The organism is Photobacterium angustum, from assembly GCF_003026365.1.
GTDB lineage: Bacteria > Pseudomonadota > Gammaproteobacteria > Enterobacterales > Vibrionaceae > Photobacterium > Photobacterium angustum.
The window spans coordinates 1-57,671 of the sequence record NZ_PYOM01000005.1; the positions used below are offsets into that span (position 1 = coordinate 1).

The following is a 57,671-nucleotide window of genomic DNA, read 5'->3' on the forward strand; positions in this document are numbered from 1 at the left end:
AACATTAATTACTTGAAGAGTTGTTAATATATTAATCAGTGATTTTTACTTAAAAAAATTGATGTCATCATTATTTTCATATAAATTTTTTACTACTTTTAATCAAGATTTATATTTATTTTTACATTAAATAAATAACTTAGCTTGTAGAATCAAGATAACAAAATAATAAGGTAAATAATTTAAATTAATTACGAATACTATTTTTAAAAGTCTTTCGAATCTAATAGTGATGATTCAGTCGGTATGCCTTCGCTTCGGCACACCATCGCTTCTTTGTAATGTGAAATGTCAGAGTTCAACATACTTATTAATAGGTGCATAAAAGAAAAGTAACATTTAGCTTCTCTTTATGACTTCACTAACAAAGTTCGTTCGCAGAATAGTCTGAATGCTCCCAATTAGTTGAAAGTCACATACAGTCTTGGTGTTATTGTTCTAGAAAAAAGCTATTATACGACAAGTTTCGGTGCTAATTAGTGACTTCTTTTCATCTTACCTTTCTTGATACTTTTATTAACTAATTCTAAACTTTCAGTAAGAGTGCAATTTAAACCATATAATTAATAAATATGCATTCATGTATTTTTTACTAGACAAATAAAGCAATCGTTTTTTATGAAGATCATTAGTTAAACATCAAAATATTCTGATACTTTTTTTTGTACTTAAATGTATATGTATGAATACATTAATGTCTAATTTATATTTTCAATATTAAAATCATTATGACTTTTTACCATATTACAATCATAACTAGATGGTTTGAAAATTTAATTATTAGATAAATCACATAATTACAGATACTTACCCGACTGTTTTTTTTAAAATGTTTATTGGCTTGATACTTGTAAAATTTTCAATGATGAAAATCTCAATTACTTCCATAAATATTTTTAACTGAGTGAGGCAAAGATATGAAGTGTCTAAAACACTCTTTACTAGCATGCTCGTTAGCCTTAGTTTCAACATCGGCCTACAGCATCATACCGCATGCATTCACTGACAATGGTGGCTGCCCTAGTAATGCTTTTTTGTTTCAAGGTAATCCAACTGTAGTGTACCAAATGGATTTATCTTCTGGATTTTATCGACCGTCAAAAACAATGGCATCGCAAGTCAATGCTGTCGGTTTTAACGTAACAGACAGTTATATTTACGGATACGACGTAACTAATGAAGAAATTGTCCGTATAAATCAGCTTTTTGATTTCGAAAGTATTCCCGTTACAGGTATTGATACCACCATGCCCTATCCAACTGGTGACGTTTATAATAATAAATATTATATATATAGACAGGGGGTAGGTATGTACGAAATAGATCTAACGACTTTTTCTGTTACTCTCGTCATGACACCCAGTAGCGCCACATTAAGCCTTCATGATATGGCTTTTCATCCCGATTCATCTGGACGTCTATTTACTGTTGATAGCGACAATAAAAAGCTTTATGAAATAACTAACTTTACTACACCCAATAGTGCATCATTTGTTGAAATTGGTAGTATAAATGTCCCTGAAAATGGTGGTTTTGGTGCACAGTATTTCGATTCAAATGGTTTCCTCTACCTAAGTCGTAACAATGATGGCGCCATTTATAGAATTGATTTAAGTGATTTATCTAGCTTTACATCAAATGCCGTTTTTTATTCTATTGGTCCTACTTCAACCTTAAACGATGGCGCTAGATGTTCAACTGCTGCCATAGTTGCTGAAAATACAGATTTTGGTGATGCTCCTGATACATACAAAACATCCCTTTCTACTAATGGAGCTCGTCACTACAATATTTCAGGCGTAAATTATTTTTTTGGTTCCAACATTGACACAGAAGGCGATGCTTTTGTCTCACCGAATTCAGATGATGCCAACAATGTTGCTGATGAAGACGGTATTTCTTTTCCTGCAAACTTTAGACAAGGTTCTGACGGTTTAGTCAATGTGACTATTGGCGGTTCAGCAAATGGTTTTATCAATGCATGGTTTGATTGGAATAATAATGGTGTATTTGATGAGGCAACAGAACATGCAATTGATGATGAGTTATTAACCGCTGGAGATGGAACGACACCAGCAAGTCATGTTCTGAAAATAAGAGTACCTGACGATGCAACCACTGGACAAATATGGGCACGTTTTCGTATTTCTAAAAATGCCGGTTTATTATCTTATGGTGGTACCTCTTACGGTGAAGTAGAAGATCACCAAGTAACTATTGATTCCCAACCCGTTACTCATAACTGGTATCCATCCTCAGGTTCTTGGGTGACATTGGCATATGAAGATGACTGGCCGCAAGAAGGCGATTTCGATTTTAATGATGTCGTTGTGTATTACCGCGTAGATAAAGTAACGAACTCTGCGGGTGAAGTTCTCCGCTATGATATATACGGAAATTTAAGAGCATACGGTGCAGACTTTGCGAATGGTTTCGCTGTAAAATTTGATGGTATTCCAGTTTCTGCCGTAGATGCGGACAGAACTAAGTTAGTGATTAATGGATCAACCTTACATCCTAAACAGATATTAGAATCTGGCACAACTGATGCGGTTGCGATTATTTCAAATAATCTACTTACAGAAATACCGACACCAACCTGTTCTGGACTCTTGGGTACTTTTTACAGAGTATGGACTGGTTGTAATTCCGATGCAGCTGATTTATTCCAATTTGAAGCAAGCATTCCTTTCATAACGCCATTATCATCATCTAGTGTTCCAAGCATGCCTTTGAACCCATTTATATTTGGTACGCCAGGTATTGATCATGGCGAAGGTACGCGTGCTACTGATGGCCGTGCAATTGAGATTCATCTGAAAAATAAAGACGTTTCAAGCAAGGCAAATACTGCTTATTTTGCAACTGAACATGATGATTCTGCCTATGTTGATAGCGACTGTCCTGGTAATAACTGTGATACGTATCATACTTCAAATGGTATTCCGTGGGCTATCGTAGTTGATGGAGCTTGGGATCATCCTAGCGAAGGGATAAACATACTTGAAGCCTACCCTGATCTTCAAAGTTTCTCTGTATCTGGTGGTAGTACTAATACGGACTGGTATCTTCGTGCGAACTCAGATATTACTAAGCTCTTCGAGTAAGTCTATTCGTAAACGATAAATATAAAAAAGCCGATAATGCTTTAACATTATCGGCTTTCATCTCTTTTCAATGAGCGTTAATTAACACTCATTAATCGCATTACGAACACGTTTATCAGATACAGGATATGGCGTACCTAACTGCTGAGCAAAGTAACTTACACGAAGCTCTTCAATCATCCAGCGGATCTCTTTTACCTTATCTGGTACTGGCTGTCCTTTCGGGATCTTGTTCAGTAGCTCTTTGTACTCATTAACTACAGACTCAATCTTCAGAATATGCACACGATCTTTATTTGGATCGATTGGCAGTTTTTCCATTCGACGCTCAATAGCACGCATGTAACGCAGAATATCAGGTAGGCGTTTCCAACCACATTCTGTTGCAAAACCTTTGAAGATCAGGCTTTCAATTTGTGCTTTGATATCAGACATAGCAAAGGCCATGTTTAAATCAATACGGCCTTTCAAACGCTTACTGATGTTAAATGCTGTGGTTAAGATGGCTTCAACTTGTTTAGCAATATCAACCACAGTGTCGCCAAGCTCAGCACGAACATATTCTTTCAATGCTTCAAATGATTCTGGCTGCCATGCTAATCCGCCTTTCTGTTCAATCAGCTTATCAACACCACAAGCAATACAATCATCAATCAGATCAAGTACACGACCATATGGATTAAAGTACAAACCTAACTTCGATTTGTTCGGCAGGTTTGAATGAAGATACTTAATTGGCGATGGTACGTTAAGCAAAATCAAGCGACGTTGACCTGCCTGCATCGCATTGTTTTGCTGCTCTTCAGTTTCAAACAATTTGATACCAACAGAATCTTTATTATCCACCAGCGCAGGGTAAGCTTTAACTTCAAAACCCCCACGTTTCTGTTGGTAACGCTCAGGTAGCTCTCCAAAGCTCCATGTTTTCAAACCATCTTGCTCGATATCATCATCAGCAACTTGCGATAACGTTTCTTGAACCTTCTCTTTCAAGTTATCTTTCAGGCCATAGATATCTTTGCTTTCTCGTAACTTACGATTACGGTGATCAACAGCACGGTATGTGATCTTTAAGTGATCAGGGATCTGATCTAAGTTCCAATCTTCACGCACAATTGTCACACCACTCATACGCTTCAATTCTTTTTCTAGTGAATCTAGCAATGGTGCTTCCATTGGCTTAACACGCGCTAAAAACGCATCGGCATAGTTTGGTGCAGGCACAAAGTTACGACGTAACGGTTTTGGTAATGATTTGATCAACGCAACAACCAACTCATGACGTAAACCCGGGATCTGCCAATCAAAGCCATCTGGCTGAATTTGGTTCAAAATAGCCAATGGTACATGTACGGTCACACCATCATTATCTTCACCCGGTTCAAACTGGTAGCTTAGTTTTAGCTTCAAGTTGCCTTGATGCCAGAAGTTTGGATAATCTAAATCAGTAACATGACTTGCATCACCACGGAATAGCATCTCACGTTCAAAGTTTAATAACTCTGGATCTTCTTTCGATGCTTTCTTCCACCATGTATCAAAGTGGCGACCTGACGTTGCTTTTAATCCAATACGTTGATCGTAGAAATTAAACAGTTCATCATCATCGATCAGAATGTCACGACGACGCGATTTATGCTCAAGCTCTTCGACTTCGCGTAATAACTTACGGTTTTGTTGATAGAACTTATGACGCGTATCCCAATCCCCTTCAACCAAAGCTGAGCGGATAAAGATTTCACGCGATAACGTTGGGTCAATATTGCCGTAGTTAACTTTACGTTTGGCGACCACAGGAATGCCATACAGCGTAACTTTTTCAAACGCATGAACGGCAGCAGACTTCTTCTCCCAATGCGGTTCGCTATAGCTACGTTTAATCAAATGACCCGCTAATGGCTCAACCCACTCTGGCTGAATTTTTGCACCAATTCGTCCCCATAGACGTGACGTTTCCACTAACTCTGCCACCATCACCCACTTTGGCTGTTTCTTGAAAATGCCAGAGCCAGGGAAAATATTAAAGCGGGCGTTACGCGCACCTTGGTATTCATTTTTCTCTTGGTCTTTCATACCAATATGAGAAAGCAATCCGCTTAATAGCGAAATATGAATACTGTCATAGCTTGCTTCGTTGCCATTCATTTTCAACTCAAGCTCTTTAATCACTTGGTTGACTTGGAAATAGATATCTTGCCACTCACGAATGCGTAAGTAGTTTAAGTATTCTTTCTTACATAAACGGCGGAATTGATTACTAGAAAGCTCTTTTTGTTGCTCTTGGACGTAATTCCATAAATTAACGAACGCAACAAAATCAGAATCTTTGTCGTTAAATCGGCGATGTTTCTCATCAGACTGTTGCTGTTTATCTGATGGGCGTTCACGTGGATCTTGAATAGATAGTGCTGATGCAATGATCATCACTTCACGTAATGCACCAAGCTTTGGCGCTTCAAGTACCATACGAGCTAAACGCGGATCAATAGGAAGACGCGCTAATTGGCGACCCATTGGTGATAAACGTTTACGAGGATCTGTCGCTTTAGAGTTAATCGCACCTAACTCTTCCAATAATCGAATACCGTCTTGAATATTGCGATTATCTGGTGCTTCTACAAATGGGAAAGCTTGGATATCACCCAAACCAATCGCGGTCATTTGAAGAATAACTGACGCTAAGTTAGTACGTAGAATTTCAGGATCGGTAAATTCTGGGCGCGATAAAAAATCTTCCTCAGAATATAGACGAATACAGATACCTTCTTGAACACGACCACAACGACCCATACGCTGATTGGCGCTAGCTTGTGATATAGCTTCAATCGGTAGACGCTGTACTTTCGTTCGGTAACTATAGCGACTAATTCGTGCTGTACCCGGATCAATAACGTATTTAATACCTGGAACAGTCAGTGAGGTTTCCGCTACGTTTGTTGAAAGTACAATACGGCGACCAGAATGTGATTGGAATACTCTGTTTTGCTCACCCGCCGATAGACGTGCGTACAAAGGTAGAATTTCAGTATGGCGTAATTTACGCTTTTCTAATGCATCTGCAGTATCACGAATCTCACGCTCACCGTTTAAGAAGATCAGGATATCACCCTCACCCTCATCACACAGTTCATCGACCGCATCAAAAATTGCATCTAACTGATCACGATCGGTGTCATCACCGTCTTCAACCACAGGGCGGTAGCGAACTTCTACTGGGTACGTACGACCTGAAACTTCAATAATAGGTGCATTATTAAAGTGCTTAGAAAAGCGCTCAGGATCGATGGTTGCTGAAGTAATTATGACTTTTAAATCTGGGCGCTTTGGTAATAACTCACGCAAATAACCCATGATGAAATCAATATTTAAGCTACGTTCGTGCGCTTCATCGATAATGATAGTGTCATATTGACTTAAGAAACGATCGTGTTGAATTTCAGCCAGTAAAATACCGTCTGTCATTAACTTTACGTGGCTATGCTCTGAGACCTGATCGTTAAATCGGACTTTATAACCTACGTGAGAGCCCATTTCACATTCCATTTCTTCTGCAATACGAGAAGCAACAGAGCGTGCAGCCAGACGACGAGGCTGAGTGTGGCCGATCATACCGTGGGTACCACGACCGATTTCTAAACAGATTTTAGGTAGCTGAGTAGTTTTACCTGAACCCGTCTCACCCGCCACAATAACCACTTGGTTATTTAAGATCGCTTCAGCGATATCATCTTTCTTCTGGCTTACGGGTAACTGTGCTGGGTATATGATTTTTGGACGCTGAGTACGGCGACGTTCCACCGTTTGCATTGATTTCGCAATCTCTAATGCAATTTCGTCAAATACAGCGTGCTTGGATTTTTCGTTTTTAATTCTTGATGCGCCTTGTACACGTTTGTGTAGACGAAAACGATCGCGCATCATGCAATCTTTAATAGCAGACTTTAATGTTTTTTCGTTATTCAACACGTCTGCTTGAGTTTGATTCGACTGACTCAATGTAATTCCTGTCTTTCAATGACTAATGGATACCGAGAACATCATGATGACAACTCGCTCAGTATCACTTGGCGATTCGAAATTTTTGTTAATTCTATCACAATTAAAGCGGCGTGAGAGCAGGTTAAAAGACAATTACTGGGATGTAATGATGCGATAAAGAACATGATGTGTAATGAATAAAAAAATAAAGCCGACTCTAAAGGTCGGCTATTGATTACGCTTTAATTCTAAGTGGATTCTCGTTTGATAAATCCAACACTTCCCCTCGCGATGGGAAAACCCTGAAGTGTGTTGTTGGCTCTGTAATTCTGAACATGTGGAAAATTCTAGCCAGTGCCGCCAAACGTAATTTTAAGTTTGATAAATTATCTTTATTCTCATCAAACTCTTCATGAGAACCTGCTTCAGGATCAGCCTCAATATAGTCTTGAGAATAATCATGATTTTCGAGGTTATTGTCGATATCACAACGACCAAAAAGCTCTGCAACAACGCTGTAGCCAACAACCTTATCTAAACCAATGTCTTGTAATGCAAGCTCATCACCGTTTCGAATATGTAGCATTGCATTACAGTAATCTGTAAAAATAGCCTGATTTAATTGCTGACGGCTGTAGTTCATATTGATTAAGTGCTGATTGACGTCTTCAATTGCGTTATTAACACTCACTTGTTCTAGACCCGCTCCCACCAATAAATCAATAACTTTAGTATCATTGGTATCTGGGTTGATGTTGTCTATAAGCGTTGAAAGTACCGTTCCTGATAAATCATCATCTATCAAGCTTAAAACCATTAGCCAATATAGTGGAAACGTTGACTGATAAAGATGGCGCATATCCCAGCCCCAATCATCAGACTTATCATTAACAGTTAAGCAAATCAGGTGTTGATACATCAACTCTCGGTAAGAAGACACCTCAAGCATCGATTTCCAATGTGTATCTAAACCTTTAGCTGTACGCCAGCTTATTTCATTTTCATAATGATTAAATAAAGAATCAAATTCAGGCACATCTTCAATGACTTTGGTTTCTATTTCGAAGTCGTCAGGACCATAACAGGTGATTTTTTTATACGCTGGAATATAAGCAGCTAATGACGGTGCCTGAACATTAACTAAAGTTTGTCCATTACGACCAACATATTTAGCGGTATCGTTAATATGAATATGCCCAGCAAAATGCAGCTTTAAACCACAATCAATGAGCTCTTCAGTAGTTTCTGATGTTGGGACTCGCTTATGGTTATACGATGAGTCAGCGAACAAATAATAAAAATCGTCAGCGCTATAGTTTAAATATTCAATAGCAGGGTAATGTGAAAAAACGAGTAATGTTTTTCCTTGCTCATCTGCTCGCTTAATAACATCTTTTAACCAAGTTAATACCTGCGTTTTTTGAACTTTACCATCTTCATACCCTTTTGCATCATGATCCCACTGACTTCCCAGCGGATCCAAAGGTACATGAGTGTTCATGTCTACAGAGCAAATCCAAAAACCTTCTATTGGTTCGACGAGATAACTAGAGTCAGGACATTCTACTGTATAGGCTCCATCAGCAGATATTGCTTGATATACACGATCTTCAAGTTTGTGTGATTTCCATGGCGTTTCATAATAGTGATAATGCGGCTGAGATTGAAAACCAAATCGACCTAATTTTTCCATTAATGGTGTGAAGCCTAGAGATTGCATTTTCGGGCTATAGAGTACATCGTCAACTTCATCAGTAGGAATAAAGCTTTCAACATCATCTTGATTACTGGTTACTTTTACACCAGCACCATCTGAGCGTAAGAAGGTCTTATCACAATCTTCACCATAGGGTGTAGTAGGATCGTGATTGCCATGAGTTAAGAAGAACTCCAATCCATAGTCGTCACTGTATTGATCAAGTACTCTTTTCAAGCCATCAACATGTGCTTCTTGTCCATCATCAGAAAAATCGCCAACAAGAATAACGAACTTAATGCCCTCTGCGACAATGTCGTCTAATGTCGCTTTGAAGACAAAGTAGTTTTCATTAAACATACGGGTAGAACCAACTGAGTCTTGCATCGTTCTAATACAAACTTCGTTATCATTGAAGCCAAAATCACCATGAATATCATGAAAATGGACATCACCAAGTAAAGCAATTCTATGTGTTTGATCAGTCTGGTTATTATTACTTTGCAATTTACAACCAGGTAATACCGTTGCTGATGTTGCTGCGACACTTGCTGAACTTAATAAAAACTGACGTCTTGATAATTGGTAACTCATATACAACCTTGGTTAATACCCTAAAAAGTGGGTGGATATTAAGAAGCTGTTATTTCATTTCTATTATTTAAAAATGACAGATTTATTAATCACTTACACAAAGCAATATTCTACCTGCAAATTTTACTTGTGTAATAAGCAACAAAATATGTTGAATATTGGTATTATTGGTATTATTGGTATTATTGGTATTATTGGACGAGTTAATTACAAATAAAAAAGCTAGACAATAACTGTCTAACTCTTTTTATGCAGACTTAAATCCACCGGTATGTATTGTTATATTTTTATGCTGTCATAGCAGAGGATTCTACGTCATCATTAACAAGATTTTTTAACCACTTACGACCATAAATTCGATAAGTTGTCAGTCCAACTTTCACGACTTCTTCTGCCAATATTGCAACAAGCACCCAATGTAATGGCCAGCCTAAAACAATACCCGTGAGTATGGCTAAAGGAATACCTATTGCCCATTGGCCAAATAAATCAATAAAAATACTGTATTTGATGTCGCCACCGCTACGTAATACCCCTCCAATACCCACCATATTGAACACTTTTAGGAACATACCTAACGCCATCACTAAGGTAACATTCAGCGACATTTCAAGGTTTGGTGCTTGAGCCTTTGCCAACCACTCTCCAACAAGCCCACTCGATAACCAAATCGACACACCTAGCACAAAAGCGATAGACACACTTAAAGCTAGAAAGAACCACGACTGATGAAACGCTCGTTGATAATTTTCAGCGCCTAATTCATGGCCCAAAATCGTTGATGCAGCGACAGCAAAACCAATAAAGGCAGAAATTAATACCGCTTCTATCGGCGATAATAAACTAATGATGGCAAGCTCTGTTACACCTAATTTGGCAAAAATAACGCTATAAACAAGTATTCCCATCGCCCATGCTCCGTCATGAACAATCATAGGCCAAGCGACATTAAAATAACGTTTCCTTGCTTTGGCGTTACTTGCTGGCTCTATATCTTCCTGTGTTGGTAGTACTTTTTTATAGGTTTTATAAGTAATAAACAGCAAAATAACTGTTTGTGCGCCACGCGAAATCGTTGTCCCCAGCGCGGCACCAGCAACACCCATTTCAGGAAAACCATATAATCCAAAAATTAATAGCGCATTAAGTACGCCATTAATAATGACAGCCACCAGCCCAACATACGTTGGCATTTTAGCTTCGCCTACTGCACGTAAAGCAGATTCAAGCGGTACAACAATAGCTGTAAAAATAATGCTCCAGCCGCAGACATACAAATAATCTCGCGCATAGTGAATAAAGTCAGATTGATCATTAACCAAAGAAACAATTTGCTCTGGAAAAACACGGTATGCGACAGCAAAAGGTAATGTTAGAAAGATTGCGCATACCCAAGATTGCAACAAGGTACGCCTCACCCCTTCCATTTTCCCTGCGCCAAAATATTGTGCCGCAAGTACACCAACAGCTCCACTGACACCAACAACAAGCAATAAATTAAAGAAAAATATGCGGTTACCAATACCTACAGCGGCAACTTGTGACTCACCGAGTTTAGAGACCATGATGACATCGACTAAACCAAGTAGTGAAAACAACATAGATTGCATTGATACTGGCAACGCTAGACGCCATGTTTTTTGCCAAAATGTTTTATCTGCTGAGTATCGCCAGTGTTGCATGACCGCCACCTATTTATTGTTATCTTACTGTGAAGCTGATCATACCTATGTTTATTCAAACACGTTTATTCTAAGCAATCAAAAAGCTTTGCCAGACTATCATTTTAATTTTGGAGCTCTGCAATGGGGTATATTGATACTTTTACTATTTCGCCAAAATGCCAATCTATCATTATTGATCAAGTACAATCGATTGAACTTGAGAAACAAAAAATCCTTCAATGTGGCATTAATTATGGCAAAGAGGCATTCAGTATTTATCGAAAAAGCCCAGATATGTATATGCTGCTCTATACTACGGGTGGTAAGGGATTACTGAAAACATCAAACGGTGAATGGGCATTAGAAACCGGCAGTGTTATTTATGTACCGCCCGGTTATGAGAATGGCTTTATTATCAACCCAGATGATAATCCTGATCTTATTTGGGATGTCGCATGGGTTATGCTTGAAAAACATAAGCATTGGGATAAGAGCTTACCTCATGATATTAGCTATCAAGATTCACAATCAGGCTCATTACTATTTAAGACTATCATTTGCCTAAGCGAATCTTTAAGTTTCAACTATCCATTGGGTGATGCACTATGTAAAAGTATTACCGAACAGATTTGTTTATTAGTTAATACCCAAACTGCCTCTCACTCTCCTAAAGCACTTACCCGTTTAGAACATGTTTACCAGCAAACGAAAAGTCAGTTACATCACCCATGGCAAGTCTCCGATCTGGCAGCCTTATATCCATGCTCTGAGCCGCATTTTCATCGGTTATGTCAACAGTATTACCAACAATCTCCCATTGCCTATTTAACTCAAATTCGAATGGAGCATGCTGCTGGGTTGCTGACTACCACCACTTGGCCAATTCAACATATTAGTGACTTGTGTGGTTACCCAAACCCAACCAATTTTAGTACTCGATTTAAAAATTGGAGTAGTTTTACGCCTCGACAATTTCGGACGAAGTTTCAGCCACAACTTTAAAACCTAATTACTTTGGCATGATTAAATAATTTTTCTCTCTAAGGTGTTATCAGTTAAGCTAGTAAAGAAACAAAGTGATAAATAAGCTAGTTAGATATAAACGCCTTTAACGATAAAAGGATCACCAGATGCAAAACTGCTTTACATATAGTTATCAACTTGATGCGAGTAATGGTGCTTCGCCGCTCTCACTTGATCAAATAAATAACTGGAGCAGTAATGATGGACTAATGTGGCTTCATTTAGACTACACCGATGAAAAAGCACTAGCATGGATTAACAATAGTCATTTACCTGATGTAGAAAAAGAAGCCCTTACTACTCAGCGTATTCGCCCTCGCTTAAATCAAACGAAAGAAGGTTTTTTCCTATCATTGAGAGGAATAGATTTAGATTCTGATAATCAATCAGACCAACCATCAGAAATGGTCTCTATTCGAGGTTACTATACACACAACACCATTATTACCACCTCAGACCGTCCTGTTAGAGCATTGGATCGTATTTCGGCACATATTAATGGCGGCTTTGGGCCTAAAACCATTGGTGCATTCATTCTCTGTCTTTGCGATCACCTTACAAGTCATAAAATAGAAGTAATTGATTCCCTCGATGACAAGTTAACCCAGCTTGAAGATCAGGTTATGAATAATAGTGATGACGACCTCCGAAATAATATTGCGCAATTAAGACGAGAGACCGTTTATCTTCGTCGCTATGTCACTCCGCAACGTGATGCAATCGCAAAATTACTCACTATTGATACTCCACTACTCTCACTATCAGACAAACAAAAAATACATGAAGTAAATGAAAAGCTACTCCATGTGATCGATGACTTAAACGCTATTCGTGAGCGTGCCAATGTAACGCAAGAAGAATTAATGAGCTTACAATCTGAAGCATTGAACCAGCGCCTTTATTTTCTTTCTTTAATTACCACTATCTTTTTACCATTAGGTTTTTTAACTGGTTTACTGGGTGTTAATTTAGGAGGTATTCCTGGTTCACAAAATCATTGGGCATTTTATATATTCTGCAGTCTATTATTCGGTGTATTAACACTTCAACTTATCCTTTTTTATCGTAGAAAATGGATATAAAAATTATAATAGATAACTTATTTACATATATGTAATCCAATTTTGTTATTTTTAATATTGATTTATTACAGATATTATTAATATTATTAACTTAAACTGGTAAAATAATAAGGACAATAATGTTCAAATCGCTACGTACACTATTTCGACAACTAACAAATGATCCTAATAGTAATGAAGCCGTAGATACTCCAACGCTTCATTTAGCTATGGCTTCTTTATTATGTGAAGTAGCTATTGCCGACCACGATCAGGATCCAAGAGAAGAACAAGCTAAAATTCAGCTTCTAATGAAACTACTTGAAGTTGATGAAGTTACCGCAAAACAATTACTTGAAAAAGCGCAACTACAAGTAGAAGCGTCTGTGTCTCTTTATGATTTTACCAATAAATTGCGTTCACTTGAGCAATCAGAACGCTACCAATTAGTTGAAGCCATGTGGCAAGTTGCCTACGCTGATGGTGTAATAGATCCTCAAGAAGAGGCTGTTATTCGCCAAGTTTCTGATTTAATTTATTTAGATCATTCTGCATTTATAAAAGCTAAAATCAGCGCTAAAAATACCGCAAGCTAACCTATTTAAGAGCTATAACCATAGCTCTTTTTTATTTTCCCTTTCTTGATAGTTTTAATATCAACACCTATCCTATGTATAGAGTGCAAGGTTAAACATATATTAATATTTATGCACCTTTACATATTTTACTAGACAATTAAAGCAATCATTTAATAGGCAACTTTTTAATAACACTATTTAAGTTATTAACATGGAGGCATTAATGGCTCATAGAACCATTTGTGCTTTTTTATTTAATAGAGAAAGACAGGTTTAAATATATAGACACTCCTGTCTACTTTATATTTTTATATTGATACTTATTTTAATAAGTTCGCTATATGCAACATACAATGAAAATGTATGAAAAAAATTTTCATTAATAATCATATAGATATAAACACTGAAATTACTGCCTTATTAAATATTTGTTGGCTTGAAACTTGTACATTTTATCAATGATGAACAAAACAATGCATGTCCATAAGTATTTTTAACTGAGTGAGGCAAGATATGAAGTGTTTAAAACACTCCCTGCTAGTTAGTTCGCTGGCTTTGTTCGCAAGTCCAGCTTACAGCATCATTCCCCACCCTTTTACAGATGATGGGGGATGTCCACAAGAAGCCATCTTATTCCAAGGTAGTCCAAGTGTCGTTCACAAACTTGATTTATCGACAGGTTTTTATCAAAACTCTGACCCAATGACAGCAACTATCACTGCTTCTGGTTACAACGAAACAGATAATTATGTTTACGGTCATGATAGAACTTCAGAAACCGTAGTTAGAATTAATCAACTTTATCAACATGAAAGTTTAGCTGTAACAGGATTACCTGCGGCTACTTACATTACTGGTGATGTGATTAACAACAAATTGTACTTGTACAAAAATGGGGCCGGATTATATGAGATTGATTTAGTCACTTTAGTGGCGACAAATATCATGGCCTCATCGACGGCAACACTTGGTTTGACTGATATGGCTTTTCACCCAGGTGGGCGTCTATTTGCTGTAAATAACAGTAACCAACGTTTATATGAAATTGTTGACCTCAATACAGGTAACGCTACCTTTAATGATCTCGGCGATATAGGCTTACCATCTAATACCTACGGTGCTCAATATTTTGATTCAGCCGGCTTTCTTTATTTAAGTTCTAACGGAGACGGTAAAGTCTATCAAATTGATTTGAGTGACCTATCCTCTATTAGCCCAACAGCGACTTTCTACTCTAACGGCCCTGCAACCAATATAAACGATGGTGCTCGATGTGTTAGTGCTGCTATTACGTCGGAGAATACTGACTTTGGTGATGCACCAGACACCTATAAAACCTTGCTCACCAGTAATGGTGCTCGACACTACAATGTATCAAGCGTTAATTACTTCTTTGGTCCTGCTGTTGATACTGAACCAGATGCTATTCCTTCACCTAACTCTGATGACGGTGATAACGTTGCAGATGAAGACGGTATCTCCTTCCCTTTAAACTTTAAACAAGGTTCTGATGGTTTAATCAATGTCACTATTGGTGGTTCTGCTGCAGGTTTCGTAAATGCTTGGTTTGATTGGAATAATAATGGAGTGTTTGACGAAGCAACTGAGCATGCTGTTACCGATGAATTACTTGTAGGTGGTGACGGTACAACGCCTGCTAGCCATGTTCTTAAAGTCAGGGTTCCTGATGATGCTGCGACTGGCCAGATTTGGGCTCGTTTCCGTATTTCACGAGATTCAGGGGTCCTCTCATATGGTGGTACTTCTTATGGTGAAGTAGAGGATCATCAAGTTACTGTTGATTCACAAGCTGTTACTCACAATTGGTACCCTTCTGCTGGTTCATGGGTAACACTGGCATTCGAGGATGATTGGCCGCAAGAAGGTGACTTTGACTTCAACGATATCGTTATGTACTACCGTGTAGACAAAGTGACTAATTCGTCTGGCGACATTCTTCGCTATGATATATACGGAAACCTACGTTCTTACGGTGCCGACTTTGCTAATGGCTTCGCTGTTAAGCTTGATGGTATTGCAGCCACTGCAGTCGATTCAGACAGAACGAAACTTGTAATTAATGGTGCGACTCAACATGCGACACAAGTTCTAGAATCTGGCACAACAGATGCTGTCGCTATTGCTACGAATAATCTTAAAACAGAGATTCCAGGTCCGACTTGTTCTGGTCCACTAGGGACTTATTATCGAGTATGGGCAGGTTGTACGGATGACGCTGCAGATTTATTCCAATTTGAAATGAGTATTCCGTTCTCGTCACCTATTGCAGCTTCAAGTGCCCCTAGTATGCCACTAAATCCATTCTTATTCGGTACCCCAGGTATTGATCATGGTGACGGTACTCGTGCAACCGACGGTCGTGCAATCGAAATTCATTTGAAAAATGCTGACGTAACAACTAAGGCAAGTACTGCTTACTTTGCTACAGAACAAGATGCATCGGTTTATGTTGATGCCGATTGCCCTGGACCTAGCTGTAACACTTACCAAACTTCAAACGGTATACCTTGGGCTATTTTAGTTGATGGCACCTGGGATCACCCAAGTGAAGGTATTAATGTACTAACCGCATATCCAGATCTACAAGCATTTTCAACGTCAGGTGGTGCAACTAATACAGATTGGTACCTTCGTGCTAACGCTGATGTAACTCAGCTATTTGAATAATGGTAGGGAGTATTTAACGATGAAAAATTTATATGTGACTCTTTTTACTGCTGCTCTACTATTTGGTTGTGGTGGTGGTGGCGGTGATGATGGCGGCTCAACAAGTGCAGCATCGCCAGAGGCATCTCCAGCTGCACCTGAAGTAAGCGATTCTGTTAGTGGTGCAGCTCCAGTAACTGTTTCGAAGTTCGAGGATCTTGTTATCCCAGACAATTATGATTTGGTTACTACCTATGATATGCCAATTAAGATAGACCTAGACACTTCTGAACCAATGAGTTTGAGTGTTTACTGTGATTATAATGTCGCTGACGATGGAACACTCACTCCAATTGCAAGTAGTCGCATTATTTCAGGTCAAATCGAAAATGGTGATTTTAATGGCGTTATTGCTGCAACGAGTTCAGTAAAATCTCTACTTATTGAAGCTTGGTATCAAGATACGACTAAAGCACCATTCCAAACTGTAGTTAATGCAGATGTTAACGGAGTTACCATCTCTAATTAATTCATATAAGGCCAACTTTTACAACGGAGGAAAGTTGGCCATTTCTTTCAAAATGAACGTAAGAAAAGCGGCTTTATTATTACTCCTATTTATATTTCTCGCTTGTAAAGGTGATAATGGCCAACAAGTTACCACATCGCCATCTGAAAATACTTCAACTCTAATTGAAAGTTCACCAGTTCATGATGAAGTCGTAAATGATATTTATCTTGAAGAAGTCCTATCCGATAACTCTCTACCTCAAAACACCTCACCATTAAATGATGACGAGATTTTGGAATCTATCGATAATAGTCAAGAAAATGAAATAGATTCACAAGAAATAGTAAATAATCAAAACACTGAAACATCAACAAGTAGTTCAGAGGAAATCCTTTCTGTAAATAATAACGTTACATTCAGTACCCATTTTAAACAAGGTTCTGATGGTCTAATTGAAATTCAAACTCAAAAAGATATTAACTTTTTTCTTAATGCTTGGTTTGACTGGAATAACGATGGAGTTTATGAAAATAATAATGAATATGTCTTAGTGAATGAACGATTAGTATATGAAAAAGATAAGCCTTTTCATAAATTAAAAATTAGAGTACCAGAAAACTCATCAACAGGTCAGATATGGACAAAATTTAAATTATCTAAGCTTGAAAATAATAACGCTATAGGTAAAGAGGCAAATCCAATAACTGGAATAGAAGAAGAGCATAATGTTACTATTGAAGCTCAAAACTTAATACATAATGTTTATCCCTCTGAAAATAACTGGGTTACTTTAGCCTTTGAAGATAGTTGGCCGTTTATTGGTGATTTCGACTTTAATGATGTCGCTTTACTTTACCGTGTAGATAAGATTACTAATAATCAAGGTGATATTGTACGCTATGATATTTACGGTAGCCTTACAGCTTATGGAGCTAACTTGGCAAATGGCTTTGCAGTAAAACTTGACGGTATTCCTTCAGAAAAAGTAGATGGATTGTTAACAAAACTTGTTGTTAATAATACGACCTTACATAATGTCCAAACTTTAGAGCAAGGAACCATTGATGCGGTAATTATTATCAGCAATAACCTTAAAGATGAGATAGATCAGCCTACCTGTACAGGAGAGCTTGGTGCTTTTTATAGAGTTTGGAAAGGATGTTTTGATGATGATCCTAACCAATATGTTTTCATTGCCAGCGTTCCATTTATTACACCTATTCCACCTTCTGATGCCCCAAAAATGCCACTTAATCCATTTATTTTCGGCGCTCCTGATATAAATCATGGTTCGAATATAAGAGGTATAAGCGGTAGAGAAATTGAAATTCACTTAAAAAATCATGATGTCTCGTCAAAAGCAAATACATCTTATTTTTCAACTCAAGATGACACATCTATTTTTATTGAAAATAAATGTCCAGGTATTGATTGCAATACCTTCCACAATTCAAATGGATTACCTTGGGCAATAATAGTTGAATCGATTTGGAATCATCCCAGTGAGGGTTCTAATATTTTGCTAGCATATCCAGAGCTTACAAACTTTGCAATTTCAGGAGGAGACATAAGTACTGACTGGTATATAAGAAGTAACGCTAATTTAGAAAAGCTTTATGAATAATTCAATATTTTATGGTACTTAATTTGCGTTTATAGGATAGGGACATATTTCTCTCACATTTTGTGATGATTATTTAAGTTTGATAATATGAAATTATTAATTCTATTTGTTGTAACTTTACTTTTTGGCTGTAGAAGTGATACTTCTCCTGAAGCTGAGGCCAATATTAGTGGCAATAACGCTTCAAATTCGAGTGCTCAACAAAATATCGAAGAATCTAATACTCCTCAGAATAATTCATCGATAGACACGCAAGTAATTAATAATATTGCCTCCCAAGATATTTTAAATGACTCTTTATCTACAGAGACAACTGAGCAAAGTAACAATCAACACTTAACTCCTTCTTTACCTGATGAAATAAAAGTTGAAAGTGAACAACACAGCGAAGAAACGGCTTCAGCACAAAGTGACAATAGTAATAGTTCAGAGTCAATCTTATTAGAAGATAGTACTTCAGATTTACAACTACCTATAAATGATAATGCAATCCCCCCCCAAGATGCTGATGAAGCTGAAATATTAGATGTTTCAGCAGAACCAGCAGAACCAGCAGAACCAGCAGAACCAGCAGAACCAGCAGAACCAGCAGAACCAGCAGAACCAGCAGAACCAGCAGAACCAGCATCAAATAATGAAAATGATAAAACGACTAGTAGTTTTAGTGATCTATTCTTTCCGAATGATTTCAACTTGAACAGATCTTATGATATGACAATAAAACTCGATTTAAATACGATAAAAACGTTAAGAATTAGTATTTATCACGACTTTAATGTTGTGACGAGTGGAGTAGTATTACCGATATCATCAAGTCTGCTCACTTCCGGTACGATTGTGAACGGTGATTTTAATGGCACAATCCGTGTTACTAGTTCTATGCAATTTATATTTATTCAACTTTACGACAGTAATGCCAACCAGTTCTTTTATCAGGCAGTTAAAGAAACATCACCAAACGGCATTACTATCGTTGAATAGTCATTTAAATGAACAAGGATGAATAGTTACTTTGGATTACTATCTCATTATTTAATATCAATCGTTCGACTAGCTTTTTTATATTGCACTCGCCATCCTTGCCATCGTGGTAATTCCCATCGTTTCGGATCAGGCTTACGGTTACCCGACGTATAATTTGCAACAACAAGTTTTCTATTAATGTCATAGTCTATTGCCATTACCAGATCAGTGAGTTTAACTTCACGTGGGTAACGCTCATCAAACTCTTGTCTTTCCCATTCTGGGATCCCCTCAAAAGTAAAATCTGAAGGTTCAAAGAGTTCGAGATCATCAATGTGTTCAATACCTAAGTCTTCGATTTGTTGTGATAGCCATTCAATCGCATCAACCGAATCAGGTTCACGTTTAACAAAATCTGCATTATATAAACCCAATGCGAGATATAAATTCCACTGCGAGATATCTGAAATAATTCGAGGAGCAAGATCAGGCATTACTTCACCAGCAAGTAGCATAGCGACAATGGCAGAGCGTGCTGATTGCCCTTCAGGTTCAATCCATCGAGTATTAATTACCCGCCCAGCATAGATCCTCTGGATTGCCGTTTTAAAGCTACCATCCTGTTGTTCAACGGTATCTCCCTGAACCAACTCACCTAACTCAGCATTATTCATTTGTGACAATGTAACGGGCGAACTGCAGGTTGCCAAAATGCGATTTTGTTTAACCCCCCTACCAGGTAAGGCAAATTGATCAAATACGATCGCAGCTTGAGATAATGATCCATCAGGCGTCTGATTATCAATTAATGAATCTTTCGCACTACTGACTTCAATAATGCCGTTACTCATTGCCTGCTGACGTTTTTCCCGACGAAGAAAAACTAATTCAGGTACCGCCTTAATAACCGCATCTTGCCATAAATCTCGTTTAAATCGGCTAGCAACAGACAGCTCTGGAAGTTCAAGTAACTCTCGCATTTGTACTGATAACAAACGCGCTTCTGCTAGCATATTGTCATCTACCGCTAGCCATTCAGGACACTCATCCATGCGCACCATTTTTATTAAGGCGGTCGCATCACAAAACACATTACCCAGCCAACGATATAATTGTTCAATATTTTCTTCTGAGCGCGGTGGCTGCCATAACCGTTGCGGAATAGACAATGCAGCAGCAAGATCGACCATCGCTTCTTTATTTGCTCGGTTATCCATTGCTGTTATCAAGTGAGAAAATAATGTATCGATAGGAAGTTGATATAAACAACGGCCATAATCAGTAATAACTTCATTTTCAGTCATCGCTCCCATAGACAACAAAACCTGCTGCGCTGCGACAAAGGTTTTTTCAGGCAAAGGATCAATAAACGAAAGTTGGCTAAGTCTTGCGTTACAACATAAAGCTGCCAAATAGGCTTCTACCAACTCTTCTCGCTGCAACTCTGGCGGTGTTAATAACTCTAATGCTGCGGCTATACCATACAAGCGAATACAAACACCATCTGTTACGCGCCCTGCACGCCCTTTCCGCTGCTCTGAGCTTGCTTTGGAAATAGCGTGTAATGATAGTACTGTTCGACCGTTTCGCTGGTGAGTACGGCGCTCTAAACCAGAATCAATGATCAACGTAACCCCAGGGATAGTTACCGAGGTTTCAGCCACATTTGTTGCCACAATAATGCGTTGCTTATCACTTTTTGTTAGAGCCCGCTTTCTTTCATCATCGGTAACGGAAGCGTGTAATGGAATAATATCCATTAATCCAGCTTGTATTTGCTCACTAAACTGTTGCGTTAGTGCATTTTGCGTTGACGCTATCTCTTTTCTTCCGGGTAAAAAAATCAAAATATCTTGGTGGCTATCAATATGCGTTTGAACCAAGCGAGTTATCCGCTTATCGATATTCATCACATCGGGCATATCTCGACTATCAGAGGCATGATGCAACACATTTACCGAAAAATTACGCCCTTTAGCTTGTAAGTGCTGTGCAGATAAATAGTTAACTAACCTTTGGCTATCAATCGTTGCAGAAGTAATAACTAAACGATGAGATTGTTGCTGTTTGAGTAACGCAAGTAGAAGATCTGTATCCCAACGTCTTTCATGAAACTCATCAATAATAATTGTTGAGAACTGAGCTAAATTACCTTCACTTAACCAACGTAATGCAACACCGGGGGTCGCGTAAATAATATCCGTATTTTCATTAAAGTGATGTTCAAAACGAATGGCATATCCAACAGATAACTGATCAGGATTTGCTTCTTCTGTTAATAAATATTCAGCTAGCGATGTACAAGCAACCCGTCGAGGTTCAACCACCAGTACTTTTCCATAAATAGCAGCCCATAATGGTAAACGGGTTGATTTACCCGACCCCGTTTCTGCTTCAACAACAATATGTTCATCATGTAACAAGGCTTTAAATTGTTGCTCAATGCTATCTATAGGTAAGTTATTCTGCATATCTAATATATCTTTAATGAATTCAACGCTATTTTCGCAATTATTACTTACATTGTCAGTGAGAATCATAATATTGATTAAACTTGCTATTCTTATCTCCCTAATTGTTTATTCCATCATCAATTACGTTTCATTTTTTTATGTAAGTACTACTAATTTCATCGAAAAATTGACTTTTTTTTGTAACTCCCTAGCCTTACAGCATCAACTTATGGAGGCAGCGCCACATGACAACGAAAACCATATTTAATCCTGAGCTTTGGAACGAAGTTGAAGGCTTTGATTTTGAAGATATTACTTATCATCGCGCAAAAGATCAGGGCACTGTTCGTATCGCAATTAATCGTCCAGATTGCCTTAATGCATTTCGTCCAAAAACAGTTGATGAGCTTTTCACCGCACTCGATCACGCTCGTCAATGGTCTGATGTAGGCTGTGTACTACTAACGGGTAATGGCCCATCTCATAAAGGCCAGTGGTCATTCTCATCGGGTGGCGATCAACGTATTCGTGGTAAAGATGGCTATAAGTATGAAGGTGAAGAAGCGGGTACTGCTGACGTTGCTCGTATGGGTCGACTTCATATTCTAGAAGTACAACGCATGATCCGCTTTATGCCAAAAGTAGTTATCGCGGTTGTTCCCGGTTGGGCTGTTGGCGGTGGTCATAGCTTACACGTTGTTTGTGATTTAACTCTGGCATCTAAAGAGCATGCCGTCTTTAAACAAACAGATCCTGATGTTGCATCATTCGATTCTGGCTACGGCTCTGCGTATCTGGCTAAAATGATCGGTCAAAAACGTGCTCGTGAAATCTTCTTCTGTGGCTTTAATTATAGCGCACAGGAAGCCTATGAAATGGGTATGGTTAACAAGGTTGTTGATCACTTTGAACTAGAAGAAGAAGCGCTTCGTTGGGGTAAAGAAATCACAAGTAAATCACCAACAGCAATGCGCATGCTGAAATACGGTTTCAACCTTCCAGATGATGGTTTAGTCGGTCAGCAACTGTTTGCTGGTGAAGCAACACGCCTTGCTTATGGTACTGAAGAAGCACAAGAAGGTCGTGATGCGTTCCTAGAAAAACGCGATCAAGACTTTAGCCGCTTCCCTTGGCATTACTGATCTGCTTAATTTATAGGTAAATAAAAGCCACTTACTGATTATCAATAAGTGGCTATATCTACTTTACTCATTTATTTTCGCTATGAATCCTTGACGTAGAATAATCAATCGACACCACACTATCTTGTGGACCGAGATCTTCTTGAAGCCCAGCTACCTTCATATCACGTTCCAAAAACGATTCAGCCTTAACATCTGAAGAGTACACATTACCATCGACTAACACTGAAACCTTGGCTAAATAGTATTTCATGACACACCTCCTTGCGTGAATGTATTGTGACTCTACCTCATCGTTGGTTAATTTTTTTGAATTTAGTTTGAAGTCGTGACAGAGACTATATTGTTTAACAAGATAATTTATAAAATGTGGCATTAGTTCACACATATAAACCAATTACATTATTAACTCGCTAAAAATCGTTACTAAATCAAAGAATCAATTAAAAAAACAGCGTTTTCACAAATAATATGACCCAACTTTCTAAATAAGTGATCATACCCTTTGTATTCTTATCTTTGACGTTCTAGCATTAGTGACCAACTGAAAACTTGCACTTGTTTTCAATTTTAATCTTCTAGCTACAGAGTCTATTTGCATGAACAACGATAAAAGACCTTTATATATCCCCTATGCAGGTCCTGCACTACTTGAAACACCTCTTCTTAACAAAGGTAGTGCATTCTCTGTCGAAGAACGTATGTTCTTTAACCTTGAAGGGCTTCTTCCTGAAGCGATTGAATCTATTGAAGAACAAACAGAACGTGCTTATCAACAATATCGTAAATTTGAAAACGATATGGATAAGCATATCTACCTTCGTAATATCCAAGATACTAACGAAACACTTTTCTACCGTTTAGTTGAAAACCATATTACCGAAATGATGCCAATCATTTATACACCAACAGTTGGCTCTGCATGTGAGGACTTCTCTAACATTTACCGTCGTGGTCGTGGTCTGTTTATCTCTTACCCTAACCGTGATCGTATTGAAGACATGTTGAATAATGCTTCTCGTCAAAATGTAAAAGTTATCGTAGTAACCGATGGTGAACGTATTCTTGGTTTAGGAGACCAAGGCATCGGTGGTATGGGTATTCCAATTGGTAAGCTATCGCTATACACAGCATGTGGTGGTATCAGCCCTGCTTACACTCTCCCTGTTGTTCTTGATGTAGGCACCAACAATCCACAACGCCTATCTGATCCTATGTACATGGGTTGGCGCCATACTCGTATTTCCGGTAAAGAATACGATGCATTTCTTGAAGAATTTATCCAAGCTGTTAAACAGCGTTGGCCTGAAGCATTAATTCAATTTGAAGATTTTGCGCAAAAGAATGCAATGCCACTTCTTGAGCGTTACAAAAATAAAGTATGTTGTTTTAATGATGATATTCAAGGTACAGCAGCGGTAACTGTTGGTTCTCTACTTGCAGCATGTAAAGCTGCAGGCACTAAACTTTCTGAACAGCGTGTAACCTTCCTTGGTGCTGGCTCTGCAGGATGCGGTATTGCAGAGGCAATTATTGCACAAATGGTGTCTGAAGGTATTTCTGACGCACAAGCACGTAGCCAAGTTTTCATGGTTGACCGTTGGGGTTTATTAATCGACAAGATGCCAAACCTGCTTAATTTCCAACAGGCACTTGTTCAGAAAAAAGAGCAATTATTTGATTGGGATGTCACAGAAAACAACATATCTTTACTTGATGTTATGCGTAATGCTAAACCGACAATTTTGATCGGTGTTTCAGGTGTACCTGGGCTATTTAGTGAAGAAGTGATCCGTGAAATGTACGCGCACTGTGAGCGTCCGATTATCTTCCCACTATCTAATCCAACTAGCCGAGTTGAAGCAACGCCATTTGATATTATTCGTTGGACGGATGGTAACGCATTAGTTGCAACAGGTTCACCATTTGAGCCTGTTATATATGAGGGTAAAACCTACCCTATTGCACAATGTAATAATAGCTATATCTTCCCGGGTATAGGTTTAGGTGTATTGGCTGTTAATGCACGCCGTGTAACCGATGAGATGCTTATGGAAAGTAGCAGAGCACTTGCTGAATGTTCTCCACTTGCTATTCACGGTGATGGTGCATTGCTTCCACCATTAGAAGATATTCAGAAAGTCTCGCGTAAAATTGCTTTTGCCGTTGCAAAGAAAGCAGTTGAACAACATAAAGCACCGAAAAACTCTGATGAACGTATTCGTGAAAAAATCGATGCTAACTTCTGGAAATCAGAATATCGTCGTTACAAACGAACTTCGTTCTAAAACTCAGTTAAAAAAGGTGCCAATCTGGCACCTTTTTTTGATGAAAGTAATACTACTCTTTTTACTTGTTATTATTGAATATTATTTCAGCAGTCATAAGATAAAATGACAAAACGCAGACATTTACCCCTTAATTAATAAACATTTTATTAAATGATTAAGGTAAAATATAAGATAAGAACTTTGTACTTTCGTGGATAATTATGAAACTGCTCAATCTAATCCGTATTTCTGCAGTTATCTGTATCTTATTTGTTTCAACATTATTGTTATTTGATCGTTGGGTTTCAGCTCGTACATCTGATCGCATTTATCATGATATCTCTGCAGTACCCAAACATTCTGTGGGATTAGTTCTTGGAACAAGTAAATATATAGCTAAGACACTAAACCCATATTATGAATATCGTATTACAGCGGCATTAGATTTATTTAAACAAGGTAAAATAGATTATTTTTTACTCAGTGGTGACAATGCACACCGCTCTTATAATGAACCTTGGACGATGAAGCGAGATTTATTAAAAGCAGGTGTCCCTGACGACAAAATTGTTTTAGATTATGCAGGGTTTCGAACGCTTGATTCTATCGTCCGCGCAAAAGAAGTATTTGAAACGGATAATTTTACAATTATTACCCAACAATTTCATTGCGAACGCGCCCTATTTATTGCTGATAGTTATAAAATTAAAGCTACATGTTTGGCAGTACATGAACCTAATGGTACGGCACAACTTAAAATTCGTATTCGAGAAGTACTTGCTCGTGTCAAAGCATTAAGTGATCTGTTTATACTGAATGTTCAGCCTAAGTTTCTAGGTCCTAAAGAACCGATTATTAAACCTGCACCTGCACCTATTATAAGTGATGATACAGTGCCATCTTCTGCTATTAATAATCAAAAGCAATTAGATCATTTGACACCGACAGAAAGTAACACTTCAAAATAAAACATAAAGCCAGTGGTTTTCACTGGCTTGTGCTTTTAGCCCATCCTTAGCTTTTATCTTTCATCGTCTTCATAAACCTATGCTTTACATCTTTCATATGATGAAGAACGTCGGCTTTAATCTTCTTATTTAACTCAGCACTTTTCGTTAGTTTCTGCATCCTAGCCATATCGCCGCCATTTTAACGTCTATTTGCAAGTCAATAATTTGCCTTTGAATATACTAACATAAGCCACATGGGTTTTGGCGACCATGTTTTGCGATATACACCCAAATTATTACTCGTTAAAAGCCTAACAAATCATTAAATTATAAACGTTCCATCGCATTATTGAGCTCTGTAAAAATGAAATTGCTCTATTTTCTTAATATTTCGAATTAAAAATAAAATATCATTTTATTTCAATAGGGTAGAAACAACAAAATCACTTAATTATCACCAAAAATTAACCGATTATATACATAAGTCTCAAACTCTACCGTTAACAACCCTTATATTAGCAGCGCAACTAGATGCATTAACTACCAGACTCTTGCTATTGGAGAAAAGCTATGACAGCGCTCACACTCACGATTAAACAATGGATATTGAATCGTAACAGTTTAATTATTATTGCTGATATACTTTTGTTTTTAACGCTACTAAACACGCTACCATTTGAAGCCAATATCACATTAGGACTTAGTATATTAAGCTTTATCGCTGTACTATGGTTAACTGAAGCATTACATGTCACTGTCACTGCCATTCTTGTCCCCTTACTCGCCGTATTCTTTGGTGTTTTTCAAACACAGCAAGCATTAGCAAACTTCTCCAATCCAATTATATTTCTCTTTCTAGGAGGATTCGCGTTAGCTTCGGCATTGCATAAACAGCAACTCGATCAAGTCATTGCAGATAAAGTGCTTATAGCTGCAAAAGGTAAAATGTCCGTCGCGGTATTAATGCTATTTGGTGTAACGGCAGGACTATCAATGTGGATAAGTAATACAGCCACAACCGCAATGATGCTGCCATTAGTTCTAGGGGTCTTAAATAAGGTTAATAGTAAAACTGGCCATAGTACTTACGTATTTACCCTACTTGGTATTGCTTATTGTGCAAGTATTGGAGGTATTGCCACAATTGTCGGAAGCCCTCCTAATGCTATTGCAGCAGCAGAAGCTGGATTAAGCTTTACCGAGTGGATGTACTTTGGTGTTCCTGTCACTCTTTTCTTGTTACCGCTAACCGTTGGGCTGTTATATGTTCTTCTCAAACCAAACTTAAATCATACCTTTGAGATTGACCACACTCCTGTATCTTGGACAAAAGGAAAATTTCTTACCTTAGCGATCTTCCTTCTAACGGTTAGCTGTTGGATTTTCAGCAAACCCATTAACGCATTTTTAGGTGGGTTCGCTAAATTTGATACGCTTGTTGCCTTAAGCGCCATCGTATTATTATGTGTGTCACGCGTGGTTAGCTGGAAAGATATTCAAAAATCAACAGACTGGGGTGTACTTATTCTATTTGGTGGCGGTATCTGTTTGAGCAATATATTAAAAGCCACGGGAACAAGTGTCTTCTTAGCACATGAGTTAAGTACGTTTTTAAACCAAGCTGGTTTATTCCTTACTATTTTAGTTGTTGCTATTTTTGTTGTTTTTCTCACCGAGTTTGCAAGTAATACTGCCAGCGCAGCATTGCTAATCCCTGTATTTGCAACCGTTGCAGAAGCATTAGGGGTATCACCTGTTGTGTTATCAGCACTTATTGCTATCGCTGCTTCTTGTGCCTTTATGCTGCCTGTTGCGACACCACCTAATGCGATCGTATTTAGTACAGGCTTTATAAAACAACAAGAAATGATGCGTGTAGGTATTTATCTCAATATCTTGTGTGTTGCATTTCTAACAATGTTTACTTGGTTATTCTGGTAATTTTAATAACAGACACATATAAAGAAGGTGTCAACCAACACCTTCTTTATCTATTATTTCATAATAAGGTAATGAGTAACCTTTCATTATTTCCATTTTCTTTTTCTAATTTACATTTTCCTTTTTGTTCTATTTTTTTTAATTGTTCTTCTTCTAATGCAAAAGGTAATAATAACAAAATACTTTTTATATCTTGATTTCGTGATAATAGTAATAATCGAATAATATTCTGTGTATCACTTGCACTACTTGATAATACTTTTAACGCCTGTTGATGTAACTTTTCTGCGGGGCTTATTTGTGAATATGTGCCTGTTTTAATATTTAATTCAAAAGATGGAATGATGTTTTTAACAACATCAATAAATGTCCATTTTTGATTACAAAGAAGCGAGAGAAAATGCGTATAATCAAATATGATTTGCTCTTTTTCTGATGTACTCAACATTGTTTCCATAACTATCCTTAGGTAGAAACATAACATCTTCTATCATTAACTAAATGTCCTTATAACTATACGACTAGTAGAATAACAAACTAACTCATCCAAATTGCATTTGTGAGCAATATCACATCAAATGTTTGATTTAACATTACAAAAAACACATTTAAAACAAAGATTTAACAACATGAAATCTTTTCTTATCATTCCCAAATTACGATTATGCATGTTATGTAACCATTTATTCTGTGATATCAATCCCCCCAAGATCTCCTTTAATACACAAAAAAAATGCTTAGTCATTCGAACTTGTAATTGAGAATAACAATCAATCATTATATTTAATCTCGCAATATTAGCTATAAAAACACCGTATCATTATATAACTGCTTTATATGGTAATCATTTTGAAAAACGACTGGAAAATTTGTCAATACAAGACTAAAATCGCCTTGTTTTGGGGAGTAGTCACAATTGTTCGTCTGTCGTCATCTCGAAGTTTACACTTCCGGCAGCCGTGAATGGATTTGCATTATTATTCATGCACCATTTTGACGAGACCAATGCCATTATCGCTTGCACATTAGTGCAGTCATACTCAAACACTCAGAGGTTTGAGTTTTTAATGCGCGTAAGGTTGATTGTGAAACACCCTTTTACCCTGCCTTCCGCGTTTTTAATCTTTGTGCGATAACATATTGTTGCCATACTATATTGCCTTTTTTATAGGCATATAACTTTATACTTATAAAAAACTTATATTGATTATTGAGTTTATAAAATAACAATACGTTATCGCTTTAAGGTCGATTTTTAGGAGAGACTCTATGAGCCTTTTTAGCTACGAAGGGTTCGCTGTATTAACAGTGTTAATGTTTGCGTTAGATTTATATCAAACACGTGGTGGTAAAGTTTCCATAAAGAAAGCAGCTATCTGGAGTGTATTCTGGGTTTTTCTCGCTTTCTTATTTGCAGTATTTATCTACTTCAACTGGCAGTTGATGGCACCAGAAAGTACCTACAGTAATTCAAAAGCAGCAACCGCTTTTGTCACTGGCTACTTATTAGAAAAATCATTAAGTGTTGATAACTTATTTGTTTTCGCACTAATTTTTGGTCAATTCATGGTACCTGAGCGTTTACGTCCACGCGTATTAATGCTCGGCGTTGTCGGTGCGCTTATTTTACGTGGTGGTATGATCGCTGTCGGTGCTCAACTATTGGATGACTTCCATTGGGTTATGTACATCTTTGCCGTTTTCCTTCTTTACACTGGTTTCAAACTCTGGAAAGAAGATGAAGAAGAACAAGAAGACTTCTCAGATGCGTTACCTGTACGTATTGTAAAACGCTTCTTTAAAGTCACTGATGATTATCACGACCATAAAATGTTCGTTAAAGGAGAGCATGGATGGCTAGCGACACCATTACTTGTTGTGGTTGCAGTGATCGCTCTTACCGATGTTATGTTTGCACTCGACTCTATTCCTGCGATCTTTGCGGTAACACGTGAACCGTTCTTGGTGCTTACTGCTAACGTATTTGCATTACTAGGCTTACGTTCACTGTATTTCGTACTTGAAGGTATGTTAACGCGTTTCTGCTACCTACGTGTCGCACTGGCATTTATTCTAAGCTTCATTGGCTTGAAGATGCTTTTAGTAGGCACCGCTTGGGCTATTCCAACAGCGGTATCACTGTGTGTCATTGTTCTTACTATTTCCATCGCCATTGGCGCATCGCTATGGAAAACACGTAACGACGAACATACTCCTATCAATCATTAGTAAAAAATAAAAAACGCCACAAAAAGCTGTGGCGTTTTTTATCGTTATTGTCTAAGCCAATTTAGCGACAATAGTTTGAATATCAACAGGGTTAGAAACAATATAATCAGGTTCAATCATCGCTAATTGCTGATGATCGCTGTCTTTTTGGGTATCGACCCATATACTCTTAATGCCTGCATTTTTAGCACCTGCAATATCTGCCGCCAATGAATCCCCCATATGGATGACTTCTTCAGGTTTACAGTTCACCAAGTTTAGTGCTTTTTCAAAAATACTTAATGCCGGTTTTTCTTCAGGCTCTTCCCCGCCCACAATAATATGATCAACATATTGCTGCATTTCTGTTGCTGCCAACTTTGGATGTTGTGAAAAAACAGGACCATTGGTAATAACAACCAATTGGTATGATTTTCGCAATGCCACCAGCGTTTCTTTCATCTTAGGAAAAAAGTCAAAGCTAGCTATGCGAGATTGATCAAAGCATGCTTGGACAGCGACTGCTGCATCAAAAGGTAACTCAATGCCCTGCTCTTTAAATAACACAAGAATAAGGTTTTGACGGAAGAAAAGCTCATCGGTTAATAGTGGCACTAACTCAGGTAACTCATCATTGAGTTTTTTATATACACCTGCAATATAACGCTCTAAAAACATGTCTGCATTTAATTGTGGGTACAAATCACTGACATATAATTTCAGCTCATTAGCAGCATGTTTGTCAGCTAAAGACGTTGCACACAAGGTTTCATCCATATCGAGAAAAATAGCTTTTAACACGTTAACCTTCTTTATTATTAATTACAGGCACACCTATAGTAACGATGATGAGACACTTAAACTAGTATTTATCATACTTTCATTACGCAATCTGATGTCTATCACTTATTTTAAGTATAAAAAAACCAGCACCTAGTGCTGGTTTTTAGCTTTATCACGCCTTAGTTTTTAACAAAATCTTTCATCGTAATAAATTTATTTTTGATCTTATTTGCACTTGGTGAGTCATAACCGTAGATATCTTCACGCATTTGTACTTTACCATCATTATCAACCCATGCAGTGAGATATACAAAATCAACATCAATACGCTTAGATAAGCTCACTGTTTTTTGCTTTTGCGCATCTAACATTTGCTTAAATTTTGGAATGTTGCCACGATTTTGGTACTCAATCACATAGTTAGCAAGATCATAAGCGCGTTCAACACGTACACAACCAGAGCTTAAGTCACGCTTGGTTTTGCTAAACAACCCACGTGAAGGTGTATCGTGCAAGAAAATCGCGTAATCATTTGGCATAAGGAACTTAACACGACCAAGAGAATTACGAGGGCCAGGACCTTGCTGAAATTCATGCGGAAATGTTTTTGGATTCACAGTCGCCCAGTCAATACTACTTGGTGGAATCACAGTACGATCACGCCAGCTATTTAAAATCTGCATATTATGCTGCTTTAAATAATTGATGTTGTGCTTCACTTTTGGAATAACATCATGCTGCTTGATTGTAATAGGTACGTTCCAGTATGGGTTTACAACCATAGTCGTAATCGCAGATGAGAATAAGTTTGTTGGTCGGCTATCACGACCAACAATCACTTTAGATTCAAATACAACGTTGCCTTTATCAAACACTTCTAACTTATAGTTAGGAATGTTAACCCAAATATGAGGGCGACCTTCAGCATGCTTATTTAAGGTAGCCACACGTAGCGTATTCAATGCTAAACGACGGGCAATATCTGCATAAGGCATAACAAGTTGCTGAACAGTTGCCGTACCGATAATACCGTCACTTGCCAAACCATGACGTTTTTGGAATGTTTTCAAGCTTTCAAAAACAGCACCTGTATTCGTGATATTAGGTTCAACAGATAAACGGTCATAATCAGCCTGATCCATATCACCAAGCGTATACAATACCTTTATCAGCTCATGCCCATTCGGCAGTGTTGCCCCTTTGCGGTAAGCCTGCTTAAAGTTCGATTTTGCTAATGTGTGAGCGGGCAAATTTTGGTATTTGGCAATCGCATCCATTGTTGGTTTAAATGCAATATAACTAGGACGGAGCTGCTCAAGTTTCGCAAGTGTCATCGGATAAACATCAACGCCATCGGCGTATTTGGTCATCGACTTACTCATGTTAATAGGCTTAGACAAAAACAGTACATCACGGTGAGTTGCAATGTAGTTTTGGAATGCACGATACACATAATAGGTATCAGTTGCTAATAAGTCATAAGCTTGTTCGTTTTGTTCACTCTCAAGCTTATTCAGTTCGGAAAGACGTTGGGCTAAACCCGGTAGCATTTTTGTATCTACAACGGCTTTTAACTGTAGTTCAAACTCATCACGCAGTGCTTTGTTTTGCCAAAAAGGATAGAACTTGTTCTCAGTATACGCTTGTTCTATTTGAGGCTTAAAACAAACCTTATTTACCGAATCAGCACAAAGTGTTTTGGTGCTAAACACTGTTTGGTTATTTAAAGAAGACCAATCGACAGTACCTGTAATACTTACAGGAGCTTCTCTATCACTTACAGGAGGAAATACTACATAATCTTTATCCGGGCCTGTAATGTTCACATAGCTATGTGGTGCAATGTGTGCTGATTCAATAGCAAAAGCACTACTCGGAAGAATCAAAGATAAAACAAGAAGCTTGCTGAAACGCTGAGTGACAACACGCTGAGAATTAAACATCTTCAAAGCGATCCTTATCTAATAAAAGAAGAAAGATATCCGTATTAAAATAACCAAACGTATTTTACAACCACGTAACGCTCATATATACGGTACACAAACAAAATAGCCTGTATAAAGGCCAATATCGGTATATTTAGACAAATTTTCAATCACGATACAATTCAAATAACGCAACTTTAAACGTTAAATATACCCTATCAAGATTTTTTATATTGAATACTACGCATCAAACATAAATATCATCTTGATTTTAAAGACAAAAAAAACGCCATTTGAAATGGTGTTCATAAAAACACCATTTATCTAAAATATTTATTTGTGCGAGTTAATTGGCATTTTATAGTGAGTTCGTCTCAATTATGCTCAAAAATAAATCTACTTATTATTTTCGCGATAGAAAGCCCACTCTTCTACAACTTTACCATCCGCTAAGTGACAGTATCCCACCTCACCTTTTTCTTCTTTTTTAATTTCAAGTTTTCCGCCCTGCTCTTCACAGTAAACAGAAGCTGGATTAGCCATACCAACTGCTTCCTTTTTTGGTTGCTCTGGTTGTTTTTGCTCTTCTTTATTACACCCAGTTAATGCGATACCAAAACCGATAACGGCGAATAAAACTGTCCACTTTTTCATATTGTTCCCTTATGTAATTCGCTTTTCCATTTTGGAAAATAAACATTAATTCTTTTTCACTTCTGGAAATGAGCAATCTCATCTAAAGTGCCGCCAAACTATAACAATGAACGGTACTAGCAATGTCATTACAATCCAAAATGAAACAGATTATTACTTCTTCTACATTAAGCCCGAAACAAAAAACATTGTTTCTCTCTCTCGAAGCTGAAGCAATTGTAGACTATATGTCAGTCAGTGACGAAATTTTAGAAGCAAAAAATGAAGGTATTATCTGTGATATGTTCGAAGGTAATGCGCCTTTTAAGCCTCGCTACGTATTGCCCGACTATGCTAAATACTTACAGAATGGTTCCAGCTATTTAGAGCTAGAGCCCGCAAAAAATCTGGATGACGCACTCAATGCGCTCACCATTATTTATCATCACGTACCATCTGTAACTAACTATCCCGTGTATATCGGTCAACTTGATGATTTATTGTTACCATTTATTAATAGCGAATCTGAAACTGATATTTACAACAAGTTAAAGCGCTTTTGGATTATGCTCGATCGCACCCTACCCGATGCGTTTATGCATGCCAATATTGGTCCAACTGATAACATTATTTGCCGTACTATTTTAAAAATTGATGCAGAGCTTAAGCAAGTCGCGCCGAATCTTACTTTTATGTACGACGCTGAAGTATCGCCAATATCTTTACTTGAACAAGCTTGCCAAAATATTTGTGAATGCAGCAAACCCCATATTGCCAACTACCCTATGTTTAAAGATACATTTGGTAAACAAGGCTTTGGTATTGTTAGTTGCTACAACTCACTGCCGTTAGCAGGCGGTGCAAATACTCTTGTACGCTTAAATTTAAAAGCGGCGGCAGAAAAAGCAACAGATGTAGATAACTTCATCAACCAAGTGCTGCCGCATTATTGCCAAATGACTTTCGGACTCATTGAAGCGCGTTCTACATTTCTTCATGAAGAATCAAACTTCTTTAATAGCTTTTTAGTACAAGAACAATTAATTGATGAAAACCGTTTTGCCCCAATGTTTGGTATTTATGGTATGGCTGAAGCGGTCAATTTATTATTGGAAAAGTCTGGCTCAACGGAAAAATATGGTCAAAGTGATTCAGCCAATACATTAGCATTATCTATCACTCAACTATTAAGTGACATTGTCACTAATACGCCAGTAAAATATGGTTATAACCAGCGAGCGTTATTGCACTCGCAAGGTGGTATTAGCTGCGATCAAAACGTAACGCCAGGCATTCGCATCCCTTATGGCACAGAGCCTGATCCTGTATTGCACATTAAAGCACTAGCTGCACATCATCAATATTATCTATCAGGGATCAGCGATATTTTAACCATTGATGAAACAATCAAACAAAATCCACTCGCCATGGTTACGTTATGTAAAGGCGCATTAAGTATGGGATTTCGTGAATTTACAGCAAACGTTCACTCAAACGATCTCGTTCGAGTAACGGGTTATATGATTAAGCTGTCTGATGTAGCTAAATTCAAAGAGGCAGGATCACGCACCAATACGACATGGTTAGGCTCAGAAGCCAGTGAACAAACTGATATTTTAAAACGTCTACCTCGTGTATTAAGTCACGAGCAAACACCTCATTATTCACATATCTCTATTGAGAATTAAGAGTTAACAATTTAATGATTTCAGCCACTATTAGTAAAATACTTAATTTTTCGTGTGTTGATGGACCCGGCAACCGAATGGTGATTTTTTTTCAAGGATGCAACTATAACTGCAAAAATTGCCATAACCCTCAAACCATCGGTATTTGTAACCATTGCGCAGACTGTGTAGAGCATTGTCCAACACAAGCATTACAAACTATTCATACGGAAAATGAAAAAACTAAAGTGGCATGGAATCAAGCCTTATGTACTGAATGTGATAAGTGCATTGAGGTTTGCCCACAACAAGCGAGCCCCAAAACCATGACGATGACTGTTTATGAATTAATTGAAAAAATTCATGAAAATAGATTATTTATTAATGGTATTACCGTTTCTGGTGGCGAGGCATCACTTAATTTACCTTTTATTATTTCACTATTTCGTTTAATAAAAACGACTGCATCACTGAAACATTTAACATGCATGATAGAAAGTAATGGCAGTTTAAGCGTAACGGGTTGGAAACACCTTACCCCCTATCTTGATGGTGCGATGATTGACTTAAAAGCATGGCATGATGAAACGCATAAATGGTTAACCAACAGAAGTAACCATCGCGTTTTTGAAACGATGAACTTTCTCCATGCTCAAAACAAATTACATGAAATAAGGCTGCTGCATATTCCTAATAAAACAGATTTTATGGAGCAGATTGAAAAAGTGGCGTATTACTTACGTCCATTTTCAAGTAGTGTGAAAATAAAGCTCAATGCTTTTAGGCATCATGGTGTGGTAGGTGATGCGCTCAATTGGGATGAGTGTGACAAAGAAGAAATTAATCAATTAGCTAACGGATTATCAGAGCGTGGTGTGGAAAACCTACTAACTCCTGCTATTTATTAATTCAAAATTTAAGATATTCCGTCTGCTGATAATAGTGACATAACTCATTAAGTCACTCAGCAGTCGGAGTTTCGTTTTCTTTAGATACTAATTACTGAAGTGAGCTTTAATTAATCAATCTCTGCACTTTTATCTTCAACGCCACAAAGAAGCAAAATTTGTTGATGTAACCAACGAACCGCTGGATCATTCATACTCGGTTGATGCCACACTAAACTATAAGCAACCTTGCCATAATTAAACGGTAACGGCTTTGCTACCAGTGCCTTTGACTGTAAGGCGTTACTAGCCCAACGTTTAGAACAGGTAAATAACAAGTCACTGTTATGGCACATCGTGGCTGCACCACCAAAATCCGCGACATTCACAACCACTTTTCGTTTATGATGTTGTTGCGTTAATTGCATTTCAAAAAATGGCACACTTAAATCGTTGTCAAAAATACTAATGTGACCATAATTTAAATAATTTTCTATTGTCAGCTCTTTATCAGCGAGAGGATGATCATGCGCCATTAAACAAACCATCTCATCAGTAAACAGTGTCTGCCATACTAAGTTATTTTGCACTAATGGTGGCTGACTCAGATCATGTGGCAAAATCACAAAATCCAACATGCCTTTGGTTAAACCATCAAAACCAATGCTGTCTTTCGACCAAATATCAAAACGGACATTCGGCGCTTTTTTTAGAACATGAGCATAAAGCCCACCAGCAATTAATTCAAAGGTACTCTCACGCATCGCAAGTGAGAAACTTCCTTCATACACTTCTGGCTGAAACGCTTCTTTGGTCATGATCTGATTCATGTCACTGATCATTTGGTGGACTGTAGGACCTAAACGTCGAGCTAAAGGAGTAGAAATTAGCTTATTACCATGACGATAAAAGAGTTCGTCATTGAGGTTATCACGTAATTGGCTGAGTGTTTTACTAACGGATGAAGGGCTTACACATAATCGCTCTGCACATGCCGTAACACTTAACGTATCTAGCATTACATGCAACGTAATTAAGTGTTTCATACTTATACGAGAAAGTTTAATTAAATCCATCTGCGACCTTTAATATATAAGCCAGAAAATCGATAATTCAGCAGTATGAGATAAAAAAAATGCTAGTCAATAAAGGACTAGCATTTCTATTCATTTATTAATGGCGCACGCTGTTTTTGTTTTAAATTTCAACAATGGCGTAAACTATTATTTATCGAATACCGTTTAAGAACTCTGCACGTGTCGCTGAATTTTTCTTAAAAATACCACCAAGCGCTGTGGTTGTGGTTACACTGGTTGCATCCATAACACCACGTGCTTTTACGCAATAATGCGTTGCATCAATCGTAACTGCGACATCATCACTTTCTAATAATGTTTGAAGTGCGACCAACACTTGTTGTGTTAAACGCTCTTGAACTTGTGGGCGCTGAGCAAAGAAACGAACAATACGGTTAATTTTGGATAAACCAATAATTTTCCCACGAGGAATATAAGCAACAGTTGCTTTACCATCAATCGTTACTAAATGGTGCTCACACGTACTGGTTAGCGTGATGTCTTTAACTCGCACCATTTCATCACACTTCATTTTATTTTCAATGACTGTGATTTTAGGGAAATTGGTATAGTCTAAGCCAGAAAACACTTCATCAACGTACATCTTCGCAATACGATGCGGGGTTTCAACCAAGCTATCATCAGTCAGATCTAGCGCGAGTAACGATAAGATCTCACGCATGTGGTATTCAATCTTTTCTTTTTTCTCTTCGCGGCTAACATTTTGTTCAACCATTGGGGTTTCAAGACCACGGGCTGCTAATGCATCACGAACTAGTACTGCAGATTCACTTAATGCTGTCATTCTTTTCCTCCAACTGGCACAGGCTGAAATGCAATAAAACAAGCCTGTTTTCGCTCGCCAGCGCTAAAAACATACGCAGAATACCTCCAAATGGAAATAATTACACCTCCCATTTATTAGGGATTAGTCCAATTGGCCTAATTTTGGCATAATCAATCCCTTACAGCCCTTAACAATAAAGGGTAAAATCATAATTAAGCGATTAACTACGTGGTTTAAAGGGCTATTAATATTTATCATTTTTACTGATGCTCTTGCTTCAAAGCCACTATGATTCAAATTAAACAATAACGAGATGGATACCATTATGGGATGCTGCGACGTACCAGGCCTTATGCCCGTTGAAACTGCAATTGAAAATATTCTTGAGCAAGTTTCCTCTACAACTACAACATCAACGGTAGCATTAGCCGATGCAATGGGATTAGTGCTAGCGCAAGATATTCTTTCGCCTATCAACGTACCACCATTTGCGAACTCGGCAATGGATGGTTACGCGCTTCGTGCTGAAGACTTAGCAAATACAGATACATTGATATTAGCGGGTAAATCTTTCGCTGGTGTTCCATTTGAAGGTGAATGTCAGCAAGGTCAATGTATACGTATTATGACAGGCGCTGAAATGCCTGCCGGTACTGATACCGTGATTATGCAAGAGGAAACGTCTGTTGATGGCGAGAACATCACTTTTAATATCAAGCCAAAAGCGAATGATAACGTGCGCCCAATTGGTGATGACGTAAGCCTTGGTGAAACTGTGCTAGTAACAGGTACACGTTTAACAGCGCGTGAAATGCCTTTACTTGCATCACTTGGTATTGCCGAGTTTGAAACGTACCACCGCCCTAAAGTGGCTTTCTTTTCTACTGGTGACGAATTACGCCCAGTAGGCGAAACACTAGAAGCTGGTCAAATCTACGACAGCAACCGCTACGGTATTCGCGCCCTATTAGAAAAATTTGGTTGTGAAGTATTAGATTTAGGTATTATTCCCGATTGCCCTGAAAAACTGCGTGACGCATTTTTAAAAGGCTCAACAGAAGCTGACGTATTAATTACATCGGGTGGCGTTAGTGTCGGTGAAGCGGATTACACCAAAGATATTTTAGATCAAGAAGGTCAAATCGGCTTTTGGAAAATCGCCATGAAACCGGGTAAACCTTTCGCGTTTGGTAAAATCAATAATGCTTGGTTCTGTGGCCTACCAGGCAACCCAGTATCAGCAATGCTGACTTTATACCAACTAGTACAACCTATGCTGGCGAAACTAGCAGGTAACAGCCAATACCAACCGCCTGTTCGTGTAAATGCAAAAGCGACAACAATGTTTAAAAAACGTCCTGGTCGTACCGATTTCCAACGTGGTATTTACAGCATTAACGCTGAAGGTCAATTAGAAGTAGCAACAACAGGCAATCAAGGCTCAGGTGCCTTTAGTTCAATGCACCTTGCTAACTGCTTTGTGGTTCTAGAGCAAGAGCGTGGTCGTGTTCAAGCAGGTGAAGATGTAACTATAGAAATCTTCAACCACACCTTGTACTAAGCAAACGGTATTTCTAATGACAATAGATAACACGAATAACGTTGAACTGACAGATAATGAAATGCTGCGTTATAACCGCCAAATCATTTTGCGTCAGTTTGATTTTGAAGGCCAAGAAGCATTAAAGGCTTCTTCTATGCTTATCCTTGGTGCTGGTGGTTTAGGCTGTGCTTCTACACAATACTTAGCCGCTGCTGGTGTGGGTAAATTAACCCTGATTGATGATGATAAGGTTGAAGTTTCTAACCTTCAGCGTCAAGTGTTACACCATGATGCTACGGTTGGCCAATTAAAGGTTGATTCTGCAAAAGAAGCGTTATGTCGTATTAACCCATATCTTACGGTAGATACCATAGCCAAACGCTTAGCCGATGAAGCGTTACTACCACTCATTGAAAGCCACGACATTGTTTTAGATTGTAGCGATAACGTTGATACCCGTAATCAACTTAACCGCCTATGCTTTAAAACCAAAACGCCGCTTATCTCTGGCGCAGCAATTCGTATGGAAGGTCAAATCAGTGTTTACACTTACCAAGATAACGAGCCATGTTATCAGTGTTTAAGTGCCCTATTTGGTCAACAAACATTAAGCTGTGTTGAAGCGGGCATTATGTCACCCGTTGTCGGCATCGTTGGTGCAGTTCAAGCAATGGAAGCAATCAAAGTGGTTGCCAACATGGGTACACCATTAACTGGTAAACTACTCATGCTAGATGCGCTCACAATGAGCTGGCGAGAAATGAAGTTAATGAAACAACCCACTTGCTCAATTTGCGCTAGTTGATCATATCCGCTGTATATCACATTCAATTGTATATACAGCGGTAATTCCTTTAACCCGTCACTGCTTTACTAACGACTACCACTAAGTCCCCTAGCCGATCGGTTTCACACAACTCGTGCTCGAATTTATATCTCAAGCATTTTTTTGCTAAAACACCCTGATACAAAATAAAAATTACGGGATGAACATGTTTAGTAAAAAGATCTTAGCAGTAGCCTTGCTTGCGTTGTCATTTAATGTCTCTGCAACCACAGACGGCATTCCAGCATCAAAAAAAATACTGATAGATAAGTTATTGGCACAAACGGGGCAATCCGCCGTTGCTGTCGGTAAGCAATATTCTGATTTGTTCACCCAGCAAATGACCTTGATCTTAAAGCAATCTAAACCCGATATTAATCCCAAAGCGTTTGACATTGTAGAAGAAGAGATCAATGCCATCATGGATGAAGAGTTTGTTATTAACGACAGCTTCAAAACCATGATGTACCCAATCTACAATAAGCATTTCACTGAAGATGAACTGCGTAAAATGATTGAAATTAACGATACAGAATTTGGCAAAAAGTTAATTCGTGTAATGCCACTTATCAGTCAAGAAGGCATGTTAGTTGGACAAGAATTTGGACAGAAATTAGGTCCGAAGATTCAAAAACGTATAACCAAACGTTTTAAAGAAGAAGGGATAAAGTAAACCGTTTATTCTCGGGTATTAAAAAGCCGACTGTGACTATTTTTCTAGTACTCAGTCGGCTCTCTTATCCAATACTATTTTTCACTCTGCTACTAGAGCAATAAAATAATACTCACAATAGCTGCACTCATTAAGTTTGCCAGTACACCAGCCGCAACTGCGCGGATACCGTATTTCGCAATAAATGGACGGCGCTCAGGAATTAAGCTTCCCATACCACCAATCAAAATAGCCAGCGTTGTAATATTGGCAAAGCCACATAATGCAAAAGTAACAACAGCAAGGCTGTGTGGCGATAAGGTATCCTGCACTTTAATCATATCAATGAAAGCAACAAACTCGTTCATCACTACTTTCTGACCAATTAACGAACCAGCCGTTACCGCCTCGCTCATTGGAATACCCAGTAAAAGTGCAACTGGTGCAAACAGGTAACCAATCAACATTTGGAACGTTAAGCCATGAATACCAAAGAATTCACCAATATCGCCTAACAAGCCATTAAATAATGCAATAACACTGATAAAAGCAATCAATGTTGCACCAATTGTCACTGCCATACGCAAGCCAGACATTGCACCATCAGCCAACGCTTCAACTACATTGGTTGCTTTAGGAATTTCAACACTGGTAATTTCATTCGCTGGTAGCTTATTCTCACTCGGTGGCATAATGATTTTTGACATTAATAAACCAGCAGGCGCAGACATAAACGCAGCGGCAATCAAGTAATTTAAATCCACCCCAACAGCGGCATAGCCCACCATCGTAGAACCTGCAACAGAAGCCAAACCACATGTCATCACCGCAAAAAGTTGTGAATCATCCATAGATTTTAAGTACGGTTTAATAACCAGTGGGACTTCAGACATGCCGACAAAAATGTTGGCACCAGCAGATAATGATTCAGCACGACCCGTACCTAAAATACGTTGCAGCGCACCACCAAAAATATTAACGACTTTCTGCATAATGCCTACGTGATAAAGCATAGAAATCAGTGCAGAAAAGAAAATAATAATACCAAGTACATTAACGGCAAAGACAAAACCGATACTACCAGTCGCCAAACCGCCGAATAAAAACGACAAACCATCTTTACCGTAATCAGTTACATAAGTAACACCGTTACTTACTGCTTGCAGTGCTGACTTACCAGCAGGAATGTAAAGCACGATCAACGCAAATAACACTTGTAGTGCAAATGCAATGCTAACCATTTTTACAGGAATACGCTTTTTATCCGTTGAGATAAGAAACGCGATAAGAAGTAGAACACATATACCTAATAGAGCAATCATTGAATGAAATTTTGTTGTTACCCAAAAGAGGGTTGCATTGTATTTACACTATAAATACAAGCAAGATCACATTGTTAGTAAGTTGTTACCAAAAGAGTGGTAATTCTAAACTTATTGCGCCAATAACAAAAAAATACATTTTATATCAACATATTAAATTTAAATGCATTGTTTTTATTTCCATATAAAAAAAATAATTTGCTTTAACGCAATAAAATCGAAAATATCCGCGTATTTAACAAGCATGTGGGTGCTGTTATTTTCAACAAAAAATACTAATTCATTGCACGACAACCTATCACTTACGCCAGTTTACTTATTTCTAGTGCGCATCACCTTTATTGCTGAGAGGAAATAATGAGATCTGCCCTACACTACTGACCCAATGTTGGTTTACTCAAAGAGCTATAGCGCATGATGCTTATTGAGTTATCAGTTCTTATCTTTTTGTCGGAAAGCATATAAATGATGAGGCTTGGGGAATACATTACTACGCACTTAAAAATATAGAGCCAAGCTTTAAATCGTTTAGATCTGATTATAAAAAAACTGGAACCTTCAAATGCTTTGTTAAATTTCTATTTTCCGCAGTGTTGCATTAGCTAGCAACACAATTGAGTCAGCTGAAATACGCCTTACGCCAAAATAGCCACCTGATGACGAAAGTTGATGTACCTGAAGTGAATCTGAGTTAAGTTTTTCAAACCAATATGGGGCTAAAGAACATTGAGCAGAACCTGTAGCTAGATCTTCAGATATACCAATTTTGGGCGCGAAATATCTTAATACATACCCATTTTCACCATTCGCTGCTGTCACGATTAAAGCATGATAATTACTAAGCTGTTTAAAGCGCATATCATCAGGCTTAAAGCTTCTTACAGATTCTATAGAAGGTAAGACTAAAACTAAGTCTCGAGTTGAAAAAGCCTCAATGGCATCCACAGACAAGTCCGATATTTCTGATGGGACAGCACATGTTTCACCTTTCCAACTAGGCAACTCAAGAGTATATACACCACTCTTTTTAGCAATTGATACGTCTCCATATTTGCTACTAAAAAGTACACTGTCGAGCTTGTACTTAGAGATAATCGCAGCACCAGCTCCTAAGCTTCCATGGCCACACAGGTTAATTTCTCCATCCATTGAAAACCAGCGAATGTGAAATTTCCCATTATCTTTCATAACAAAAGAGGTAACTGGCAGTCCTGCTTTACAAGTTACTTCCTGTAACTCTTCATCAGAAAGCCAACTATCTAGCTCTAATACACCACAGGGGTTACCAGAAGCCGATTCACCACTAAACACATCATAAATATCTAATTTGATAATCCATCATCCTTTTTACCATTTAACGCTTTTTAAAACTTAAGGTCAGCTATACCGAAGCCGCGCCATACTTACTATAACGCTTTGTATTAAGAAACTTGAAGGGATAATGAAAGGAAGTTTTCATCGCTTTCAGTCACTTTATAGCCAAGAGATTTGTAAAACCTTACTGCTGACACATTTCTAGTAAAGCTTGATAAGGTTACATGACTACGCCCTTGCTCTCTCGCTATCTCGTGAAGCATATTCATTACCCTTTCACCCAATTTTTGATTTTGGTATTCTGGAAATACAATCAATAAATGTACATGAAGTGCATTCTCGTAAGGCTTGAAGCATAACATTCCAACTTGTATTTTATTGAGATAAATCCAATAAAACCAATGCGGCTCATAGTCATTTTTTAAACGATTGAACTGAAACTCATCACACCAACCAAAAACGTCATCAATATGCGTATAAAGCCCTTGTTTCACAATAGAAAATAGGCTTTCAAAATCATCTATTTCTATTTGTTTTAGTTGTATATCCATATGCCTCATAACGTTTAAATAACGCCTATTTACTTGCCAAAAAGGTTTGAAATACCTAAATAACAACACTTCAATGAAAAATGGCAGCGCGAGTAAACGTCCTATACAGGCTCTCGTTATAATTAACTAATCCTCGTACCGAAGAAATCTATACTTCTGTGTACCCGATTCGTCATAAACGCCTTTTTTGTAGCATTACTTTTGACCCAACTCTTATAGGATAACCTTGGGGTAGCCTAACTTTTATTGCCTCTACTCTATAGGTATAAATACAAGTAACCAATGTTTATTCCCTACTACTGTATGCATCGTGACACGATCCACCATCCTTCCGCTACTGACTTCGATACTATTTATGCTAGTGTTACGAAAAATAGTAAAAAAGAAGAACATTAAAATGAAACGTATTGTCTTATTTAGCCAGAAAAGCTGCTCAAACTGTAAAGATGCACAACAGTACATGACGAGCAAAAACTACAGTTATCGTTTGGTTGATATCAGCTCACCCAAAGGAAGAAAAGAATTTAATAGTACTGGTGCTAGGTCTGTGCCTGTTTTAAAAGTGGGTGATCAAGTGTTAATTGGCTGGAATATTACCAAGTTTGAAAAAGCATTAAAGTCGAAAGACTAAGAAGCTATTTAACTGAATTTCCCGGTAATTTACTGTTATTTCAAGTATAAAAAAACCGACAGCATGTGTCGGTTTTCTTTTACTCAATTTATCGAGCAAGTTATTAGTCGTTGTCGTTTAAGCGAATACCTTCTCGCTCAATAACAATCAACCCTTTTTTGTATAAGCCACCAATGGTTTTCTTAAAGGTTGCTTTACTTGTACGGAAAACTTGGAAGATTTCATCAGGAGTTGATTTATCACTCACAGGGATAAAGCCACCTTTACGCTCTAACGAGGTTAAGATTTTATCCGCTAGATCGTCAACACGATCTTTACCCATTTTCTGTAGTGATAGGTTTAACTTACCATCTGGACGAATTTCTTTAATGTAAGCTTTTAATGCTTTACCAATAAATAGCTTACCAAATGATTCTGTTTTAAAGAAAAGTCCCCAGTGTTTACCTTCAACCACGGCTTTAAAACCAAGATCTGTTACTTCAGCAATAATTACCTGCACTTCTTGACCGATTTGGTAAGTTGCCGGTGTCTTATCTAAGTAACGGTTAAATTTAGTAGTACCCACAATACGACCAGACGCTTTGTCTGTGTATACGTGAATAACCACTTCTTGACCTTCTTCTAAACGACGGCGTTGCTCACTAAATGGAATAAGCAAATCTTTCGTTAAACCCCAATCAACAAACGCACCAATGTTGGTTACACCTACTACACGTAGCTTTGCGAAATCGCCAACTTGTGCATAAGGTTCTGTTGTTGTTGCAATTACTTCGTCATTCGAGTCGAAGTAAATAAATACCTTTAACTTATCGCCTAGCTCGGTACCTGCTGGAACTGAGTTCTTAGGTAACAGGATATTACCGAAGTCTTCACCACCATCAAGAAATACGCCAAAATCTACTAGTTTGACGACTTCTAGTGTGTTGTATTTTCCAATTCTAATCATGTATCAGGTACTCTCTGCGTAGGCAACGACACGCGTTTGGTGATGTTGCTTCAATATCTTTATCAATCAATTTATTAGCTGCATGATGAATTAGCTATATCTCGCTAATCAATCGGCTATAATGCACGTGTTGTGCTTAGATTGCTGCATTATACGTGATGTTGGTTCGCAACGCCTGACCTATCTGCATTTATTTGATGATTTTTCATGCTATCAGCGCAAACTTATATAGTTAACAGTAATATTTAAAACCAACTTATTCTAAAATTAATAGATTAAGTTATTGTTGTAGATCTTGGAGGGTATCAATAAGTGATCACTGTCGATAAAAAAGATGGGCATAAATTAAAAATATCCCATGTTATTCAAGAAACAACCAATCGGCAGCTCGATATGTACATCTTCATTCCCGGTGAGCTTGGTTTAAATGCCAATATCATTTCTGAAGAAGAGTTCTATCATAACGCTATCCACGGTAAACGTACTTATTTCAGTGATATTAATCACCTTCCTCTTGTTCATAGTCGCCTTGCCAGCCGTGGAAAGTTATCTATCGAACAATACCGTTTAAGCTTAAGCCTTTACGCTTATCAGTATGCACTAGCGCTAGAAAAAGCCACCAATGATTTATTAAATCAAAATGATAACCTGACATTTGAAGACGTTGAAGAATCTGCCAATATCTCTGTTCGCATTTTAAAGCGTTTACGTCGAAATATTCCAACCGACAAAAAACTGCTTAAGTATTACGAGAATATTGATAACTATCTGTCTTGGTTTACTGAGCAGCGTTTCCTTCAGTTAATTTCTCATCTTCCGCGCGGCAACGATTACAACACCATTAAAGCAACATTACTTGAAATCTGTGAATCTGAAACACAACACCGCATTAAGCATAATTACAACTCAGCTAAAGCGATGGAAGATCCAACCCGTATGTCGAATAAAATGCGACTATTACGACGTTTGATTGAATACCCTGTCACAATGAGTGAGAAAACCATTGAGCTGGGTACAAGCACAAAAAAAGTGGTAACAGGCGCTGCTGCTGGCATTGTGATGATTTTTGTCACCATGATGCTGATAAAAGCACGTGGTATGCTGGGTGATATTACTGCATCATTTATTTTGGTGCTATCGCTAATTTATGCGGCACGTGAAGTATTTAAAGATGATTTGAAAACCATGCTCTGGCGCTGGCTACGAAAAGGAAAAGCACGTTGGCGGAAGCAGTTCTTTGATGCCAATACAAGCCATTTAATTGGTCGACAGCTCGAATGGCTTGAATATATCAGCTTCGACAGTTTACCAACCGATATTCGTAAAACGCGTAAACATAAGGTGTCTCACCGTGAAGAAACTATTCTTCACTATAAAAGTACCAGCCGTATGTCACCAACAAAGTTTTTAAGTGGTTATGAGCAAACACGAGAATCGATTATTTTAGATTTACGTACTGTTGCGGCGTTAATGGAAAAAGGCTCTCAGCGTTTATACCAGCTTAATGATGGTCAAGTAACAAAAGAGTCAGTGGAAAAACGCCACCTATTTAACTTAATCACCAAAGAAACAGACGAAGATAAAACAGTGCGTATTCAGCGTTGGAAAATTATCATGAGTCGTTCCAAAATTGTGGATATTGAGCCTATTCTCCCTCCAGAGAAAAAACCAGTTGCGGAAGCTCAAACCGCGAAGGAAAGCGAAAAAGCACAAACAGCCTAACACTAAAAAAGCTCACTGTTGACGATATTAATCGCGCAATAGTGAGCATTTTACTGTGACATTGAAAATTATGCTGCGCGTACAGAAACTGGTAATTCTGCGCCTTTTTTGGTTAAACCAAATTGCCACACATTTAAATCACGACAACGGAATGCTCCAGCGCAAGATAGTAAGTAATAGCGCCACATACGATAGAAACGCTCACCATATTTATCTGCTAATGCCGGCCAAGCTGCTTCAAAGTTATCATTCCAAGCGACGAGTGTTGTATCGTAATCAGGGCCAATATTCTGTACATCTTCAATATTGAAATAATCTTCAGCTGACGCACCAATTTGCATCATTGATGGAATCACACCGTTAGGGAAAATATACTTATTGATCCAAGGGTCAACTGACGTTTTTGATTTCGGACTACCAATGGTGTGAAGTAAGAAAATACCGTCTTCAGCAAGAAAACTGTATGCAGATTTAAAGTAGTCTTCGTAGTTTTCAGGGCCTACGTGCTCCATCATGCCAATAGAGACAACGCGATCATAAGGCTGCTCTGGTTGATATAAGCGGTAATCTTGAAGAATAAAGTTAACTGGTAAGCCTTTCTCGTCTACTCTCGCCTGACCAAGTGCTGCTTGTTCTTTTGATAAGGTTAAACCGTCACAAATAACACCATACTTTTCAGCAGCAAAGATCATAAAGCTGCCCCATCCACAACCAATATCAAGTAAACGCATTCCCGGTTGTAAGCCCATTTTGCGGCAGACTAAATCTAGCTTTGCTTCTTGCGCTGTTTTCAGGTTATCACTGTTTTTCCAATAAGCACACGTATAAGTCATGCGTGGATCGAGCATCGCTTCAAACAAATCATTACCTAAGTCATAATGAAAAGGCACATCCTGAGTTACACGCTCAACACTTTGTGGGTTAAATAATTGCTTAAGTTTAGAAGCGCCGGCTTTTAACCCTAGTTGTATTTTTGTAGTGGTGGTTAATCTATCTTCGATGCCAGCATGTAATACACGAGAAATCATTTCATCAATAGCATCACAATCCCACATGCCATCCATATAGCTTTCACCAAAGCCTAAAGAACCATCTTTTAATACGCGATCAAAAACACGCTCATCATGAATTTTAATATCCCAAGGACGATTACCATTAATTTTCACATCAGCAAAATCTAAAATGTCTTGAAAAAATTGATTATTTGTCATTTTGTATACCACTACTTTTTATTTGTGTGACAAATTGCCCTTTTGTATTTATATTCACAATATGAAAAATCAAAAACTAATTTTTAGTTAATAATATCAATAATTAAGATAATAATATTACAGAAAAACAGTGTAACGATTTTCTAATTAAGAATTGAATAATATTTCTTTTCAATTAACGCTCATCAACGTATATTTAGCTCAATTTCTTTCCATTATTTCGACATAATCATGTCAAGCTAACAAAGCATAAAGGAGCATGCAATGCGTCTACCAATGACGTCTTTACTTATCATTGATCCTCAGTATGACTTTTATGATGTTCCCGTTAATGAACAATTCACATTAGGTTCAGCATCTCAGAAGATTACTATTTCGCCAGCACTTCCCGTTCCTGGTGCATGGGAAGACGCTAACAAACTTGCTGCATTTATTTCAAAGCAACAAAAGAATATTAATCAGATTATTGTGACACTTGATAGCCATCATGAATACGATATAGCTCATGCGCCATATTGGAAGAATGAAGCTGGCGAGCATCCAGCCCCATTTACTCTAATTAGCCATCAAAACATTATGGATGGTATCTGGCTGCCTACTGATCCAACGCTTTTAAATCATGTTCTTAATTACACTCAGTCATTAGAAAAAGAAGGGAAATATAGCCTTCTTATCTGGCCGACCCATTGTGTGATTGGTTCTGTTGGACACGATATCGTTAAACCTATTCATGCTGCTATTCATGCTTGGGAACAGCAAGCGAATACGCAACATATTAGTATTACTAAAGGAGAGAACCCGCATACAGAGCATTACGGTGGATGCGAAGCTGAATATCCGTTAGAAGACGATAAAAATACCCAATTTGATCCTCAACTAGTCGAGCTAGTTAAGCAAAATGATCAGGTTTATATTTCGGGCCAAGCTCTTTCCCACTGTGTTGCCAGTACAGTTGAACAAATGGTAGAAAAGCTCACAAATGAAGAGATTAAAAAACTAACAATTTTAATCGATACCACCAGCCCTGTTGCTGGATTTGAACAACAAGCAAAAGATTTTATAAATAAAATGTCATCTATTGGTGTAAATTTTGTAACCACATCGAACTTATAAGGCTATTATTGGTCTGGTAAATGTATGATTTTTAATTATTTAAGGTGCAAAATGAAAAAATTACTGTGTTTATCTCTTATGATTGGCTCTATCTCCCCTGCGTTTGCGGCTAAACATAACAATGATGAAATTTATGTCTGCACCCTTTCTCCGTTTACCGACACTTTTGCAGATGCCGCAAGAACTGAAGATGCAGCCCGCTATAAAGTTTCACAGCGCTGCTTAAAGTCACAAAGTGATATGTTTTGCCGAGCACAAGAAGCTAATTGCTTTACAACTTCGCTATCAGCAAATAATGACCACAACTCGAATAAATCAGTGAAGCTATTTAGCAAAAAGAATCAAAAAGGCCATTCCATTGATATCAATCGCGATCAGCCTAACTTTTTCGACACTGATTTTAATGACAAAATGGTGTCATTTAAGATCCCATCAGGCTGGAAAGTTCGCTTTTACGAAGATATTAACTATCAAGGTAAATCCTATACCTACAAAGGTGGCAAAGATAATGCCGATGGTTTTGAGCACGCTATCAGTTCAATGAAGATTTTGAAAAAGTAATATTATAAATATAAGCCCTATAATCATTGGTTATTATGGGGCTTTATTTGCATAATTGACGAAACACCTTCGGATATTTAAATACGTTAACAGTTCCATTAACATTAACGAAAATCCAGTCACTGCCTTTTATTAATGGGATATACCATTTTGCATCATTTTTAATAATGACTAATGCAGGCAATGTTTTTATCTTCATAATAAAAGCATCATTTTCTTGATACATAGCCTTTAATGGCAGCAACTCTCTTCTTTCTATCTGTAAATAGAATTGAGCAATATTTTTTTCTACTGCTTGTAAATCACAACCATTATTATCTTTATGTTGATATAAGACTTTGCCTAAATCTTCTGATTGATAAACCACATCAGATTGAACGTTACAACCATAAGTCAGCATCAATAAAAATAATAATGGTGCGCACGAAGAAAGTGTTTTCACCATATACGCACCTCACTCTAATTATTTATCTTCTATGTTATCAATCAATATCTTACTATCGTATGCTTTTTCATCTTTATCTACCGCCTCTATTGCTAGCGTTACACGCTTATTGGTTAAGTAGTGTTGACACTTGTTAAGCTCATTGTATTCCCTTCAATAACAAACCAGTAGAAATGAACAAAGGATCATATTGCTATGCTAGATACTATTCTATTAAGCGATATCCGTACTCGATACACTTCATGATTAGAAATGTAATAGATGTAAGTACTTAACTATAATATATGGTTAGATCTATAATCCTTGTTAAACTCACCGATACCTTTGTTATGAAATCATTACAACAGCTTGTTTTTAATAATACTTACAGCCAACTCCCTTCCATGTTCGGCACCTTCGTTACTCCGCAACCGCTGAGTAACCCTTACTTAATAAGTATGAATCCACACATTGCGAAATTATTAGAACTAGATATAAACGCCATTATATCTGATGATTTTATTAATATATTCAGTGGTAACGACACCTTAAGTGGGTTTGATCCCATTGCAATGAAGTACACTGGGCACCAATTTGGACAATACAACCCCGATCTGGGTGATGGTCGAGGTTTGTTATTGGGGGAAGTACAAACAAGTCATGGTAAAAAGTGGGATATTCACTTAAAAGGCTCTGGACTTACACCTTATTCGCGTATGGGCGATGGTCGTGCCGTTATTCGTTCAAGTATTCGAGAATATTTAGCGAGCGCCGCGATGGCAGGTCTTGGAATTCCAACCTCACATGCACTCGCGGTTATTGGTAGTGATACCCATGTGTACCGTGAAAAACAAGAATTTGGCGCAACCCTGATCCGAGTATCAGAAAGCCATATCCGATTTGGCCATTTTGAATATCTGTTTTATACCCAACAACACGATCAATTACGCTTATTAGCAGATTACGTTATTCAGCATCACTTCCCTGAGTGCCAACAAGTCGAAAAGCCTTACGCCGCCCTGTTTGAGCAAGTTTGTGAAAATACAGCTAAGATGATCGCCCATTGGCAAGCAGTAGGATTTGCTCATGGCGTGATGAATACCGACAATATGTCCATTTTAGGCTTAACGTTTGATTATGGCCCTTATGGTTTTCTAGACGATTATAATCCGGGTTATATTTGTAATAATTCCGATTATTCTGGTCGTTATGCCTTCAATCAACAGCCATCCATTGGGTTATGGAATTTATCAGCACTAGGTTACGCCTTAGCACCTATCATCGATAAATCAGACATAGAACATGCACTAGAAATTTATCAGCACCAACTACAAATGCATTACAGCAAACTTATGCGTCAGAAATTAGGTTTGTTCGATAGCCAAGAACAAGATAATGAGTTATTCCAGCAGTTATTTAATTTACTCAAGCAACAATCAATCGATTACACCCAGTTTTTCCGCACGCTTTCGACGCTTTCCCAAGACGAACTTAATAACACCAGTTCTCATTTTTCATCTCTCACAGCAAATACAACACCAATAGATGAATGGTTAGTTGATTACAAAAAACGTATCTCAAATACCGATGATCAACAACGTTTGGAATTAATGCTTAAAAGTAACCCGAAATATATTCTCCGTAACTATTTGGCACAGCTTGCTATCGATGGTGCCGAGCAAGGGAATTTCACATTTGTAGAGAATCTATTAACAGTTTTACATGATCCTTTTGATGAGCACCCTAACTTTGAAGATCTTGCCGATCTTCCACCTAAATGGGGTAAAGAATTAGAAATTAGTTGCTCTTCTTAAGTCATTATCTCGTTTTATTAATAAAAAAATGCCCTAATCAATAGGGCATTTTTATCTATCTTACATTTAATGAGCATTACAAATAGTAGCTTTTTACAGGTTTCATCTGTTCGTTAAATTCATAAACTAATGGTGCACCTGTTGGTATTTCTAATTCTGTAATTTTGTCATCAGGAATATTATCTAAATATTTAATCAAAGCACGTAAGCTATTACCATGAGCGGCAATTAAAATATCAGAGCCTTGTTTAACATTAGGGACAATACTCTCATTCCAGAATGGTATTACCCTATCATAGGTATCTTTCAACGATTCACCATGTGGAAGTTGGCTGTGCTGTAGTTCTTGGTAACGTCTATCATTACCTGGGTAAAAAAAGCTATCTTCACTTACTTGTGGTGGCTCAATATCATAACTACGACGCCAGATGTGCACTTGTTCGTCGCCAAACTCTTCTGCTGTTTCTGCTTTATTCAATCCTTGAAGATCACCATAATGACGTTCATTCAATTGCCAGTCGTGCTCAACAGGGATCCATAAAGAATCAAGCTGTTCTAATGCTAAGTTAGATGTTTTGATCGCACGATCAAGCATTGAGGTATAGCAAAAATTAAAGTTAAAACCATTCTCTTTCAATTTAATACCTGCATTACGCGCTTCGTTTTCGCCTAATTCAGAAAGAGAGACATTCGCCCAGCCAGTAAAACGGTTTTCTTTGTTCCAAACACTTTGACCATGACGAAGTAGAACAATACGTGTATTTTTCATAACAGCCCCTTGTAACTCAACATCATGAGTTAAGTAGATTAGTCTTTTTAATCGCTGTCATTTCCATATGGCATTTAACAATCACTTTATAATTGATAATCATTATCATCTTTGGTTGTAGATTAAATCTATTCCACAGCGATTACAATACTGACTATAAAGAAAAGTTATTAAATAAAAGTGCTATATACCGCCATTATGTGTATCTATAACGTCATTATAGAGTTTAAGTAGAATAACAATAAAAATAAGTGTCTGATAAAATTGATTATTTTAACATTGAGGGGATGATTGAAAAATCCGTTCGTAAAGTATTGCTGACATAATTAATAAAAAATCGCTTCTTCAAATGCCATAACAGATGAAAAAAGCGATTTAGTTTGTAGGATATATTTAAGGTTAATTAAGCGATTCGGCTAAAGCCATTGGCTAAATCTTCAATTAGATCGTCGCAATCTTCCAAACCAATATGTAGACGAATAAGCGTGCCATCAAAGTCTACTTTGCCCACAGGACGAATACGATTTAATTCTTCAGGTTGACTGGCCAAAATAAGAGACTCATAACCGCCCCAAGAATACGCCATACTAAAATGCTCAAAGTTATCTAAGAAAATAGCGACTTCTTCATTCGATAAACGTTTATTAAGGACAAATGAAAACAAGCCACAGCTTCCAGAAAAATCACGCACAAAGAATTCATGACCTTTACAACTTGGTAGTGCTGGATGATTAACTGTTGCAACTTCCGGACGCTCTGCCAGCCATTCCGCTACTTTGATACTGCTTTCATGATGTTGTTTTAAACGAACGCCCATCGTACGCAATCCGCGAGCTGCTACATACGCGGTGTCAGCATCAACCATCTGCCCCATTAAATAAGAACGTTCGCGTAGTTGATCCCAGCAACGTTCATTACTAACTGCCGTGCCTATCATCGCATCAGAGTGGCCAACAATGTATTTCGTACCGGCTTGAACAGAGATATCAACACCGTGCTCGAGCGCTTTAAATAACACCCCTGCCGCCCATGTGTTATCCATAATGATCACAGCATCAGGGTTAACAGCACGCACTGCTTTCACAATTGCAGGAATATCTTGCACTTCCATTGTGATAGAGCTTGGTGATTCTAAAAAAACAACCTTAGTATTTGGCTGTACAAGTTCTGCAATACCCTCACCAATCAAGGAATCGTAATAAGTAGTACTAACCCCTAATCCTTTAAGGACAATATTGCAAAACTCTTGGGTAGGCTCATAGGCTGCACCTGTCATCAATACATGATCGCCAGAAGCAACAAACGCTAAAATACTGTTAGATACCGCTGCCGCACCGCATGGATATAAATAACAACCAGCGCCACCTTCTAATTCTACCATCGCATCTTGAAGCGCAAAGTGGGTTAACGTGCCACGACGTCCATAAAACAACTCGCCTTTCGCGCGGTTCTTAATAGCATGTTTTTTATCTGCAACCGTATCGAAAACTAATGACGATGCACGTTGAATAACACTGTTCACCGCACCGTGAGTATATTTTTTCTTTCTTCCTGCACTCACTAATGCAGTATCAATTTTCTTACTAGACATAACTTCGTGATTCCCTTACTCGTCTATCTATTCTGTTTCTTGTATAACATGAATAAACACAACAAACTAGCAAGTTATCATAAGTATCAAGCACTAAACTGATCAACAATTACCCTTAAAGTTTGGTGTTTACTTTACGGTATTGTTGCGTTTTTCCCTCGAACAACAACTGCTGTGAAATAGCATTAAAATAACTTCCCTCTGCAAAAAGAGATTCACTCCAAGCTTGCTCAGAACACTCTAATGTTTTTTTAGTCACGACATCATTATCAATATCAAAACAAGAGCGTAACTCACCAGTCGCACTATCTATTGCTACACCGTGATCTCTGGTTAGCCAAAAGAAATTAGTGCCATACGAAAAGCTTGAGCGACCACTGTAGCTATCATCAAATAGCGAGTTGCCAGTAAACCATGGAACATAACCACCTAGCCAATCAATAATCGTTGGTGCAATATCTCTCTGAGATGAAGTGATCGACCTATTTTCATTGGGGATGGATTGATCACTCGCATAAATAAGAAGTGGAATAGAGTTTTTAACTAATCCTCCAGTTATCGTTTTTGCCGTGTGGTCTGAGAGCAAAATAACTATCGTCGGCTTATCTAATTGCGCGAGCTTCGCATCTAATTTAGGAATAAAACGTTTCAGTGCATCATCAGCGTACTTCATCACACTTCTACGCTCATTAATTATGTTTTCACGACCAAAAACATAATCAACGTTATCTGGTAAAAAAGAACCATGGGTGGTACCCGTATTGATGGTAATAAGAAATGGTTTACCCGTTTGGCTGAATTTATCGATTTGGTTTAAAGAAAAACGATAGATATCATCATCCATAAATCCCCATTCATTGTGCACCGCTTTGAATGGGTAATCATACTTACCGTATGACAGCTTAAAACCTAATGTTTGTGCAAAAGCTCCGACTGACCCTCTGCCACTTCCCTGAATAAAGGCGGTTTGCCAGCCTCGCTCAGCTAAAATATGTGGTAAACATGAATAAGAAGCATTCTGTAACTGGCTATTTGCCATAAAGCCGTTTATAGGATTTGGGTAAGAACAAAATGTAGAAAACGTCCCTTGTACTGTTCTGTAAGCATCGGCATAGGTTGAATACGTCGAAAAAGAACGTGCTCTAAGTTGATCAAAAAATGGGGTGGCATTGACAACACCCGAGTAACTTTGCATATCAAAAGCCAACCAACTCTCAAGCAGAACGACAATAACATTGGCAGATTTAAGTGATTGAAGCTTTGCAGGAGGAGCTATTTTTTGTGAATGTTCAAAAAACTTAACTTGCAGTGGCGTCGGATTTTTAGTGATTTTTTCAATGGGCGCAAGATCGCCTTTAGAGAGATAGTAACCAATGCTATAGGGAGCATTCCAAGCAATGAAGGCTTTCTCGGAATCACCAATTTTATACACACTCATCGGACTCTGAGGCGAGTCTTTCCAGCCTCCGCGAACAATAATGAGTGTGACGGCTAACCACAGAAATATAAACAGACTATTAAAATGCCAGTGCGCTTGTTTTCTATTGGATAATGGCAAACACCTCCAAATGAAAAACAGTGAAACCAATAAACAAGTAATACCAAGCGTGACTGTTCCAAAGTAACTTTTAAACGCGGTCAGGATCAGTGAAACTTCCATCCCTTGCGTATTAAACAGTTCAAATGTGACATGTTTACTGGCTTCTTTGGCATAAATAGCATCAGAAAAAGTAGTAATAACAACCCAACAAATCGCAATGCTGAGTAAGAATCGAGTTAATTGATTAGGTGTCCGTTTAAATAAACTAGCAATAATTAAACTAAGAAAAATGGGGATAGTCAGTAAAACAGCAGCGCTAGCATCAAAGTTAATACCAAAAAGCAAAGCATCGATGCCATCTTGCGAACTAAGTTCTATGGGTAGTTCAACAAAACTTAATAGCGCAAGCAACTTAGTAATAAAGATAGCTACTATTAAAAAGGCAAAAGATGTAATGGTATTTATGACAAGCACAAATATTTCCTGTTAAATAAATAATACTATTTAGCAAAGCAAAAATTTGGCCATTGTCCACTTTATGTACTGCTTTATATTAAATTGACCATCTGATTTTCTTCAGCTCTTCAATCTGCTGAAAAACAGTAATCGCTTGATGGGCATCTTTCTTCGGTGTTTTACGGGTAGATTTTAAAAACGCATGAAGGATCACAAGATCATTATTGTATTTAATAAAAAGTATCCTCGCAGATTCGCTACCACTATCGACACGTTGTTTAAAAATCGCACCTTTGTACTTCCATATTTTAGCATTGAGTATCTTTAAATGCTTACAGTGATACACATCACCGTGAATTTTATATGCATTGAATTTATTAAAGATAGTTAAGCGTAACTTTTCAGAAATATGTTCCAAAAAATCATAAAGTGGCATGGTCAGAAGTGTTTGTTCAATAAGATAAATATTCATAATAATACTGCATTTTTCTTTAATC

The 57,671-nt window shown here is 37.9% G+C and carries 44 protein-coding genes; 23 read left to right on the forward strand and 21 right to left on the reverse strand.

The annotated features are described in order from the left end of the window. Positions 1 to 917 precede the first annotated feature (917 nt). The gene (locus tag CTN01_RS06290) at positions 918 to 3,107 is read left to right on the forward strand and encodes an LruC domain-containing protein (RefSeq protein ID WP_045147734.1); all 2,190 of its coding nucleotides are present in this window, start codon (positions 918 to 920) and stop codon (positions 3,105 to 3,107) included. Between the two features lie 81 nt (positions 3,108 to 3,188). Here the strand turns inward: CTN01_RS06290 and hrpA are convergent, their stop codons facing one another. The 3 genes from hrpA to CTN01_RS06305 all read right to left on the reverse strand — a co-directional run bounded on the left by hrpA (position 3,189) and on the right by CTN01_RS06305 (position 11,057). Next, positions 3,189 to 7,103 carry an ATP-dependent RNA helicase HrpA gene (gene hrpA / locus CTN01_RS06295; RefSeq protein ID WP_080896154.1) on the reverse strand — a complete coding sequence of 1,305 codons (3,915 nt, stop codon included), beginning with the start codon at positions 7,101 to 7,103 and terminating at the stop codon, positions 3,189 to 3,191. Between the two features lie 217 nt (positions 7,104 to 7,320). Next, on the reverse strand, positions 7,321 to 9,375 hold the full coding sequence (locus tag CTN01_RS06300) for a metallophosphoesterase family protein (protein ID WP_107188394.1): 2,055 nt from the start codon (positions 9,373 to 9,375) through the stop codon (positions 7,321 to 7,323). A 287-nt stretch (positions 9,376 to 9,662) separates the two neighbouring features. Then, on the reverse strand, positions 9,663 to 11,057 hold the full coding sequence (locus CTN01_RS06305; protein WP_045147735.1) for an MATE family efflux transporter: 1,395 nt from the start codon (positions 11,055 to 11,057) through the stop codon (positions 9,663 to 9,665). A gap of 123 nt (positions 11,058 to 11,180) precedes the next feature. Between CTN01_RS06305 and CTN01_RS06310 the strand changes: the two genes are divergently transcribed. The 7 genes from CTN01_RS06310 to CTN01_RS22905 all read left to right on the forward strand — a co-directional run bounded on the left by CTN01_RS06310 (position 11,181) and on the right by CTN01_RS22905 (position 19,484). Beyond that, positions 11,181 to 12,041 carry a helix-turn-helix transcriptional regulator gene (locus CTN01_RS06310; RefSeq protein ID WP_045147737.1) on the forward strand — a complete coding sequence of 287 codons (861 nt, stop codon included), beginning with the start codon at positions 11,181 to 11,183 and terminating at the stop codon, positions 12,039 to 12,041. Between the two features lie 128 nt (positions 12,042 to 12,169). Beyond that, positions 12,170 to 13,144 (forward strand): zinc transporter ZntB, encoded by a 975-nt coding sequence (locus CTN01_RS06315; protein ID WP_045147739.1) that lies wholly within the window; start codon positions 12,170 to 12,172, stop codon positions 13,142 to 13,144. 119 nt (positions 13,145 to 13,263) lie between these two features. Beyond that, positions 13,264 to 13,719, forward strand: coding sequence for a tellurite resistance TerB family protein (locus CTN01_RS06320; protein WP_045147740.1), 456 nt, complete (start codon positions 13,264 to 13,266; stop codon positions 13,717 to 13,719). A gap of 495 nt (positions 13,720 to 14,214) precedes the next feature. Next, on the forward strand, positions 14,215 to 16,389 hold the full coding sequence (locus CTN01_RS06325; protein WP_045147741.1) for an LruC domain-containing protein: 2,175 nt from the start codon (positions 14,215 to 14,217) through the stop codon (positions 16,387 to 16,389). A gap of 19 nt (positions 16,390 to 16,408) precedes the next feature. After that, positions 16,409 to 16,897, forward strand: a complete 489-nt coding sequence (locus CTN01_RS06330) for a hypothetical protein (protein WP_045147743.1) — start codon at positions 16,409 to 16,411, stop codon at positions 16,895 to 16,897. Positions 16,898 to 16,931: 34 nt separating this feature from the next. Further along, positions 16,932 to 18,503, forward strand: a complete 1,572-nt coding sequence (locus CTN01_RS06335; protein WP_162184260.1) for an LruC domain-containing protein — start codon at positions 16,932 to 16,934, stop codon at positions 18,501 to 18,503. Between the two features lie 87 nt (positions 18,504 to 18,590). Beyond that, positions 18,591 to 19,484 (forward strand): hypothetical protein, encoded by an 894-nt coding sequence (locus CTN01_RS22905; RefSeq protein WP_211317077.1) that lies wholly within the window; start codon positions 18,591 to 18,593, stop codon positions 19,482 to 19,484. A 47-nt stretch (positions 19,485 to 19,531) separates the two neighbouring features. On the opposite strand, the gene CTN01_RS06350 is transcribed toward CTN01_RS22905, so the two are convergent. Continuing rightward, on the reverse strand, positions 19,532 to 21,937 hold the full coding sequence (locus tag CTN01_RS06350; RefSeq protein WP_045147943.1) for a helicase-related protein: 2,406 nt from the start codon (positions 21,935 to 21,937) through the stop codon (positions 19,532 to 19,534). Positions 21,938 to 22,164: 227 nt separating this feature from the next. Here CTN01_RS06350 and CTN01_RS06355 point away from each other — a divergent pair, with 227 nt between their 5' ends. Next, positions 22,165 to 23,061: a 1,4-dihydroxy-2-naphthoyl-CoA synthase gene (locus tag CTN01_RS06355; RefSeq protein WP_045082858.1), complete on the forward strand. Its 897-nt coding sequence runs from the start codon at positions 22,165 to 22,167 to the stop codon at positions 23,059 to 23,061. Positions 23,062 to 23,128: 67 nt separating this feature from the next. Here CTN01_RS06355 and CTN01_RS06360 read toward each other — a convergent pair whose 3' ends face one another. After that, complete coding sequence (locus CTN01_RS06360; protein WP_045082859.1) at positions 23,129 to 23,314, reverse strand: hypothetical protein; 186 nt, start codon at positions 23,312 to 23,314, stop codon at positions 23,129 to 23,131. Positions 23,315 to 23,660: 346 nt separating this feature from the next. On the opposite strand from CTN01_RS06360, the gene CTN01_RS06365 reads away from it, so the two are divergent. From CTN01_RS06365 to CTN01_RS06375, 3 genes are all read left to right on the forward strand, one after another. Beyond that, the gene (locus CTN01_RS06365) at positions 23,661 to 25,349 is read left to right on the forward strand and encodes an NAD-dependent malic enzyme (protein ID WP_045147744.1); all 1,689 of its coding nucleotides are present in this window, start codon (positions 23,661 to 23,663) and stop codon (positions 25,347 to 25,349) included. A 203-nt stretch (positions 25,350 to 25,552) separates the two neighbouring features. Further along, entirely contained in the window at positions 25,553 to 26,299 is a 747-nt protein-coding gene (locus CTN01_RS06370; protein ID WP_005367643.1) for a SanA/YdcF family protein, read from the forward strand. A 552-nt stretch (positions 26,300 to 26,851) separates the two neighbouring features. After that, entirely contained in the window at positions 26,852 to 28,222 is a 1,371-nt protein-coding gene (locus CTN01_RS06375) for an SLC13 family permease (RefSeq protein WP_107342121.1), read from the forward strand. A 58-nt stretch (positions 28,223 to 28,280) separates the two neighbouring features. On the opposite strand, the gene CTN01_RS06380 is transcribed toward CTN01_RS06375, so the two are convergent. Continuing rightward, positions 28,281 to 28,679, reverse strand: coding sequence for a hypothetical protein (locus tag CTN01_RS06380; protein WP_045131739.1), 399 nt, complete (start codon positions 28,677 to 28,679; stop codon positions 28,281 to 28,283). Positions 28,680 to 29,491: 812 nt separating this feature from the next. Here CTN01_RS06380 and CTN01_RS06385 point away from each other — a divergent pair. Continuing rightward, positions 29,492 to 30,451: a TerC family protein gene (locus CTN01_RS06385; protein ID WP_045082862.1), complete on the forward strand. Its 960-nt coding sequence runs from the start codon at positions 29,492 to 29,494 to the stop codon at positions 30,449 to 30,451. Between the two features lie 51 nt (positions 30,452 to 30,502). Here the strand turns inward: CTN01_RS06385 and CTN01_RS06390 are convergent, their stop codons facing one another. The 3 genes from CTN01_RS06390 to CTN01_RS06400 form a co-directional block, all read right to left on the reverse strand. Beyond that, positions 30,503 to 31,231 carry an HAD family hydrolase gene (locus CTN01_RS06390; protein WP_045147746.1) on the reverse strand — a complete coding sequence of 243 codons (729 nt, stop codon included), beginning with the start codon at positions 31,229 to 31,231 and terminating at the stop codon, positions 30,503 to 30,505. Positions 31,232 to 31,392: 161 nt separating this feature from the next. Continuing rightward, positions 31,393 to 33,156, reverse strand: a complete 1,764-nt coding sequence (locus CTN01_RS06395) for a L,D-transpeptidase family protein (RefSeq protein ID WP_107342122.1) — start codon at positions 33,154 to 33,156, stop codon at positions 31,393 to 31,395. A 378-nt stretch (positions 33,157 to 33,534) separates the two neighbouring features. Further along, positions 33,535 to 33,792 carry a putative hemolysin gene (locus tag CTN01_RS06400; RefSeq protein ID WP_005367618.1) on the reverse strand — a complete coding sequence of 86 codons (258 nt, stop codon included), beginning with the start codon at positions 33,790 to 33,792 and terminating at the stop codon, positions 33,535 to 33,537. A gap of 122 nt (positions 33,793 to 33,914) precedes the next feature. Between CTN01_RS06400 and CTN01_RS06405 the strand changes: the two genes are divergently transcribed. Both CTN01_RS06405 and CTN01_RS06410 read left to right on the forward strand, forming a co-directional pair. Further along, positions 33,915 to 35,459, forward strand: a complete 1,545-nt coding sequence (locus CTN01_RS06405; RefSeq protein ID WP_045147748.1) for a YjjI family glycine radical enzyme — start codon at positions 33,915 to 33,917, stop codon at positions 35,457 to 35,459. A gap of 14 nt (positions 35,460 to 35,473) precedes the next feature. Continuing rightward, positions 35,474 to 36,346: a YjjW family glycine radical enzyme activase gene (locus tag CTN01_RS06410; protein WP_045147749.1), complete on the forward strand. Its 873-nt coding sequence runs from the start codon at positions 35,474 to 35,476 to the stop codon at positions 36,344 to 36,346. Between the two features lie 110 nt (positions 36,347 to 36,456). On the opposite strand, the gene CTN01_RS06415 is transcribed toward CTN01_RS06410, so the two are convergent. Next, complete coding sequence (locus tag CTN01_RS06415) at positions 36,457 to 37,401, reverse strand: LysR family transcriptional regulator (protein WP_005367611.1); 945 nt, start codon at positions 37,399 to 37,401, stop codon at positions 36,457 to 36,459. Between the two features lie 151 nt (positions 37,402 to 37,552). Continuing rightward, complete coding sequence (gene folE, locus CTN01_RS06420) at positions 37,553 to 38,206, reverse strand: GTP cyclohydrolase I FolE (RefSeq protein ID WP_045082868.1); 654 nt, start codon at positions 38,204 to 38,206, stop codon at positions 37,553 to 37,555. Between the two features lie 307 nt (positions 38,207 to 38,513). Between folE and moeA the strand changes: the two genes are divergently transcribed. From moeA to CTN01_RS06440, 3 genes are all read left to right on the forward strand, one after another. After that, positions 38,514 to 39,749, forward strand: a complete 1,236-nt coding sequence (gene moeA, locus CTN01_RS06430; protein WP_045147750.1) for a molybdopterin molybdotransferase MoeA — start codon at positions 38,514 to 38,516, stop codon at positions 39,747 to 39,749. 16 nt (positions 39,750 to 39,765) lie between these two features. Continuing rightward, entirely contained in the window at positions 39,766 to 40,536 is a 771-nt protein-coding gene (gene moeB / locus CTN01_RS06435; protein ID WP_045147752.1) for a molybdopterin-synthase adenylyltransferase MoeB, read from the forward strand. Positions 40,537 to 40,723: 187 nt separating this feature from the next. Continuing rightward, complete coding sequence (locus tag CTN01_RS06440) at positions 40,724 to 41,230, forward strand: DUF2059 domain-containing protein (RefSeq protein ID WP_005367603.1); 507 nt, start codon at positions 40,724 to 40,726, stop codon at positions 41,228 to 41,230. A gap of 92 nt (positions 41,231 to 41,322) precedes the next feature. On the opposite strand, the gene CTN01_RS06445 is transcribed toward CTN01_RS06440, so the two are convergent. The 3 genes from CTN01_RS06445 to CTN01_RS06455 form a co-directional block, all read right to left on the reverse strand. Then, positions 41,323 to 42,531: a NupC/NupG family nucleoside CNT transporter gene (locus tag CTN01_RS06445; protein ID WP_045147753.1), complete on the reverse strand. Its 1,209-nt coding sequence runs from the start codon at positions 42,529 to 42,531 to the stop codon at positions 41,323 to 41,325. Positions 42,532 to 43,101: 570 nt separating this feature from the next. After that, on the reverse strand, positions 43,102 to 43,842 hold the full coding sequence (locus CTN01_RS06450; RefSeq protein WP_045147755.1) for a PhzF family phenazine biosynthesis protein: 741 nt from the start codon (positions 43,840 to 43,842) through the stop codon (positions 43,102 to 43,104). Between the two features lie 110 nt (positions 43,843 to 43,952). Then, a complete protein-coding gene (locus CTN01_RS06455; protein WP_045147756.1) occupies positions 43,953 to 44,405 on the reverse strand; it encodes a GNAT family N-acetyltransferase in 453 nt (150 codons plus the stop codon). A 388-nt stretch (positions 44,406 to 44,793) separates the two neighbouring features. Here CTN01_RS06455 and CTN01_RS06460 point away from each other — a divergent pair, with 388 nt between their 5' ends. Continuing rightward, a complete protein-coding gene (locus CTN01_RS06460; RefSeq protein WP_005367599.1) occupies positions 44,794 to 45,027 on the forward strand; it encodes a glutaredoxin family protein in 234 nt (77 codons plus the stop codon). A gap of 103 nt (positions 45,028 to 45,130) precedes the next feature. Here the strand turns inward: CTN01_RS06460 and CTN01_RS06465 are convergent, their stop codons facing one another. Then, positions 45,131 to 45,973 carry a CvfB family protein gene (locus CTN01_RS06465; RefSeq protein WP_005367598.1) on the reverse strand — a complete coding sequence of 281 codons (843 nt, stop codon included), beginning with the start codon at positions 45,971 to 45,973 and terminating at the stop codon, positions 45,131 to 45,133. Between the two features lie 312 nt (positions 45,974 to 46,285). Between CTN01_RS06465 and CTN01_RS06470 the strand changes: the two genes are divergently transcribed. Then, entirely contained in the window at positions 46,286 to 47,695 is a 1,410-nt protein-coding gene (locus tag CTN01_RS06470) for a hypothetical protein (protein ID WP_045147758.1), read from the forward strand. 68 nt (positions 47,696 to 47,763) lie between these two features. On the opposite strand, the gene cfa is transcribed toward CTN01_RS06470, so the two are convergent. Beyond that, the gene (gene cfa / locus CTN01_RS06475) at positions 47,764 to 48,906 is read right to left on the reverse strand and encodes a cyclopropane fatty acyl phospholipid synthase (RefSeq protein ID WP_045147759.1); all 1,143 of its coding nucleotides are present in this window, start codon (positions 48,904 to 48,906) and stop codon (positions 47,764 to 47,766) included. 264 nt (positions 48,907 to 49,170) lie between these two features. On the opposite strand from cfa, the gene CTN01_RS06480 reads away from it, so the two are divergent. Beyond that, positions 49,171 to 50,019 carry a cysteine hydrolase family protein gene (locus CTN01_RS06480; protein ID WP_045147761.1) on the forward strand — a complete coding sequence of 283 codons (849 nt, stop codon included), beginning with the start codon at positions 49,171 to 49,173 and terminating at the stop codon, positions 50,017 to 50,019. A 51-nt stretch (positions 50,020 to 50,070) separates the two neighbouring features. After that, a complete protein-coding gene (locus CTN01_RS06485; RefSeq protein ID WP_045147763.1) occupies positions 50,071 to 50,580 on the forward strand; it encodes a beta/gamma crystallin-related protein in 510 nt (169 codons plus the stop codon). A 43-nt stretch (positions 50,581 to 50,623) separates the two neighbouring features. Here CTN01_RS06485 and CTN01_RS06490 read toward each other — a convergent pair whose 3' ends face one another. Further along, positions 50,624 to 51,025 (reverse strand): hypothetical protein, encoded by a 402-nt coding sequence (locus CTN01_RS06490; protein WP_045131754.1) that lies wholly within the window; start codon positions 51,023 to 51,025, stop codon positions 50,624 to 50,626. A gap of 329 nt (positions 51,026 to 51,354) precedes the next feature. On the opposite strand from CTN01_RS06490, the gene CTN01_RS06495 reads away from it, so the two are divergent. Next, a complete protein-coding gene (locus CTN01_RS06495; RefSeq protein WP_045147764.1) occupies positions 51,355 to 52,818 on the forward strand; it encodes a protein adenylyltransferase SelO in 1,464 nt (487 codons plus the stop codon). 76 nt (positions 52,819 to 52,894) lie between these two features. Here CTN01_RS06495 and gpmA read toward each other — a convergent pair whose 3' ends face one another. The 4 genes from gpmA to CTN01_RS06515 all read right to left on the reverse strand — a co-directional run bounded on the left by gpmA (position 52,895) and on the right by CTN01_RS06515 (position 57,646). Further along, complete coding sequence (gpmA, locus tag CTN01_RS06500; protein WP_045147766.1) at positions 52,895 to 53,587, reverse strand: 2,3-diphosphoglycerate-dependent phosphoglycerate mutase; 693 nt, start codon at positions 53,585 to 53,587, stop codon at positions 52,895 to 52,897. A gap of 403 nt (positions 53,588 to 53,990) precedes the next feature. After that, the gene (gene metC / locus CTN01_RS06505; RefSeq protein WP_045147767.1) at positions 53,991 to 55,178 is read right to left on the reverse strand and encodes a cystathionine beta-lyase; all 1,188 of its coding nucleotides are present in this window, start codon (positions 55,176 to 55,178) and stop codon (positions 53,991 to 53,993) included. Positions 55,179 to 55,293: 115 nt separating this feature from the next. Next, the gene (locus CTN01_RS06510) at positions 55,294 to 57,192 is read right to left on the reverse strand and encodes an LTA synthase family protein (RefSeq protein WP_052666551.1); all 1,899 of its coding nucleotides are present in this window, start codon (positions 57,190 to 57,192) and stop codon (positions 55,294 to 55,296) included. Between the two features lie 79 nt (positions 57,193 to 57,271). Next, positions 57,272 to 57,646 carry a type II toxin-antitoxin system RelE/ParE family toxin gene (locus tag CTN01_RS06515; protein ID WP_045147768.1) on the reverse strand — a complete coding sequence of 125 codons (375 nt, stop codon included), beginning with the start codon at positions 57,644 to 57,646 and terminating at the stop codon, positions 57,272 to 57,274. Between the last annotated feature and the right edge of the window lie 25 nt (positions 57,647 to 57,671).

Coding starts and splice junctions, on each gene's coding strand:
- CTN01_RS06290 (WP_045147734.1), top strand. CDS start 918: ATGAAGTGTCTAAAACACTCTTTACTAGCATGCTCGTTAGCCTTAGTT.
- CTN01_RS06300 (WP_107188394.1), bottom strand. CDS start 9,375: ATGAGTTACCAATTATCAAGACGTCAGTTTTTATTAAGTTCAGCAAGT.
- CTN01_RS06305 (WP_045147735.1), bottom strand. CDS start 11,057: ATGCAACACTGGCGATACTCAGCAGATAAAACATTTTGGCAAAAAACA.
- CTN01_RS06310 (WP_045147737.1), top strand. CDS start 11,181: ATGGGGTATATTGATACTTTTACTATTTCGCCAAAATGCCAATCTATC.
- CTN01_RS06315 (WP_045147739.1), top strand. CDS start 12,170: ATGCAAAACTGCTTTACATATAGTTATCAACTTGATGCGAGTAATGGT.
- CTN01_RS06320 (WP_045147740.1), top strand. CDS start 13,264: ATGTTCAAATCGCTACGTACACTATTTCGACAACTAACAAATGATCCT.
- CTN01_RS06325 (WP_045147741.1), top strand. CDS start 14,215: ATGAAGTGTTTAAAACACTCCCTGCTAGTTAGTTCGCTGGCTTTGTTC.
- CTN01_RS06330 (WP_045147743.1), top strand. CDS start 16,409: ATGAAAAATTTATATGTGACTCTTTTTACTGCTGCTCTACTATTTGGT.
- CTN01_RS22905 (WP_211317077.1), top strand. CDS start 18,591: ATGAAATTATTAATTCTATTTGTTGTAACTTTACTTTTTGGCTGTAGA.
- CTN01_RS06350 (WP_045147943.1), bottom strand. CDS start 21,937: ATGCAGAATAACTTACCTATAGATAGCATTGAGCAACAATTTAAAGCC.
- CTN01_RS06355 (WP_045082858.1), top strand. CDS start 22,165: ATGACAACGAAAACCATATTTAATCCTGAGCTTTGGAACGAAGTTGAA.
- CTN01_RS06360 (WP_045082859.1), bottom strand. CDS start 23,314: ATGAAATACTATTTAGCCAAGGTTTCAGTGTTAGTCGATGGTAATGTG.
- CTN01_RS06365 (WP_045147744.1), top strand. CDS start 23,661: ATGAACAACGATAAAAGACCTTTATATATCCCCTATGCAGGTCCTGCA.
- CTN01_RS06370 (WP_005367643.1), top strand. CDS start 25,553: ATGAAACTGCTCAATCTAATCCGTATTTCTGCAGTTATCTGTATCTTA.
- CTN01_RS06375 (WP_107342121.1), top strand. CDS start 26,852: ATGACAGCGCTCACACTCACGATTAAACAATGGATATTGAATCGTAAC.
- CTN01_RS06380 (WP_045131739.1), bottom strand. CDS start 28,679: ATGGAAACAATGTTGAGTACATCAGAAAAAGAGCAAATCATATTTGAT.
- CTN01_RS06385 (WP_045082862.1), top strand. CDS start 29,492: ATGAGCCTTTTTAGCTACGAAGGGTTCGCTGTATTAACAGTGTTAATG.
- CTN01_RS06395 (WP_107342122.1), bottom strand. CDS start 33,156: ATGTTTAATTCTCAGCGTGTTGTCACTCAGCGTTTCAGCAAGCTTCTT.
- CTN01_RS06400 (WP_005367618.1), bottom strand. CDS start 33,792: ATGAAAAAGTGGACAGTTTTATTCGCCGTTATCGGTTTTGGTATCGCA.
- CTN01_RS06405 (WP_045147748.1), top strand. CDS start 33,915: ATGTCATTACAATCCAAAATGAAACAGATTATTACTTCTTCTACATTA.
- CTN01_RS06410 (WP_045147749.1), top strand. CDS start 35,474: ATGATTTCAGCCACTATTAGTAAAATACTTAATTTTTCGTGTGTTGAT.
- CTN01_RS06415 (WP_005367611.1), bottom strand. CDS start 37,401: ATGGATTTAATTAAACTTTCTCGTATAAGTATGAAACACTTAATTACG.
- folE (WP_045082868.1), bottom strand. CDS start 38,206: ATGACAGCATTAAGTGAATCTGCAGTACTAGTTCGTGATGCATTAGCA.
- moeA (WP_045147750.1), top strand. CDS start 38,514: ATGGGATGCTGCGACGTACCAGGCCTTATGCCCGTTGAAACTGCAATT.
- moeB (WP_045147752.1), top strand. CDS start 39,766: ATGACAATAGATAACACGAATAACGTTGAACTGACAGATAATGAAATG.
- CTN01_RS06440 (WP_005367603.1), top strand. CDS start 40,724: ATGTTTAGTAAAAAGATCTTAGCAGTAGCCTTGCTTGCGTTGTCATTT.
- CTN01_RS06445 (WP_045147753.1), bottom strand. CDS start 42,531: ATGATTGCTCTATTAGGTATATGTGTTCTACTTCTTATCGCGTTTCTT.
- CTN01_RS06455 (WP_045147756.1), bottom strand. CDS start 44,405: ATGAGGCATATGGATATACAACTAAAACAAATAGAAATAGATGATTTT.
- CTN01_RS06460 (WP_005367599.1), top strand. CDS start 44,794: ATGAAACGTATTGTCTTATTTAGCCAGAAAAGCTGCTCAAACTGTAAA.
- CTN01_RS06465 (WP_005367598.1), bottom strand. CDS start 45,973: ATGATTAGAATTGGAAAATACAACACACTAGAAGTCGTCAAACTAGTA.
- cfa (WP_045147759.1), bottom strand. CDS start 48,906: ATGACAAATAATCAATTTTTTCAAGACATTTTAGATTTTGCTGATGTG.
- CTN01_RS06480 (WP_045147761.1), top strand. CDS start 49,171: ATGCGTCTACCAATGACGTCTTTACTTATCATTGATCCTCAGTATGAC.
- CTN01_RS06485 (WP_045147763.1), top strand. CDS start 50,071: ATGAAAAAATTACTGTGTTTATCTCTTATGATTGGCTCTATCTCCCCT.
- CTN01_RS06490 (WP_045131754.1), bottom strand. CDS start 51,025: ATGGTGAAAACACTTTCTTCGTGCGCACCATTATTATTTTTATTGATG.
- CTN01_RS06495 (WP_045147764.1), top strand. CDS start 51,355: ATGAAATCATTACAACAGCTTGTTTTTAATAATACTTACAGCCAACTC.
- gpmA (WP_045147766.1), bottom strand. CDS start 53,587: ATGAAAAATACACGTATTGTTCTACTTCGTCATGGTCAAAGTGTTTGG.
- metC (WP_045147767.1), bottom strand. CDS start 55,178: ATGTCTAGTAAGAAAATTGATACTGCATTAGTGAGTGCAGGAAGAAAG.
- CTN01_RS06515 (WP_045147768.1), bottom strand. CDS start 57,646: ATGAATATTTATCTTATTGAACAAACACTTCTGACCATGCCACTTTAT.